Consider the following 57,671-nt stretch of genomic DNA (forward strand, 5'->3'; position numbering starts at 1 on the left):
ATGAAACCAGACCTGTCTTCCCTTTGGCAAGAATGCCTATTGCAGCTACAAGACCAAATTTCACTAACAGATTTTAGTACATGGCTACGTCCATTACAGGCAGATTTTAATGTACCAAATATGATCGTTTTGTATGCCTCAAATGTGTTCATTAAGCAAAAAGTGGATGAAAGTTATTTAGCACAATTAACCAAAGTTGCACAAGAGTTAAGTGGGCAGGCTGAGTTAGTCATTCAAGTTAAGGTTGGTGTCAAACCAGAAGTACGCCTCCCTCAAATCGAAAATAAAAAAATTGAAGTCAATAAAAATGAAAAACCACAGATGGTAATTCGTTCTTATTTAAATCCTAAGCATTTATTTGAAAATTTTGTTGAAGGTAAGTCAAATCAATTAGCACGTGCTGTTGCACAAAAAGTAGCAGAAATGCCAGGTGAGCAAAGCTCGAATCCACTATTTTTGTATGGTGGAACGGGTTTGGGTAAAACACATTTATTGCACGCAATTGGTAATGGTATTTTGTTACGCAATCCTAATGCCCGTGTACTTTATATTCACGCTAATAATTTTATGCAACAAATGGTTAATGCAGTACGTGATAACAAGATGGATGAATTTAAAAAATTCTATCGCTCTTTAGATGCATTATTAGTTGATGATATTCAATTTTTTGCAGAGAAAGAAAAAACACAAGAAGAGTTTTTTCATATTTTCAATAGCTTATTTGATACAGGTCGCCAAATTATTTTAACTTCAGATCGTTATCCAAAAGAAATTGAAAAGTTAGAGGAACGTTTAAAATCTCGTTTTGGTTGGGGGTTAACAACAGCAATTGAACCACCAGAATTAGAAACTCGCGTTGCTATTTTGCTGAAAAAAGCAGAAGAAAAAAATATTTATTTACCAGAAGAAGTTGCATTTTTCATCGGACAAAAATTACGTACTAACGTACGTGATTTAGAAGGTGCATTAAATCGCGTCAGTGCTAATGCAGAATTTATGGGGGCACCAATTACGATTGATTTTGTTCGAGAAACCTTAAAAGATATGTTGGCATTACAAGATAAACTTGTGACAGTTGAAAATATTCAAAAAGTAGTGGCAGAATATTATCGAATTAAAGTATCTGACTTAAAAGGGAAAAGTCGTTCTCGTTCTATTGCCAGACCAAGACAATTAGCCATGGCATTATCGAAAGAGTTAACAAATCGCAGCTTGCCAGAAATTGGTAAGAGTTTTGGTGATAAAGATCATACAACAGTATTGCATGCTTGCCGAAAAATTGCCGAATTAAGGGAACAAGAACATTCTTTACAAGAAGATTGGTCAAATTTAATCCGCACACTATCTGTGTAAAAAGGGGAAAATATGCAGTTTATTGTTTCAAGAGAAAACCTATTAAAACCATTGCAACAAGTTTGTGGCGTATTGAGTAGTCGTCCAAATATTCCCGTATTAAATAATGTATTGTTGCAGATTCATACTGATCATTTAGTGATTACTGGTACTGATTTAGAAGTTGAGCTTTCAACGCAAACTGAGTTATTAAGCTCATCTCAGCAAGGTAGCTTTACTATTCCAGCCAAGAAGTTTTTAGATATATGTCGTAGTTTACCAGAAGGGGCAGAAATTTCGGTTAGTTTTGAGGAAGATCGTGCAATTATAAAATCTGAGCGGAGTAAATTTAATCTTTCAACATTGCCAGCAGAAGAGTATCCGAATTTAACTGACTGGCAGTCTGAAGTGGATTTTACGATTGAACAAAGCACATTACGTCGTTTAATTGATGCGACTCAGTTTTCTATGGCAAATCAGGATGCACGTTATTTTTTAAATGGTATGAAGTTTGAAACAGAAGGGAACTTATTACGTACTGTTGCTACTGATGGGCATCGCTTAGCTGTTTGTACTATTGCTTTAGAGCAAGATTTGCAAAATCATTCTGTCATTGTACCGCGTAAAGGTGTATTGGAATTAGCGCGTTTACTTGAAAATACGGATTTGCCTGCTCGTTTACAAATTGGCACGAACAATTTACGTATTGAGCTAGGAAATATTATTTTTACTTCAAAGTTGATTGATGGTCGTTTCCCTGACTATCGTCGAGTTTTACCGCGTAATGCGACACGTATTTTAGAGGCGGATTGGAATGTGCTAAAACAGGCCTTTGTACGTGCAGCAATTTTATCGAATGAACGCTTTCGTAGTGTGCGTTTACAATTAAGTGAAAATCAACTTAAAATTACTGCCACTAACCCAGAACAAGAAGTAGCAGAAGAAGTCATTGACGTTTCTTATCGTGGTGAAGAAATGGAAGTCGGTTTTAATGTTAGTTATATTTTAGATGTACTTAATGCGTTGAAATGTAATCAAGTACGTATGCGTCTAACAGATGCGTCTTCAAGTTGCTTAATTGAAGACTGTGAAGATGCAAGTGCTGAATATGTCATTATGCCTATGCGTCTATAATTACGTTTCATGTCTTTATGGCTATTTCTCGCTTACTAATTGAAAACTTTAGAAATTTAACAGCCGTGGATCTTGAATTAGATCACGGCTTTAACTTTTTAGTTGGGAATAACGGTAGTGGGAAAACAAGTTTATTAGAAGCCATTTTCTACCTTGGGCATGGTCGTTCCTTTAAAAGTGCGGTTAGTAATCGTATCATTTCTTATGAACAACCACATTTTACTTTGCATGCAAAAATCCAAGAGCAGCAACATCAGTGGTCAGTTGGTTTACAAAAACAACGACAGGGTAATAGTGTCGTCAAGATTAATGGAGAGGATGGAAATAAGATTTCTGATCTTGCTCATTTATTACCTATGCAACTTATTACACCTGAGGGGTTGACGTTGTTAAATGGTGGTCCGAGTTACCGACGCGCTTTTCTAGATTGGGGATTATTTCATCATCATAATTATTTCCATCTTGCTTGGGTAAATTTAAGTCGCCTATTAAAACAACGTAATGCAGCATTACAGCAGGTAACAAGCTATTCTCAATTAGCGATTTGGGATACTGAGTTAGTCAAATTAGCTGCTCAGGTGAGTAAATGGCGAGCAGAATATGCAGAAGCGTTACGTCCAGAAATTGAGAAAACGTGTCAGTTATTTTTACCTGAACTGGAAATCAGTGTGAGCTTTCATCAAGGATGGGAAAAAGAACGAGATTATGCTGAATTACTTGTACAAAGTTTTGAACGTGATCGCGCTATCGGTTATACAGTATCAGGTCCTCAAAAAGCGGATTTTCGTTTTAAAGCGAATGGGTTACCTGTAGAAGATATTCTTTCTCGAGGTCAATTAAAATTACTTATGTGTGCGTTACGTTTAGCACAAGGCGAACATTTAATGAATCAGAAGCAACGCCATTGTATTTTTTTGATTGATGACTTTGCTTCTGAGTTAGATGAATATAAGCGTGCTTTATTAGCTGAGCGTTTGAAGAAAAGTGGTTCTCAAGTTTTTGTGACAGCAATTACGGAGTCTCAGTTAAAGCAGATGCAACCAAAACAGCATTACACCTTTAGTGTAAAAGATGGTTGCATTTTACCTATTTAAATTTTTATTTTTGGCTACATACTGCGATAAAGTGTAATTTATTTTTTGGATCATTAAATGTTTTAAACATACGTTTAAATTGTTCACGATTTTCCGATTTCAGTGCATTTTTAATAATTCTGAATGTACCTATTACACCTTCATCATAAATCAGTCCTGTTGGAGATAAAAGTGTCATTTCTCCTGAATAAGTATCTACATTACGAAATCCACATTGATTAAATAGTGATTTCCAATCTTCTTTTGTTAATGGGGCCACGCTGACATTAATGGCATTACGCATATCTTCTAAGATTTGTTGATGATTATCACCAACTAACATGACATCATGAGTTAATAAGAAACCCTTCGGTTTTAGTACACGTAAATATTCTTTAATTGCTTTTTGTTTTGCCTCAATAGGTAACATTGTTAACATAGCTTCATTAATTACAATATCGAAACTATTGTCTTCGAAAGGTAATTTCATTGCATTAGCGCGCTGTACATGGATTAAGTCTTGTAAGCCTTCATTAGTAATATTTTCGTGTGCTTTTGCTAGTGCATCTTCATCTAGATCAACCCCTTCAATATGACAGCCATATTGTTTAGCTAAACTAATAGCGGTAGTTGCCATATTACAAGCAACGTCTAATATTTTCTTATTGGCATTAAAGTCAGCGTTTGCAATTAGCCAGTCTGTAGCTTTACGACCACCAGGACGTAGACGTGTTTTTCCTAAACGTGCAAGAAAATTATGTCCAACTTCTTCTTTTCTCATTATTCACTCCTTAATTCATTACTTTTTAGATAGATTATCATCTTTAAATAGAAATAAGAATTATTATTAGAGTCTATAGCATAGATAAAAAAATACGGTCAAAATTGACCGCACTTTTATCCTCAAAACTTAGCGAGTACCGTAGACAACAATTGTTTTTCCGTGTGCGGAGATCAAATGTTGATCTTCTAACATTTTTAAGATTCGACCTACTGTTTCACGAGAGCAACCAACCATTTGTCCAATTTCTTGGCGAGTTATTTTTATTTGCATACCATCAGGGTGTGTCATTGCCTCAGGCATTTTTGCAAGATTTAATAATGTTTGAGCAATACGCCCCGTTACATCTAGAAATGCAAGATTACTGACTTGTCTTGATGTATTTTGTAAACGGCGAGCAAGCTGTGCAGATAAATGCATTAATATATCAGGGTTGACCTGAATTAATTGACGAAATTTTTTATAAGAAATTTCTGCAATTTCACATGGGCTTTTGGCTTTAATCCATGCAGAACGTAGTTGTCCTTCTTCAAATAGACCTGCTTCACCAAAAAAATCACCTTGGCTTAAGTAAGTCAAAATCATTTCTTTTCCATCTTCGTCTTTAACTAATACTGCCACTGAGCCTTTAATTAAATAATAAAGGGTTTCAGCTTTCTCACCTGCATGAATTAATGTACTTTTAGAAGGGTATTTATGAATATGACAGTGAGAGAGAAACCATTCTAATGTCGGATCTATAGATTGGTTAGCTTGCATTTGTTCTTGCACGGAAGACCTCCATAAACTAATTTTGTTTGCGACAAAGTAGAATTATTTGAGCAAGTCCATTTTGTCTTTTATATCAATTGACTCGTGCAGTTCAGACCAGACTATCACGACATTACCTTGTTGAATTTGATAAATTAAATTTTGTTTTTTTTGTTGTAAAGAAAGTTCTTGTGAACCGTAGTCCGTGCCTTCTCGTAAAATAAAGCTCTCAACAATATTATTGAGTGTTTCTTCATCTAATTCTTGCCAAGGAATAATCATATTCTTACCTAAATTTACATTTTATGCAAATAACGTTTCAATTAATCGCCATTGTTGTTCAAAACTCTGAGTTGGTGAATGACGGAAATTAGAGCGAACATAACGCATAAAATGCCCTTCACAAAAGCTCACTAGATGTGAAGCAATGACTCGTTCGTCGTAATAGAAACCTTTTCCCTCTCGTAATTTTCGCATTTGCAAAATATTCACAAATTGAAGTTCTAGACGATCAAAAAATTGTGCAACGCGGGCTTGTAACTGGGGTTCTTCAAACATCAATGCGTGCCCAGTTAAAACTCGCGTTAATCCTGGATTTTTACGTGCAAAATCCAAAATCATTTGTAGAATATTGTGAATACGTGTTGCAGTATTCGTTTCATTTTTGACAGATTGAGTAATACGAGTGAATAAATGATTTTCTAAGTTATCAATCAGTGCTTCAAACATCTTCGTTTTGCTTGGATAGTAGCGATATAGTGCTGCCTCTGAAACACCAACTTCTTCTGCTATTCGTGCTGTTGTCATACGCTCCATTCCACGTTCTGAATGTAGCATATGAGTAAGAACAGTAAGAACTTGCTGGCGTCTCTCTTTTAGACTACGTTTGGCTAGTTTTTCCATGAGTTATTTTTTACCTGAATGACCAAAACCACCTTCACCACGATCAGTTTGTGTAAATTCGTTAACAAGATTAAATTCAGCTTGAACAACGGGCACGAAAACTAATTGTGCAATGCGATCACCTACTTCAATTTTAAAAGGATCATTACTGCGATTCCATAACGAAACCATCAATGGACCTTGGTAATCAGAATCAATTAAACCAACTAAATTACCAAGTACAATGCCATGTTTATGCCCTAATCCTGAGCGAGGGAGAATCACTGCTGCAAGGTTAGGATCTGCAATATAAATCGATAATCCAGTTGGAATTAATACAGTTTGTCCTGCTGCGACTGTGATGGATTCATTAATTAATGCCCTTAAGTCAAGACCTGCTGAGCCTGTTGTTGCATATGTTGGTAAAGGGAACTCAGTACCGATACGTTGATCGAGAATTTTAACATCAATTTTTTTCATTCTTTTTCCTATTTTTAAAAAACATGATACTTTCTATTTTATGTTGAAATGAACGTTTCACAGAGCGACTGACTAATTTCATTATATTGGCTCATTATTACGCACTGATCATGAAATTTTAACCATTTAACTTGTTCAGCAGCGTATCAGATGTTGAACACTCATGGTGAAATGTATCATGGTGTTGATTTAAAACGAGTAATGATTTCATTAACTAGTTGTTTAGCTAGGTCGTTTTTATTAGTTAAAGGCAACCTTTTATTGCCTTGTGACCAAAATAAGTGCAAACGATTTTGCTCTTGACCAAATACTTGGCCTCCCGATACATCATTGGCGCAGATCATATCGAGTTTTTTACGTTGCAATTTATCTTGAGCATATTTTTCTATGTGTTCCGTTTCCGCAGCAAAACCAACAGTAAACGGACGATTTGCTGTCAAATGTCCTACATCAGCAATAATATCTGGGTTTTTGATGAGTTTTAAACTAATTTCATCACCTGATTTTTTAATTTTTTGTTGAGCAACTTCAGCGACACGATAATCTGCTACAGCAGCACAACCAATAAAAATTTGATGTTCTATTGCACATTGCAGTGCTTGTTGGTGCATTTCTTCGGCAGATATCACATTAATTCGCTTAACATTCGGTGGTGTAATCAGATTCACTGGACCTGTAATTAAAGTGACTTTTGCTCCTCGTTCTACGAAGGCTTGTGCAATAGCAAAACCCATTTTTCCAGAGCTATGATTGCTTATATAACGGACAGGATCGATTGCTTCTCGTGTTGGTCCTGCTGTAATCGCAACAGATAAGTAAGTAAGATCTTGTTGTTGGTCAAAAAGCTTACTGAGTGCTTCATAAATTTCTTGTGGTTCAGACATACGCCCAACGCCGATATCACCACAAGCTTGTTCCCCATTATTAGGACCAATAAAAGCCATGCCTCGAGCAGAAAGAGCAGCTAGATTTTGCTGTGTTATAGTTTGAGCAAACATTTGTTGATTCATTGCTGGTGCGATTAAAATGGGAGCTTTTGTCGCCAAACAAAGAGTAGAAAGTAAGTCATTTGCCATACCTACTGTTAAACGAGCAAGAAAATCAGCGCTTGCAGGTGCAATCACAACAGCCTGAGCCCATTTGGCTAATTCAATATGCCCCATAGCAAGCTCGGCTTGTGGGTCTAATAAAGATTGTGATACTGCATTACCTGAAATCGCTTGTAATGTAAGTGGCGTAACGAATTCAGTTGCAGCGGGTGTGACAACAACCCGCACTTCAGCATTGTTTTTACGTAATAAACGAATTAACTCTATGGATTTGTAAGCCGCAATACCGCCAGTAATTCCGACGACAATGCGTTTTGCTTGGAGTTGTTGCATTATGAATCCTTATGCTGAATTATTGTTCAAACTAATTGAAGCTTTATTTTACTGTAATTTGTTTGAAGAAAGAATTGTATTTTTGCGATCCTTATTACAAAACGTGGTTGTATGAGTGTTTTGTTAAAAAGCGGCTTGTTAGTTTTTTCATTTGTTCTATTAATTTAAGAAGAGCGAATAAGTATGATGAGCGATCAAACAAAGTTAATGCCACGTGAAAAATTATTGCAATTCGGAGCAAGTACACTTAGTGATGAAGAGCTTTTAGCTATTTTTTTACGAACAGGGATAAAGGGGTGTCCTGTAATGCGTTTATCAGAGCAAGTGTTACAGTATTTTGGCTCATTACGAGGCCTTATTTCAGCGACACAAAAAAATTTTTGTGCAGTAAAAGGAATTGGAATTACTCAATTTATTCAGTTACAGGCTTGTACTGAAATGACCAAACGTTATTTATTAGAAGAGTTAGAGCTAACACATGCATTTGGGAGTTCAGAAAATGTGAGATTTTATTTACAAACAGTTTTAGAAAGCAAGGAAAGAGAAATTTTTTTAGTACTATTTTTAGATAACCAACATCGTCTAATTAAACAAGAAGAGATGTTCTTAGGTACAATTAATACAGCTTCAGTTTATCCACGAGAAATTATTAAAAGTGCGTTGTATTGTAATGCTGCCGCATTAATCTTGGCACATAATCATCCATCTGGAAATGCAGAGCCTAGCATGTCAGATAAAAGAATTACTCAAAGAATACAAAGTGCGGCGGAATTAGTTGAAATTCGTGTTTTAGATCATTTTGTGATAGGTAAAGGTAATTACTATTCTTTTGCAGAAAATGGGTTGATATAGCTTTTCTTATTATGATTTGATTCTTCATCTAAAATTTTCACATTTATTTAGAGTAAATCTCGTCTTTAGGCTTGAGAATAAAACATAAAGTGAGTATAATTCACCACCTTTAATATAGTATGCGGGTCGGTTACAGCGACCTGACGAGGTAGCTATCAAAATTGAACCTATTAAGATTTAATACAATTTTGAAGTAATCCGAACCCTAAGCTCGAGCTTATATTTGATTTATTGGAGATTAATATGTCTAGAGTCTGTCAAGTAACAGGCAAGCGTCCAACTGTTGGTAACAACCGTTCGCACGCTATGAATGCGACTCGTCGTCGTTTTCTTCCAAATTTACATACTCACCGTTTTTGGGTTGAGAGTGAAAAACGTTTCGTAACTTTACGCTTAACTGCGAAAGGTATGCGTATTATTGATAAAAAAGGCATTGATGCAGTTTTAGCTGATATCCGTGCTCGTGGCGAGAAAATCTAAGGAGCTAAAAAATGGCAGCTAAAGGACCTCGTGAAAAAATCAAATTAGTTTCAACTGCTGAAACTGGTCATTTTTATACCACTACTAAAAATAAACGTAATATGCCAGAAAAAATGGAAATTAAAAAATACGATCCTGTAGTGCGTAAACACGTTATTTATAAAGAAGCTAAAATCAAATAATTTTAGTAGAATATAAAAGACCCGACAATGTTCGGGTTTTTTTATAACAAAAATTTAAGGATTGATCATGCCAGAATTGCCTGAAGTTGAAACGACCAAAAATGGTATTGCCCCTTATATTGAGGGATATATTATAGAAAAAGTCATTGTGCGCCAACCTAAACTACGTTGGATGGTAAGTCATGAATTGATGTCTATTGTTCAACAAAAAGTAGTGAATATTAGTCGTCGTGCGAAATATCTTATTCTTCATACCGAATGTGGTTACATTATTGGACATTTGGGTATGTCGGGATCTTTACGAGTCGTTGAACAGTCAGATGTCATTGATAAACATGATCATCTTGATATTGTAATGAATAATAGCAAAATTCTGCGTTATAACGATCCTCGTCGTTTCGGTGCATGGTTGTGGACAAATTCGTTAGATGATTTTCATCTATTTCAAAAGCTCGGACCAGAGCCTCTTTCTGAAATGTTTAATGCTGATTATTTGTGGCAAAAAAGTCGTAAAAAACAAACCGCACTTAAGGCTTTCCTGATGGACAATGCGATTGTTGTTGGTGTAGGCAATATTTATGCGAATGAAACATTATTTTTATGTGGGTTACATCCTAAGAAACATGCGGGTACTTTAACAAAAGTACAATGTAATCAACTTGTTGATATGATAAAAAAAGTACTTTCTACAGCCATTCAACAAGGCGGAACGACGTTGAAAGATTTTCTTCAACCTGATGGTCGTCCTGGTTATTTCGCTCAGGAGTTATTAGTTTATGGAAATAAAGATAAACCTTGCCCAAAATGTGCGACAAAAATTGAAAGCATCGTGATTGGACAACGGAATAGCTTCTATTGTCCAAAGTGTCAGAGTAATAAAAATTAATAGAGAGATGGTTCATTTCTATTATACTAATAATTGTAGTTGAAAGATTTAATTCATAATTTCTGTTAACTATATGTTTATATTAATAAAGAAATAGCCAGAAGCAACGCTTCTGGCTATTTCTTTATTAATATTTGGAAACTACTTAATCAAAGCAGTTAAATCATTAATTATTTCGTACTTGGGATATTGAAACGTTTGTTGAAGCGTTCTACACGACCACCAGTATCAACAACACGTTGTTTTCCTGTATAGAATGGGTGGCAATTGCCGCATACGTCTAGATTTAAATCTTTACCCACTGTTGAACGAGTTTTAATAACATTACCGCAAGAGCAAGTTGCAGTAATTTCTACATAATTAGGGTGAATACCTTGTTTCATTAGAAAACCTCAATTTGAAGCCACGCCGCTATCAAGTACATTGTCCGACACCGCGTGTAGTTAAAATTACGTCTTTAAATAAGACACTCTTTATCAGAGCGCAAATTCTACAAAAAAAATGTTAAGTATTCAAGGTAATTTAGCTTAAATAGACAAACAGCATAGCTGGTGCTATATTCCCTCCAAATACAGTTCGGACCTCAAACAGTCATAATTAATCATACTATGCATCTCATCCGTATCGCACTTGCTGTACCATTAGTACAGTTTTTTGATTATCTTTTACCTCCTCATATACATGCTGTGATTGGAGGGCGAGTTGTTGTACCTTTTGGGCATCAAAAGCGTATTGGTCTCGTTATAGACTTTCCAGAACAAACTGATATGGAAAGGTCTCAACTAAAATTAGTACTTGATGCCCTTGATAACGAGAGTCTTTTTCATAATGAAATGTGGCAATTGTTACATTGGTCAGCCTTATATTATCAGCATCCAATAGGTGATGTGTTGTTTCAAGCGTTACCAGTGAAACTACGTCGAGGAGAAAGTGCGATTGGAAAGAAACAAATTTTTTGGAAATTGACTGCGCTTGGTGAGAAAATTTTGTCTCAGGATGCAGAAAATAAAGCATTTAAACGCTCAGCTAAGCAATTAGAAGCATTGAATGCATTATCGATTTCACCTTTAGAAAAAAATCATCATGCGTTCAATCGTACTATTTTTTCTCGCCTGAAAGAAAAAGGTTATATTGAAGAAGTGGAAATGCCACCTTTAGTACGGTCTTGGCAGGAGCGTTTAGACGGATTGCCAATAGTAAAAGCAGAAAACCGTTTACATCTAAATCCTCAGCAAGCTCTTGCATTTAGCCAATTGATATTTAATGAAGGTTTTGCTGCATGGCTTTTAGATGGTGTAACAGGATCAGGTAAAACAGAAATCTATCTTCAATTTATCGAGGAAATATTAAAAAAGGGTAAGCAAGTATTAGTTCTTGTCCCTGAAATAGGACTAACACCTCAAACTGTGCAGCGTTTTGAAGCACGTTTTAATGTACTGATTGATGTGTTGCATTCCAATTTAAATGATTCGCAGCGCTTAAAAGTATGGCAAAGAGCCAAAACAGGTCAAAGTGCTATTGTCATTGGTACACGCTCTGCTTTATTTACACAATTTTCTGAGCTTGGTTTAATTGTGATTGATGAGGAGCATGATGTTTCTTTCAAGCAACAAGAGAGTTTTCGATATCATGCTCGAGATTTATCTGTGGTTTTAGCGAAACAATTAAATATTCCCGTGTTAATGGGGTCGGCAACACCGAGTTTAGAAAGTTTAAATAATGTTGCTAATGGTAAATACCGGCATTTAGTTTTACCAAAAAAAGCTGCGAATTCGACCGCACTTCGTCATTTTGTCATTGATTTAAGGCAACAACGATTACATCATGGTTTATCTGAAAGTCTGTTGATGAAGATGGCTCAGCATTTACAAAAAGGTAATCAAGTCTTATTGTTTTTAAATCGTCGTGGTTTTGCGCCTGTGTTGTTATGCCATGAATGTGGCTGGATTGCGCAGTGCAAACATTGTGAGAAGCCTTATACTTATCATCAACGTCAACGTGTATTACGTTGTCATCATTGCTCATCTCAAAAAGCGATTCCAATGCAGTGTGGAGATTGTGGATCGACACATTTAATGACGACTGGGTTAGGTACTGAACAGTTAGAGTTGGCTTTGAATAGTCATTTTCCACAGTATCAAGTGACACGCATTGATAGGGATAGTACTGCGCGAAAAGGGAAACTAGATGCCTATTTAGAAGATATTCATCAAGGCCGAAGTCAAATTTTAATTGGTACGCAAATGTTAGCAAAAGGTCATCATTTTCCCAATGTGACTTTGGTTGCTTTAGTGAATGTTGATAGTGCATTATTTTCTGTAGATTTTCGTGCAGAAGAGCGTTTAGCTCAACTTTATGTACAAGTTGCAGGGCGTGCAGGGCGTATGGAAAAGCAAGGAGAAGTAGTGCTGCAAACACATTATCCAGATCATCCTTTGTTACAGGCGTTATTGAAACAAGGTTATGACCAGTTTGCTCAACAGTCATTAATATTGCGTAAGAATATGGGATTGCCTCCTTTTGCTGCACAAGCTTTATTTAAAGCACAAAGTCGTCATGAGCAAGCGGCTGAAAAAGTTTTACAACAAATCGCCTATTATTTTGAGCAGTGGAATGAAATAGAAAAATCAGATTTAGCTATTTTAGGACCGATAGTGGCTCCCTTTAGTAAAAAAGCAGGGCAATATCGTTGGCAGTTATTATTACAGCATCCATCAAAGTTAGTGTTACAACGTGCATTATCGTCATTTCAGCATGCGAAACCAATTAAGTTTGGACAAGTACATTGTGTATTAGATGTTGATCCTCTTGATTTAACCTAACACAATTTGCCTTTGGTTTGAGTTAAACGTGTTTTTTCAGTAAAATTGAGGGGTTTTTTACACATTATATTTAGGAATAGGTTTTTTAGCGTGGCAAGACGAGATTATGCCCGTCGTGGCAGTAGAAAGAAAAGTCAAAAAGGGACAAATAAAATCACATTATTGTTGCTCATAAGCGTATTAATTGGTGGCTTTGTAGTTGCTTTGCTTGTAATGAAGGAAAATGCACCAGAAAAAGGTGTTGTTGTACCAAAAGTAGATAATACACAACCTAAAAGTGTGTTACCGAATCGACCAGAGGAAGTATGGAGTTATATCCAAGCATTAGAAACGCGTACTGTTCCAGTGAATGATGATCCAAAATCGTTAGACAAAAATATGCGTTTGACTGAAGAGCAAAAGAAAATCTTATTAGCAATGGAACAGGAACAAAAAGCAGCTGAACAGGCTCGTTTGAAACAACAAGAAGTTATGAAACAAACGGGAGAAGTTGAACCAAAACAAACCGCACTTTCAGTTCCTAAAGTAGTTGAATCGAAAGGAGAAGTAGGTAAAACAGTAAATAAACCAGCAACAGTAATCGAGGCAAAAAAATCAGAACCGATTAAAGAGGTGACTAAAACTGAGCCTGCAAAGAAAGTTGAGAAAACAGAAGTAGTAAATGTCACGTCTGTTGAGAAAAAATATGGTTTACAATGTGGCGCATTTAAAAATAAAACACAAGCCGAAAATTTACAAGCTCGTTTAACTATGCAAGGCTTAAATGTTCGTGTTAATTCAAGTGAACAATGGAATAGAGTGATTGTAGGGCCTATTGGCGATCGAGCATCAGCAGTAAAAGCTCAGGAAAAAGTCAAAACAATTACTCAATGTGTTGTTATTGGTATGTGATATGAGTAAAAAAAACGTGGGTAATTTACCCACGTTTTTTTGTTTTTCAGCTTGCGTAAAGATAAAAAATCCTTAAAATGAACGAACGTTCATTCAGCTAGTTGTCTGATTGTGACCCATCCTAATTTCCAATTTAATTTATTTGATATTTATTATGCGTCAATCTGATTTAGATATGACCGAGCATATTTTTATGGCGATAGATCAGCTCATGGCAAAAGATGGTCTGCATAATTTGTCAATGCATAAAATTGCAAAGGCAGCAAAGATTTCGCCTGGTACAATTTACATTTATTTTAAGTGTAAAGATGAGTTGCTAGAACAATTTGCTCGGCAAGTGTTTACACGTTTTCAGCGTGCGCTCGAAAAAAATTATGATGCGAGTCAGAATTTTTTTGAGCAGTATCGACAAATGTGGTGGAATGTTTGGCATTTTTTAGAGGAAAATCCAAATATATTATTAAATATGCACCAATATCAATCCTTACCAGGATTTGATCGAGTAATCAAAGAGTGGGATCGTAGTCATTGGACTCTATTCTGTGAGCGAGCTCAGCTCGCAGGAGAGCTATGTCATTTACCTACAAATATTTTATTTACTTTAGGATTAGATAGTGCAATTCAAATTGCATGGAAGAAAGTGTATTTTAAAGAATCGCTTTCAACAGAAATTCTTGAATCTGTTATTCGGCGCACATGGTGTGCAATGCAGAAATAATTTATATTTTGATATTTACGGAGTTTTTGTATGAGTGGATCTCAAGCAAACCAACCTAAACGTTCTCATTCCGTTATTATGAAAATAACGTTGGGACTTATCGTTCTTTTATTCATTGTTGTTATCGCTTTTAATGTGATTAAAAATAAAATGATCGAAAAAGCGATAGCTGGAATGGGGGAAAAAGCCTATCCCGTTACAGCAATAGAAATCCAGCCACAGCAATGGACACCTGTTATTGAAACAACTGGCTTAGTTCGTCCAAACCAAGGCGCGATGTTAAGTGCTCAGATCGCGGGAACAGTGAGTAAAGTACTTGTACAATCTGGTCAATCAGTTAAAAAAGGTGATATTTTAGTTATTTTGGATAGTTCTGTTGAACAAGCTAGCTTGAAAGCATCTCAAGCACAATTATCCTCAATTAAAGCAACTTATCAGCGTTATTTAAACTTGTATAAAACAAAAAGTGTTTCACAACAAGAACTTGATAACGCAAAATCAGCTTATGAAGCATTAGAAGCAAATATTGCAGCTTTAAAAGCGGGTATTGAACGTCGTCAAATTATTGCTCCTTTCGATGGTAAAGCAGGTATTGTAAAAGTTAATGTTGGCCAATATGTGAACCCAGGTATGGAAATTGTTCGTGTTGAAGATACAAGTAGTATGAAAATTGATTTTGCTTTATCACAAACACAATTAGAACATTTATATATTGGGCAAAAAGTGACTGCAACAGCAGATGCGAGAACTGGTGAAACATTCGCTGCTAAAATTACGGCTGTTGAGCCTGCAATTAGTTCATCAACTGGACTTATTGATGTACAAGCGACATTTGAGCCTGAAGATGGGAGAAAATTATTATCTGGCATGTTTACACGTTTACGCGTCGCATTACCTACGGAATATGATCAAGTAGTCGTGCCACAAGTCGCGGTGAGCTATAACATGTATGGTGAAATTGCATATGTATTAGTTCCGCTTTCTCAAGAAGAACGGGAAACATTAGCTAATCGTAAGGATTTTGATAGCAATAATTTAGATAAAGCTTATCGAGCGAAACAAATTACAGTTTTTACTAAAGATCGCCAGGGTGTTTATGCCCAATTGAAAGGGGATGAAGTTAAAGTTGGCGATAAAATTGTGACTGGAGGGCAACAAAACTTAAGTAATGGCAGTTTAGTACTCGTTGCTGATAAAACAGGTGTCGGCACAATGCAGCCTGCACAGAAAAATAACCTATAACGTGCAGTTAAAAATAGGAAAAACTTCATGAATTACGCTTTGTTATTAAAACAATTAGAACAAATTTTATCTTCTGAAACTTATTTGATTTCAAGAATGGCAAATACATCTGCATTTATTTATGAAAATATGCCTGATTTAAATTGGGTTGGCTTTTATATTGTAAAAGATGGTGTTTTAAAAGTAGGTCCATTTCAAGGAAAAGTAGCTTGTTCAGACATTAGCTTTGGCAACGGTGTCTGCGGTTATACATGGAAAATGGGAAAAACAACCGTTGTTGACGATGTTCATCAATTTGAAGGACATATAGCATGTGATAGTGCATCGCAGTCTGAAGTTGTTGTACCGATTTTCAAAAATGGTGAAATGATTGCTGAGTTAGATGTAGACTCACCTTGTTTAGCTCGTTTTTCTGCACAAGATGTTGAATTTTTAGAAAAATGCGCTTCACTTATTTGAGTTAAAAGTAGGAAACGAAAATGCGATTTACCGATATCTTTATTCGACGTCCTGTATTAGCAGTTTCAATTAGTTTGTTAATCATTATTTTGGGTTTGCAAGCAATAGCAAAATTGGCGGTACGTGAATATCCTAAAATGACAACGACAGTAATTAATGTCTCAACAGTGTATCCTGGGGCGGATGCAAGCTTAATTCAAGCATTTGTTACATCAAAGTTAGAAGAAGCGGTTGCTCAAGCGGATAATATTGATTATTTATCGTCCAAAAGTAGCCCTAATAGCTCATTAATTACGATAAAAATGAAACTGAATACGGATCCTAATGCTGCATTAGCAGATGTTTTGGCAAAAGTGAATTCTGTACGTTCTCAATTACCAAGGGGGATTGATGACCCTGTGATTACTTCATCTACTGGTGGAACTGGGATGATGTATATTCAGTTTAGTTCTACAAAGCTAGATGCAAGTCAAGTCACAGATTATATTGAACGTGTAATTAAACCACAATTCTTTACTGTAGAAGGGGTTGCTGAAGTTCAAATTTTTGGTGCTTCTGATTATGCATTACGTATTTGGCTAGATCCCGCTAAAATGGCGGCACAAAATTTATCTGCAATGGCAGTAAGAAACGCATTATCATCAAATAATGTGCAAACTGCTGCAGGTAATGACAACGGCTTTTATGTGACTTATAAAAATAAAGTTGAGACTACAACAAAGTCTGTGGAGGAGCTAGGTAATCTTATTATTGCTTCAAAAGGCGATAAATTGGTTCGTTTACGTGATATTGCTGACGTTGAATTAAATAAATCAAGCGATAGTTCTCGTGCTGTTGCAAATGGGTTTGAGTCAGTTGTACTTGCAATTAATCCAACTTCATCAGCTAACCCACTTGTTGTCGCAGAAAATGTACGTCCATTGTACGAGCAAATTAAACAAAACTTGCCAGACAGTATGACTGCTGAGATTTTGTATGATACAACAATCGCAATTAATAGCTCTATTGATGAGGTTGTTAAAACTATTTTAGAGGCAACTATTATTGTATTAGTTGTGATTACACTCTTTATTGGCTCATTACGTGCGATCTTAATTCCTGTTATCACTATCCCGATCTCGTTAATTGGTGTCATTATGCTATTACAAGCATTTGGCTTCTCAATTAATTTGATGACGTTACTTGCGTTGATTCTGGCGATTGGTTTAGTTGTAGATGATGCAATCGTAGTGTTGGAGAACGTCGATCGCCATATTAAGTTAGGTGAAACGCCATTTCGTGCCGCAATTATTGGTACCAGAGAAATCGCTGTACCAGTCATTTCAATGACTATAGCATTAATGGCAGTATATTCTCCGATGGCTTTAATGGAGGGGATTACAGGTTCATTGTTTAAAGAGTTTGCTTTAACTCTTGCGGGGGCGGTCTTTATTTCTGGGATTGTTGCATTAACACTTTCACCGATGATGAGTAGTAAATTATTAAAGCCACACACTGATCCAAGTAAATTAGAGCAATGTATTGAGCATATGTTAACCAAGATGAATAATGGTTATAACTATGCTTTAAATCTTGTAATGGCGAGCCGTAAATGTATTTTAGCATTTGCAGCAGTAATTTTTGCAACTCTACCATTCTTATTCAATTCTCTTGCGCATGAGTTGACTCCTGCAGAAGATAAAGGGGCATTTATGGTGGTTGGACGTGCCCCTTCTAATGTAAACGTAGATTATGTCCAAGAGGCAATGCATGAGTTTGAACAGATCTTAAAAGAAACCCCAGAAGTTGATTTCTCTATGGTGATTTCTGGCGCTATGGGAAGTAATCAATCTTTCAGTGTCGTGACATTAAAAGATTGGAATGATCGAGATCGTACACAAGCTGAAGTGCTTAATGAGTTAAATAAAAAAGCAGCTCATATTCCCGAAGTAGCATTAACAGGGTTTAATTTCCCGGAGATTAATACTGGTGAGCAGGGTCCTCCAATTGGCTTTGTTATTAGTACAGCGAGTGGTTACCAAGACTTAGCGAATGTCGCGGGTGAATTTTTAGAGAAAATGAAAAAATCGGGTAACTTTGTTTATACTGCACTTGATTTGAAATTTGATACTGCACAAATGCGAATTACTGTAGATAAAGAGAAAGCGGGCACTTATGGTGTGACTATGCAGCAAATTAGTGCCACTTTGGGTAGTTTCTTATCTGCCGCTACGATTGAACGTGTAGATATTGATGGTCGAGCTTATCGTATTATCATGCAAGTTAAACGAGATCAGCGTTTATCACCAGAAAGTTTGAATAATTACTATGTTACAGCGAGTAATGGAAAATCTGTACCATTAAGTAGTTTTTTAACAATGACTTTAGAGCCACAGCCAACATCATTACCGCGTTTTAGTCAGTTGAATTCAGCTGTTATTAGTGCGGTACCTTTACCAACAAAAAGTACAGGTGATGCTATTGAATGGTTAAAAACAGCAGCAAAAGAAAGTTTACCACAGGGTTATAACTATGACTTTACAGGTGAAGCACGTCAGCTCGTACAAGAGGGAAATGCATTAGCTGTCACGTTTGTTTTAGCCGTAATCATTATTTTCTTAGTGTTAGCTATTCAGTTTGAGTCTATTCGTGATCCTATAGTGATCATGATTTCTGTGCCATTAGCAGTAAGTGGTGCATTACTGACGTTGAACGTTTTAGGTAGTACTCTGCCAGGTATATTGAGAATATTTGGTATTGTGATGTCATTCCCAGGCACGACATTAAATATTTATTCTCAAGTAGGGCTAATTACTTTAGTAGGGCTCATTACTAAGCATGGTATTTTGATGTGTGAAGTAGCAAAAGAAGAGCAGCTCAATCACGGAAAGAATCGTATTGAGGCGATTACTGAAGCTGCAAAAGTGCGTTTACGCCCGATCTTAATGACAACAGCGGCTATGGTTGCAGGCGTGATTCCTTTATTATTTGCTTCTGGTGCTGGTGGTGTATCTCGTTTTAGTATTGGTATTGTCATTGCATCAGGACTCACAATTGGTACATTGTTTACTTTATTTGTTCTACCAGTGATTTATAGTTATATCGCTACAGAACATAAACCTTTACCAGAGTTTGATGAGAGTATTAAACCTCTAACAGAAAGTACAGTCCATTCAGAATAAAAGTACAAAATATACCGTACTTGATAGCATAAGAATGCTCAAACTTAAAATTTGAAAAGGGCAGATGATTGATCTGCCCTTTTAGTGTTTTTAGGATAGATGATTATTTTGATGTAGCGATGAACATTTTATTAAATGTTTGTCTGTGATTCATTTGATGGCCAAGCGTTGACGACGGCTTTGACTAATGTTGCTAAAGGAATTGCGAAGAATACTCCCCAAAAACCCCATAAGCCACCAAAAATAAGTACGGCAATAATGATGAAAAGAGGGTGTAAATTAACCGCCTCTGAAAATAAAAAGGGGACTAAAAGGTTGCCATCTAGAATCTGACTAATAACATAAGCCGTTAATAAATACCAAAATGTTGGTGTAACGCCAAACTGTGCAACAGCAACTAATGCAATAGGAATTGTGACTAAGACTGCACCGATATAAGGTACGAGTACTGATAAGCCAACAGCAACGGCTAATAACAACGCATAATTCAAACCAAATAATAGAAAAATTAAGTAAGTCACTGCAGTGACAATAATGATTTCAACTAATTTTCCTCGAATATAATTAGCTATTTGTAATTGCATTTCTTTCCAAACATTTGAAGCTAAAGTACGATTACGTGGTAAGAAACGACTAACGCCAGTAATGAGCTCTTCTTTATCTTTTAATAAGAAAAAGACCATTAATGGAACTAAAAAAGCATAGATGCCCAATGTAACTAAGCTTAATAAAGAGGTGAGAGAGAATTTTAATGCAGACTCACCGAAGGCTAAGATTTTCTCTCTAACTGTTTTTAATAATGAATCAATTGTTTGGTAATCAACAAGCTCAGGATAGTGTTCGGGTAGTGAAAGTAACCATTCATTAAGCTTATTAAACATATGAGGAAGATCTGTAACGAGATTAACGGTCTGTGTCCATAAAGTTGGAATAAGTACTAAGACAATAACTAAAATTAATCCTAGAAAACCGCCGAAAACAAGTGCAGTCGCGAGGAGGCGAGGTAGTTTTAATTTTTCTGAAAGGATACGAATTGGCCATTCTAGTAAGTAGGCTAATACAATTGCAATGAGAAGAGGAGCGATTAAATTGCTAAAAAAATAGATTGATATAAAGCCAAATAATAAAATGGCAAATAATCCCATTGCTTGTGGATCACTAAAACGGCTGTTATACCAATTTTTTAACATTTCAAACATGATATTTCCTCAATTCGACATTTTCAACGATTATAAGGTAAAATCTAAGCGGAGCATATAATTAAGCGAGGAAATTCTATGACAGTCACAATTTACCACAATTCACGTTGCTCAAAGAGCAGGGAAACTTTGGCATTATTAGAAGAAAAGCAAATTCAACCCAACGTCATTCTGTATTTAGAGAAGCCTCTAAGCGTATTAGAATTACAACAATTGGCTCAAAAATTGGGTATCAAAAGTGTACGTGAGATGATGCGTATTAAAGATGACTTATATTATTCGCTAGGTTTAGATCAGCCAGAGGTTTCAGAACAACAATTACTTGAAGCAATGGCAGCTAACCCAGCATTACTTGAACGTCCGATTGTCGTGAATGGGGAAAAAGCGAAAATAGGTAGACCACCTGAAAGTGTGTTTGAGATTCTGTGATTTATCTTTATAATGTTGCCACTTGTTTATTACAAGTTGGTAACATTATGATTACAACCTAAATAAGGAAAAGCTATGAAAAAGAAAGAGCAAACGCCACAAAGCGTAACTTTTTACCAGCATCATCGTGGTGTCATTCGCGATAATGCATTGCAAGCGTTATTGCATGATCCGTTATTTCGCCAACGTGTAGAGAGAAAGAAAAAAGGAAAAGGTAGCTACCAGCGTAAGGCGAAGCATGTTGGGAGATATTTTGAAAAGCCCGATAATAAAATTTTTTTGTGAGAAATTTTATTATCGGGTTTTTTTATCAACTAAGATTTTAATTATTAACATGCAACTCATTTAAACTCAGCGAGGTAAATTTATGACTATGCAAACTCATGTGTTATTTAGCAACAATTGGAATGTCAGAATTAGTGATCCTGGTGAGGAAGGCACTCATAGCCATTTCTTTGAAACAATTTACATTACGTTAGAAGCACATATGCATGGCAATGAGATCCGTTATGAGTTTACTCGTAAAGTTGAAGATCAGATTAAAATTAACCGCACTTTTACGGATTTAGGTGAGCTTTTTAAGTTCTTAGGTGATTATTTAGATCCAGTCAGCATGGGATTTCTTGGCATCAAAATTGGACAGTTGGGTGTGAAAGTTTAACTTAAACCCTTTACTTAGAATATTCAGTATTCAACTTATAAGAAAAACGCAATCATTCATCGATTGCGTTTTTGTCATTTCATATTTATTGAGTTAATCGAGCTTTAGCTTCATTGATAGCTTCTGCAACACGTAATGGTGATACACCACCTTTAGCACAACGTTTATCTAAACAGGATTGTAATGAAAGGATTGCATAGACATCTTCTTCGATCACATCACTGAATTGTTTAAATTCAGCGACAGTTAATGCTTCAAGTGCTTTATGTTGTTGAATAGCATAAACAACAGTTTCACCCACAATATGGTGAGAATCTCGAAATGGTACACCTTTAGCAACTAAGTAGTCAGCTAATTCAGTCGCATTAGAATAGCCTTTCAGTGCAGCTTCTGTTGTTCGTTCTACATTGACATGAATGCCATCTAACACAAGCGCTGCCATATCAATGCAGTCTTGCCAAGTATCTAATGCATCAAAAATACCCTCTTTATCCTCTTGCATATCTTTATTATAAGCGAGTGGGAGTCCTTTTAATGTCATCAACATACCAGTCAATGCACCCATGACACGTCCAGTTTTTCCACGAATGAGTTCACAAGCATCAGGATTTTTCTTTTGTGGCATTAAAGATGAACCTGAAGTCACACGATCGGATAACTCAACAAAATTAGCTTCGCCACTATTGAAAATAATCATGTCTTCGGCAAAACGTGATAAATGTGCCATGCTGAGTGAGGCTGTAGAAAGTAACTCAACAATATGATCACGGTCAGATACACTATCTAAACTGTTACGTGTTGCAAATGCAAAGCCAAGATTTTGTGCGAGCTGCTCACGATCTACGCCATAAGCTGTGCCAGCCAAAGCACCACTTCCTAATGGGCAATAATCCATACGTTTATAAGCATCTGTTAAACGAGAGTAGTCACGTTCTAACATTTCAACATAAGCCATGCACCAGTGGGCAAATGTAATCGGTTGAGCACGTTGTAAATGAGTATAACCAGGCATAACAGCATGTTGATTATTTTCTGCAGTAATGACAAGTTTGTGTTGTAAGTCGCGGAGAGAAGATTGAAGTTCGAGTACACGTTGTTTACACCACATTTTGATATCGAGTGCCACTTGATCGTTACGGCTACGTCCAGTATGTAATTTTTTACCTAAATTACCGACTTTATCAATAAGTTTACTTTCTACCCAGCTATGAATATCTTCAGCATCATCTTGTAAGATTGCTTGTGGATTTGAGCGTACTTCAATTAATAATTCATTTAACGCTATTTCTAATTGTTGTTGTTCTACTTGGTTTAATACACCAACAGTCACTAATGCTTTTGACCAACCAATAGAGCCTTCAATATCTTGTTCTGCTAAACGATAATCAAATCGTAATGAATCGTTAAAATCTTTAAAACGTTTATCTGCTGCTTGTGTGAAACGTCCACCCCAAAGTGCCATATTTTCCTCTTTGTTCTTTATGGTTTAATTCTTGTACCAATAATTTCTCCGCTAAAAAGTGCGGTCAGTTTTTCTGGATATTTCCAGTTTGCAATGTCTACACCATTGTTCAGTATTGTGGCAGCTTCAAGCGCAGCTTTCACTTTGACAATCATACCGTCCGTGATGACATTGTCTTTAATCAATTGGTTAATTTGTGCAGAGTTTAATTCTGGTATACGTTGTTTTTGTGCATCTAAAACCCCATCAACATCAGACAACATGACTAAGTCAGCATGAATTAAGGCTGCGATGGCTGTTGCTGCTTGATCGGCATTTACATTCATGAGTAAACCATCTGAATCCACTGCAATTGAGCTAATAATAGGCAAGAACGCTTCGCCAAGCAAATTATTTAGTAAAGTTGGATTTTTAGGAGTGACTGTAGCCACATGCCCAAGTTCAGGAGAGAGTTGAATTGCACTCGTTAAATTACCATCAGCAAGGCACAAACCAACAGGATTGAGTTGAAATTTTGCTGCTTGTGCAACTAAAGTTTTATTGGCGACTCCTGCTAATGCACCTGTGATAATATCAATTTGATCGCTTGGGGTGATACGTAATCCATTTTTCTTTTTTACTGGCAAATTCAAACGTTGCATCAATTCATCAACAAGACAACCACCGCCATGTACAATGACTAAAGGGCGATCAAAATGCTGTTGATAATTCGCAAGAGCAGTAAATAAATTTTGCATAGCGATAGGAGTATCAAGTAATACTCCACCTAGTTTAATGACCAAAGGTTTCATCTAAATTAATCCTAATGTTTCGGGAAAATTGTAGCGAATATTTGCGCATTGTACTGCTTGTGCTGCAGCCCCCTTAAGTAAATTATCTTCTGCACCAATGATAATAATATAGCCGTCTTTAGTCGCAAAACCGATATCACAATAAGGCGTAAACTCAACGGCTTTAATACTTGGTAAACCTTGTTGATAGACACGTACTAAGGGTTTGTTGGCGTAAGCTTGCTGATAAGCCATCATAATTTGTTCATTTGTGATACCTGAATTTAGTTTAGCTGTTATAGTTGCTAAGATGCCTCTTTTAAAATTACCTAAGTGTGGAGTAAAAATGACTTCTGTGCCTAAATGTGTTGCAATTTCGGGTTGGTGGCGATGATTAAATACGCCATAAGCATTTAAACTGACTTCACAATAGCTATTAGTAAGTGACGCTTTACGCCCAGCACCACTGACGCCACTCACGGCATTGATAATAGGCAATTGGCTTAAATCAAGTAATTGTTGTTCAATTAATGGTTTTAAGCTTAACTGTGAGACCGTGGGATAACAGCCTGCGACAGCAACTAAATGAGTTTTCTTTATTTGCTCATGATTCCATTCAGCTAATCCATAGGCTGCTTGTTGTAAGAGATCTGGATACTGATGTTCAAACCCATAAAATTCAGGATAAAATTGAGCATCATTAATGCGAAAAGCGCCTGATAGGTCGAATACATTACAGCTATTTTCTAAGAAAATGGGCGCAAGTGTATGGCTGACCTCATGCGCGGTTGCTAAAAAGACTAAATCGACTTGTTGAGCAAGTGAGATTAAATCCTCAGATAAAGGTTGCAAAGGCAAATCTACAATATGTTTAAGTTGAGGATAAATATCAGAAATAGCTTTATGTGCATCTTGACTTTGATTAGAAACATATAATCCATCTAATTCAAATCGAGGATGCAACGTTAAAATACGTGCGAGCTCAGCGCCAGTATAGCCACTAGCACCAATGATAATTGCTTTTTGCATAAGTATTATTCCAGAAAGCGAGGATTAATGGTATCATTTTGATTAATTATGTCATTATTCTGCATAAATATTTAAAAGGCAATCTTTATTTCTTTGTATAGGTGAATTTCATGAAAAAAATTCCTTCTTTCTTACAGATGTATGAGCAGTTGATTGCATCCCCTTCAATCAGTAGTGTCGATCCTACTTTTGATCAATCAAATCACACTTTAATCGCATTATTAGCAAGTTGGTTAGATACTTTAGGATTTAAGACAGAGATCATTGCTGTAGAAGGGAGTCGAGATAAATTTAATTTATTAGCCACTTATGGTGAGGGGAAAGGTGGATTATTACTCGCCGGTCATACTGATACTGTCCCTTTCGATGACGGACGTTGGACATTTGATCCATTTAAATTGACAGAGCAGGCTGGCAAATTTTATGGTTTGGGCTCCGCAGATATGAAGGGTTTTTTTGCATTTGTTGTTGATGCGATAAGTCAAATTGACTTGAGTAAATTAACAAAACCACTTCGTATTTTGGCGACGGCGGATGAAGAAACCACGATGTTAGGTGCAAGAACATTTATTCAACATACCCATATTCGCCCTGACTGTGCGATTATTGGCGAACCTACTTCATTAAAACCAGTTCGGGCGCATAAAGGACACATCGGTGAGGTATTACGTATTATAGGGAAAAGCGGTCATTCCAGTGATCCTAATAAAGGTATTAATGCCATTGAATTAATGTATGAGGCGACAGGTTATTTAATGCAAATGCGTGATGAATTACGAGAAAAATATCGTCATGCAGCTTTCGAAATTCCTTATCCAACGATGAATTTTGGCGCAGTTTCGGGGGGCGATGCAGTGAATAGGATCTGTGCTTGCTGCGAATTACATTTTGATATTCGCCCTTTACCCAATTTATGCCTGCAAGATTTAAATGAGATGTTACAAGAAAAATTAGCCCCAATGTTTGAAAAATGGGGAGATCGTATTTCCTTACACAATTTACATGAGCCAATACCAGGTTATGAATGTGAACATTCAGCGCAGGTCGTGCAAGTTGTAGAGAAATTACTTGGAGAAAAGTGTGATGTAGTAAATTATTGTACAGAAGCGCCTTTTATTCAGCAGCTTTGTCCAACACTTGTTTTGGGACCTGGTTCTATTGAACAAGCACATCAGCCTGATGAGTTTTTATCGACTGAATTTATTCACCCAACTCGCGAGTTACTGAGTAAAATTATTTGGCATTTTTGTGTTTAATGCAAAGTGCGGTCAGTTCTGCAGAGATTTTGCTAAGCTAACCGCACTTTAAATAATACTTTATTTTAACAGATCTTCATTTTTAGCATGAATCCATTTACCTCGTTTCTTGTCAATATATTGAAAATATTCATTAGTAAAGGTACCCTGTGAACACGTGAGTTTATCTAAACGGGAATTCACTTCTTTATTTTCTAACGCTTTGATTAACGTTTTTGGTCCTGTTAAGCTAAACACTCCGCCATCTACACGGGCTTGCTCAATATTATCAATAATGATATCCAGTGTGTCTTTTAAGAAGGCATTGCCTTTTTTACTGGCTAAAAAGAAATTTGTATATTGGCCACGACGTGCAATGACAACTTCGTCATCTTCTTCATCAATAATACTGTCTAAACACCATACAAGATGACCATCAATATCCATATAAACACCACCTTCATTATAAAGAGTGAAAATTCTCCAGAAATCAGCTTGGGCCGCACCATCAGTTAATTTGCTATAAGCATTGAATGTTCGCTCATCTGCATTAGCTTTAATATAGTCTTCACGTTCTTCTGTGCTCACATAGCGATATTCATAGCTCCAAGAAAGTAGCCGATTGAAAAGATAATTACAGTAAATAGGTAAAGTGACTTTATTGCTGTAATTTGTTTGCCAAATAACACGATTAATTTTGGTTTTTTTAGGCGATTGACGGCGCGCAGGATCGAATTTAGGAATCGTAAAGCGCTTTTGTGGAAAGATGAAATGAAATGGATAACTTAATGTTTTAACGATATTGCCGAGTAAGCGAGTTAAACCATTTGCAACTAAAATAAGATGTTTATATTTAACGGGTTTATACATTAGAAACAGCCATATTGAATAAAGTAATTATATGTACTTTATCATTTTATAGAGAAAAGAACAAAATGCCTATTAGATATAAAAGATTTTTTTGAGGGGCAATTATATAGAAAGATATACACTATTAAGTCTTAAGTGGTGGGCGATACCGGTCTCGAACCAGTGACCCCCTCCTTGTAAGGGAGGTGCTCTCCCAACTGAGCTAATCGCCCACTTGAGACTTAACTTTTTTGATATAACGATGTAGAACACTTAAAAGTGGTGGGCGATACCGGTCTCGAACCAGTGACCCCCTCCTTGTAAGGGAGGTGCTCTCCCAACTGAGCTAATCGCCCTCGTTATATGACAACATTGGACTCACTATCAAAGGTAAGTTGAAAAGTGGTGGGCGATACCGGTCTCGAACCAGTGACCCCCTCCTTGTAAGGGAGGTGCTCTCCCAACTGAGCTAATCGCCCAAATGTTGTGAGGTGGCATTATAATTGTTAGTTCTATTCAGTCAACAAATTTTTGCAAAAAAATGCTTAATTGTTTTAAAAGTAAACATAAGACCATAATTTTTATTCGGAATTGTTTGAACTCATAGTACAATATAATCCAAATTTTTTGTGAAAAAATAAATGAGATAAAAGGTTATACAATGAAATTAGAGGCATTATTTAATTTAGATCCTAATGTAAAAGTGCGTACACGTTTTGCACCAAGCCCAACAGGGTATTTACATGTTGGTGGCGCGAGAACCGCACTTTATTCGTGGCTATATGCGAAACATAACAATGGTGAATTTGTTTTGCGTATTGAAGATACTGATTTAGAAAGGTCCACACCAGAAGCCACCGCAGCAATTTTAGAGGGAATGGAATGGCTAAATTTAGCTTGGGAACATGGACCCTATTTTCAAACTAAACGCTTTGATCGTTATAATCAAGTCATTGATCAAATGATTGAACAAGGATTAGCATACCGTTGTTATTGTTCAAAAGAGCGTTTAGAAGATTTACGTCATACGCAAGAAAAAAATAAACAAAAACCACGTTATGATCGCCATTGTTTACATAATCAGGGCAATACGCCAGACCAACCTCATGTAGTACGTTTTAAAAATCCTACTGAAGGGTCAGTAATATTTGAAGATGCAGTACGTGGTCGTATTGAAATTAGCAACAATGAATTAGATGATTTAATTATTCGTCGTACTGACGGTTCTCCAACGTATAACTTCTGTGTGGTTGTTGATGACTGGGATATGGGGATTACTCATGTTGTGCGTGGAGAAGATCATATCAATAATACACCACGCCAAATTAATATTTTAAAAGCATTAGGTGCACCAATTCCAACTTATGCACATGTTTCAATGATTTTAGGAGATGATGGACAAAAATTATCGAAGCGTCATGGTGCAGTAAGTGTGATGCAATACCGTGATGATGGTTATTTACCTGAAGCCTTATTGAACTACTTGGTTCGTTTGGGCTGGGGACATGGAGATCAAGAAATTTTCTCTGTAGAGGAAATGATTCAGTTATTTGAACTTGAAAGTGTTAGTAAGTCAGCAAGTGCATTTAATACAGAAAAATTACTTTGGTTAAATCATCATTATATCCGTGAATTACCTGCTGAATATGTAGCAAAACACCTCGCATGGCATTATCAAGATCAAGGGATTGATACTTCAAATGGTCCTGCATTAGAAGATATTGTGAAAATGTTAGCAGAGCGTTGTAAAACATTAAAAGAAATGGCAGCCTCTAGCCGCTATTTCTTTGAAGAGTTTACCAATTTTGATGAGACTGCAGTGAAAAAACATTTTAAAGCGACTGCGATTGAACCATTAGAAAAAATCAAAGAAAAATTGACCGCTCTTTCTCATTGGGATTTACAAAGTACGCATGAAGCAATCGAACAAACTGCGGCGGAGTTAGGTTTAGGTATGGGGAAAGTAGGGATGCCGTTACGCGTAGCAGTAACAGGTTCAGGTCAATCACCTTCAATGGATGTAACGTTAGTTGGGATTGGCAAAGAGCGTACACTTGCTCGTATCCAAAAAGCAATTGATTTCATAAAAAATCAAGCTGATTAATATTTAAACTTGTGATTAAATATCAGTAATTTGATATTGACAGGTAACGTGGCGGAATTTATTATTACCGCCACGACATTTCTAATGTGGGGTTATAGCTCAGTTGGGAGAGCGCTTGAATGGCATTCAAGAGGTCGTCGGTTCGATCCCGATTAACTCCACCATCTTCCTTAAGCCTTAATTTATGATGTAAAGCTTATTCGTTGTTATTTCTGAAAATAAATTACCATTCACCTAGAAAAGCCTGTATAATAACCAAGTTTTATTTTCTGTATTAGCGTGCGGCTATCAAAAGTAATTTTTTGTTTTTTAATGAAAAATGACTGATTAAAAAGATTATTTTTGCTAGTCGCAATTTGGAAAATAAAACAACGTTTTTATTCTTAAGCTATTAAATTTTGTTGTTTATTAGCTTGATTCATTTAAAAAGGAAAAACATTGTGAATCCAATTGTAAAACAATTTAAATATGGTCAGCATACTGTCACTTTAGAAACTGGTGCAATTGCTCGTCAAGCAACCGCAGCAGTCATGGCTAGTATGGACGACACCACCGTTTTTGTAACAGTAGTTGCTAAAAAAGATGTCAAAGAAGGTCAAGATTTCTTTCCATTAACAGTTAATTATCAAGAGCGTACTTACGCTGCTGGGCGTATTCCTGGTGGCTTTTTTAAACGTGAAGGTCGCCCATCAGAAGGCGAAACTTTAATTGCACGTTTAATTGACCGTCCAATTCGTCCACTTTTCCCAGAGGGGTTCTATAACGAAATTCAAATTGTTGCGACAGTCGTTTCTGTTAACCCACAAATTTGCCCAGACTTAGTCGCAATGATCGGTGCGTCAGCAGCACTTTCATTATCGGGTGTGCCATTTAATGGTCCAATCGGTGCAGCTCGTGTTGGTTTTATTGATAATCAATTTGTACTCAATCCAACCATGAATGAACAAAAACAAAGCCGTTTGGACTTAGTCGTAGCAGGTACAGATAAGGCTGTGTTAATGGTTGAATCTGAAGCTGATATTTTAACTGAAGAGCAAATGTTGGCCGCTGTTGTCTTTGGACACCAGCAACAACAAGTTGTGATCGAAGCAATCAAAGAATTTGCTGCAGAAGCAGGTAAACCTCGTTGGGATTGGGTTGCGCCTGAGCCAAATACAACATTAATTGAGAAAGTAAAATCAATTGCTGAAACACGTTTAGGTGAAGCATACCGTATTACTGAAAAACAATCTCGCTATGAGCAAATTGATGCTATTAAATCTGATGTACTTTCACAAATTGCAGCAGAATCAGAAGGTGAAGAAATCAGTGAAGGTAAGATTATTGATATTTTCACCGCACTTGAAAGTCAAATCGTACGTAGCCGTATTTTAAATGGTGAGCCACGTATCGATGGTCGTACAGTAGATACTGTTCGTGCATTAGATATTTGTACAGGTGTATTACCACGTACCCATGGTTCTGCAATTTTCACGCGTGGTGAAACGCAAGCATTAGCTGTAGCAACTTTAGGTACAGAACGTGACGCTCAGATTATTGATGAGTTGACAGGTGAGCGTTCAGATCATTTCTTATTCCACTACAACTTCCCTCCATATTCTGTGGGTGAAACAGGTATGATCGGTTCACCAAAACGCCGTGAAATTGGTCATGGACGTTTAGCAAAACGCGGTGTTGCTGCAGTCATGCCAACAATTGCTGAATTCCCGTATGTTGTTCGTGTTGTTTCGGAAATTACAGAATCAAATGGATCCTCTTCAATGGCATCTGTTTGTGGTGCATCATTAGCATTAATGGATGCAGGTGTACCGATTAAAGCTGCTGTTGCAGGTATCGCAATGGGTCTAGTAAAAGAAGACGAAAAATTCGTTGTACTTTCAGATATCTTAGGTGATGAAGACCACTTAGGTGATATGGACTTTAAAGTTGCGGGAACACGTCAAGGTGTGACTGCGCTTCAAATGGATATTAAAATTGAAGGTATTACGGCTGAAATTATGCAGATTGCCTTGAACCAAGCGAAAAGTGCAAGATTACATATTTTAGGTGTGATGGAACAAGCGATTGCAGCACCTCGTGCAGATATTTCTGATTTTGCTCCGCGTATTTACACAATGAAGATTGATCCTAAGAAAATCAAAGATGTGATTGGTAAAGGTGGTGCAACTATTCGTGCATTAACCGAAGAAACAGGTACTTCAATTGATATTGATGATGATGGTACAGTAAAAATTGCTGCGGTTGATAGTAATGCAGTGAAAGATGTAATGGCTCGAATTGAAGACATTACAGCAGAGGTGGAAGCGGGTCTAGTTTATAAAGGAAAAGTGACTCGTTTGGCTGACTTTGGGGCCTTTGTTTCTATCGTTGGTAATAAAGAAGGACTTGTTCACATTTCTCAAATTGCAGAAGAACGTGTTGAAAAAGTCAGTGATTATTTAACACTAGGTCAAGAAGTCACAGTTAAAGTAGTTGAAATCGATCGTCAAGGTCGTATTCGTTTAACTATGAAAGATGTTGTACCTAAGCAAACGCAAGCAGATGCTGCTGTAGAAGAAATTGCAGCAGAAGAGCAAGCATAATTAAATCGTAGTATTACAGCTCTTATTCTGGGAGCTGTAATTTTATTTGAACAAGTGCAATTTATGCATTAAGGCTAATCGAGATGATGCAACTTAATAAGTTGTTAAATTTCATACTTTTTTTACCTTGTTGGGTGTTATTTTTCAGCGCTTGCGCTAACCATGAGCAAGTGTTTATTGTAGAAGATAAATTGTTACTAGCGGAACAGAATCCCAACAACCATCTTGAGCATGAAATTATGGTTGCCAAGATTAGTCAATTGTTACTTGTTAAAGGTTTGAAGAAAGAAGAACGAGCTATTCTGCATTTTGAACGGGGCGTATTATACGATAGTTTAGGGTTGTGGGGATTAGCTCGTTATGATTTTGATCAAGCACTAACGTTGTATCCAAAATTAGTCGCAGCGTTTAATTATTTAGGATTATATTTGCTGTTAGAGCAGGAATATAGTACATCTCTTGATGTGTTCAGTCTCTTGTTTGAACTCGATCCTAATTATGAATATGCGTTTCTCAATAGAGGGCTAAATTTTTATTACGTTGCACGTTATGAATTAGCACAGCGGGATTTTCTTCAATTTTATCAATCAGATAAGTCAGATCCTTACCGCACTTTATGGCTCTATTTAAATGAATTACAACTCAATCCTCAGGAAGCAAAACAAAATCTTGCTCAACGCGCAAATTTACTTTCTGATGAATATTGGGGAACGTATTTAGTCCAATATTATTTGGGAAATTTATCAGTTAAAGAACTATTTACTCAGGCACGACAATTTGCAGAAACTAATAATGCAAAGTATGCTGAAATTTTAACTGAAACTTACTTTTATTTAGCAAAACTAAAACTCAATTCAGGTCAATTTAATGAAGCAGAAATGCTATTTAGATTGGCTCTTGCAAACCAAGTATATAACTTCGTTGAGTATCGTTTTGCGATGTTTGAACTTTTGAAATTGAAGCAAAATTCAAACCAATAATGGCATTTTTATGCCATGGGCTGTTGTAAAACGTGAAAGCGAACAACATTTTATTATATTCGTTCACTGTCTAGTGAACATTCTTTTTATATTCGAGTATTTTAATGACTGAAACGAAAATGACTTTCAAAGATTTAGGCTTGCCTGAATTTCTTATTAACGCTGTATCTGATCTAGGTTTTGAAACCCCATCTCCTATCCAACAAACCTGTATTCCATATCTTTTAGAAGGTAACGATGTCTTAGGTATGGCTCAAACAGGTAGCGGGAAAACGGCTGCTTTCTCTTTGCCTTTATTGGCACAATTAAATTTAGATAAAAAGTATCCACAAATGTTGGTTATGGCACCAACACGCGAATTAGCAATTCAAGTAGCTGATGCCTGTGAACAATTTTGTAAATATGCAAAAAATGTCAATATAGTCACGCTTTATGGTGGTCAACGTTATGACATTCAATTACGAGCGTTACGTCAAGGTGCTCAAGTAGTAGTTGGAACACCTGGTCGTATTTTAGATCATATTCGTCGCGGGACATTGGACTTATCTAATTTACGCTTTATGGTATTAGATGAAGCGGATGAAATGTTACGTATGGGATTTATTGATGATGTGGAAACTGTCATGGCAGAATTGCCTGAAGAGCATCAAACAGCGTTGTTCTCAGCGACAATGCCTGAACCAATTCGCCGTATTACTAAACGTTTTATGCATGATCCTAAAGAAATCAAAATTAAATCGACACAAACCACTAACCCTGATATTACACAAAGTTGTTGGTATGTACATGGGTTCCGTAAAAATGATGCATTATTACGTTTCTTAGAAGTAGAAAATTTTGATGCGGCTATTATTTTTACACGCACAAAAACAGGTACTCTTGATGTCACTGAATTATTAGAGAAACATGGATTCCGTGCAGCGGCACTGAATGGGGATATGACACAGCAATTACGCGAGCAAACATTAGATCGTTTGAGAAATGGTAGCTTAGATATTCTTGTTGCAACTGATGTCGCAGCTCGTGGTTTAGATGTGGAACGTATTAGTCTTGTTATCAACTATGATATCCCATTAGATGCAGAGTCTTATGTCCACCGTATTGGTCGTACAGGACGTGCTGGTCGTACTGGTCGGGCATTATTATTTGTTGAGCCGAGAGAACGTCGTTTATTGCGTAATATTGAGCATTTAACGAAAAAGCCGATTACCGAAGTGGAAGTACCGAATCACGAAGTATTACAAGCTTGCCGCCGTGAAAAATTCAAAGCGAAAATTACTGTACAGCTTGAGCATCACGATTTAGAGCTTTATCGTAGTTTGCTAGAAGATATGTTTACTGCAGATCAAGATCAAGAGGACATTGCAGCTGCAATGTTAATGCTATTACAAGGTAAACAAAAATTGATTCTTCCACCTGATCCGATTATTGATCGTAAAACTTCTCGTGGTGAACGAGGAGAGCGTCGTGACCGAAGTGGGCGTGAAAACCCACGTTCAGCAGAACGCCGTGGTTATGGTAATCCACAGCCAATGGATTTATACCGTATTGAAGTTGGACGTCTTGATGGTGTTGAAGTTCGCCATATTGTAGGTGCTATTGCAAATGAAGGTGACATTAATAGTCGTTATATTGGACATATTAAACTTTATGATGATTATTCGACGATTGAATTACCGCAGGGTATGCCAAAAGAGTTATTAAAAGTATTTGAAAAAACACGTGTGATGAATAAACAAATGCAAATGTCATTTGTGAATGCGGGTAATAGCAGTAAGCGTGATGATTTTGGTGGCGAGCGCCGTAGTGGTAAGCGTAAGGATCGTAGTGATGAGTCTCGTTTCGCCCGTGAGGACCGTAAATTTAAAGAAAAAAGTCACCGCACTTTTAGTGAACGTCCTCGTAAAGAGCGTCGCGATCGAAATAAATAAAATATAGATGAAAACTAGTTTGAGCGCAGTATTACACTGCGCTCAAATTTTTTGTAAGGATTGATGGAATGAGTATTAGATTACTGCTTTTCAATGATCACTTTAATATCTTCTGGTGGCGCGTAATAAGGTGCTGATGTAATAAATAAGGAGATCCCTAATTTCGCATAGTCAGCAATATTATGTTTATTGGCACCGCCTGCGACTGAGAGCGTTATCTTTTTTTGTGATGATGCTAAGAGAGCTAAAGCTTGCTTTACTTCTTCTGGTGAAAATTTATCTAATTGAATAATATCAGGTTCAGCAATGAGCATAGCTTCAAATTGTGCTAAATTATCAGCTTCTAGTGTGACTTTATTCTCTGGTGCTTCGCGTTTGAGTGTCGCGACAATATGTTGCCAATCTTCGGGATTATCCAGCAAGTGACGATGGTTTGTGAAGACAAGTAATGTTTCGCTAATCCCCTGCCTATGGATATGACCACCCGCAGCAAGTATGGCATTAGTTGCAAGCTTTCTTGTATTAGGAATACTTTTACGTGTGCAAGCTACAACAGCGTTTGGGTTAATTGCTTTGGCTGTTGCGATCATCTCTGATGTATATTGTGCGACCCCACAAGACCATTCTAAGATGAGTTGTACGACTTTCCATGCTTGATGCACTTGGTCTGCACGTGCTTCTGCGCTAATCAGTAAGTCCCCAGCTTCGACTATATCACCTTCATTCACATAAATATACGGTTTGATACCTAGCTTTTTCAATAATTTCTCTGCAATGTGAATGCCTGCAACAATACCAGCTGTTTTACGTTTAAATAACATTCTTGCAGCTACATGCTCAATGCCTAGAGCATGTGTAGTGAGATCGCCACGATAAATATCTTCGAGTAAGAAGTCATCAAGTTCTTTGTCTGAAAAATAAATCATAGTAGAGTCCTTTTGAGTTAAACCAATTTACCTTGATATAATTGAATCTGTTGGTCGGCAAAGTAATCGGCTTCTTTGGGTTCATGTGTGACTAATAGCGTTGTAATTTTCTCTGTCTGAATCAATTTTTTAAGTATTATCCAAATATGTTGTCTGGTTTCCCAGTCAAGTGATGAAAATGGTTCATCAAGTAGTAATACATCGGGTGGATTGATTAATGCTCGAGCTAATGCCGCACGTTGTTGTTCACCACCAGAAAGCTGGTGTGGATAGCGATCAATCAAGTGATCAATGTTTAATTTAGCAAGTAGCTGTAATTGGTCAGAACGAAGTGCGGTTGGTTTTGCTAAAGTTAAGTTACCCGCGATCGTTTTATGTGGAAATAAATATAATCTTTGATTGAGATAGTGACAGTTACGAAGCCAAGGTGGAATTTGCTTGAGATTTTTTTGAGCTAATTCGATTTCACCCTGATAATCAATATAACCCGCAATTGTATTGAGTAATGTTGTTTTACCACTGCCAGATTGTCCAATGATAGCGATGCATTCACCTTTATTTAAGTACAAATGAATATCTTGAAGAATACCTGCATATAGTTGTGTAATTCTTAGCATACTAAATATTTCGATTAATTGTACGTAGTAAAAATAGTAAACAAGCTGAAATAAACAATAGCCATAACGAGGCGCCAACTGCAATTTCAAAATCTCCACTGGCAATATTAAGGTAAACAGCCATTGGTAATGTTTCGGTTTTAAAGCGAGTAGCGCCAGCTAGCATCAAAGTTGCACCAAATTCACCAATAGCTCGTGACCAAGCGAGGATCGCACCACAAAGTATGGGTCTCCAACACATAGGCAGTTCAATGTTGATTAAAGTTCTTAATGGGGATAAGCCAAGATTATATGCTGCAAGACGATAACCTGAATCTAATGCGGAAAATGTACCACGTGCATGACGTAACATAATAGAGCTTGCGATATAAGTTTGTGCGATCACAATCCCAATTGGACTAAAAATCCATTGGCTGATGATAGGTATAAGCTGACTTACAATACCTTGTGAATTAAATAAGAGGAGTAAGCTGAGTCCTGTTACTAGTGGCGGTAAGACCATTGGTAAATCGAGTATTGTATCAATAAATTTTTGAAAAGGTAGCTGTACTTGACTCATGATCCAAGCAGAAGGAATTGCTATCATTAGAGCGAATATAAGTGATATCAGTGATGTGCCTAGTGACATCATCAATGCAAAATATAACTCGGGATTTGTTAAGATGATCCCGAAAAAATGAGTATCAAGTTGACCAATTAAAGAGACTATAGTGCCTGCGACTACGAATAATAAGAGAGTGAGAGGCACTAAAGCTAACTTTAAACTTGTGCTCTTACTTAATAGGTAAGAAGCCTTCATCAGTAAAATATTTCACACCTTGTTCAGAGTTGAAGAAGTTGAGAAGCTGTTTTGCTTCAGCTGGATATTGACTAGAAGAAAGTAGCGCTATTGTGACTTTTTCTTCAGGTACGCCAGCTGGATTTGGCAATATATCTACTTTATCACGTACTTTCCAAGCACCAGAGCGCCCAACAACAGCTGCATCAACATCACCATTTAATAAGTAAAGCATCAACTGTTTGACTGTCGCTGCTTTTACAACGACTTTGTCATTTAATTCTTTTTGGTAGCCGGATAGTTCAATGATTTTTTCCGCACCTTTACCTAGAGCCATTGCTTTACTGTCTCCAATGCCTAAACGTAATTGACTTTGTGCTAGTGCTTTAAAAGAATCAATACCTGCGCTTTTATCTTTACGAATTGTCATAACGGGAATGTGTAACACGAGTGGAGCAGATGCTTTAACGTCTCCTGTTTTCTCTAATTTTCCAACATAATCACTTGAACCTGGTAAATAAAGATCACCTGTTTTAACAGTATTATAACGTGCCAATAATTGACCAGAACCACCATACTCAATAGTAACTTTATGCCCCGTTTGTTGCTCGAATTGTTTTACAATTTTTTCGACGGGATCTTTGAGACCTGCACCAGCATAAAGATGTAAATCAACGGCTTTCACTGATAGAGTAGCTGTGATGGATAGAATTAATGTGATAAGTTTTTTCATTATGCTCTCCCTAGTTAAAAATAAGCTTACTATATCACATCATTATATAATTTATAATATATCGATTTTTAAAAGATAAAAAGCAATAATGTAATTTATTGAAAATAAAAAGGATTGAGTTTTTACTCAATCCTTTTTGAAAGCACATGGAAGGAGACAGTTACATCATGCCGCCCATTCCACCCATGCCGCCCATTCCAGCAGCACCTAAATCAGCTTTATCATCTTTTGGTAAGTCTGTCACCATACATTCTGTAGTGATCATTAAACCCGCTACAGAAGCGGCGAATTGTAATGCACTACGAGTTACTTTAGTTGGATCTAATATACCCATCTCGATCATATCGCCATATTGTTCAGTACCTGCGTTATAACCGAAGTTACCTTCACCATTTTTCACCGCACTTGCGACTACTGATGCTTCTTCACCTGCGTTGGTTACGATTTGACGTAATGGCGCTTCCATTGCACGTAATGCTAACTTAATACCAACATTTTGTTCTTCGTTATCACCTGTTAAACCAGCCACTTTGTTTGCAGCTCGGATTAAAGCAACTCCACCACCAGCAACGATGCCTTCTTCAACGGCTGCACGAGTTGCATGTAATGCATCTTCTACACGTGCTTTTTTCTCTTTCATTTCTACTTCAGTTGCTGCACCTACTTTAATCACAGCGACACCACCAGCTAATTTAGCTACACGCTCTTGTAATTTTTCTTTATCGTAGTCAGAAGTAGATTCTTCGATTTGTTGACGAATTTGTGCTACACGACCTTGGATTTGTGTTTCATCACCGATACCATCAATAATAGTAGTATTGTCTTTGTTGATTACCACACGTTTTGCTTGACCAAGATCTTCTAACGTTGCTTTTTCTAATTCCATACCGATTTCTTCAGAAATCACAGTACCAGCAGTTAAGATAGCAATATCTTGTAACATTGCTTTACGACGGTCACCAAAACCAGGAGCTTTCACTGCTGCAACTTTCACGATACCACGCATTGTGTTCACCACTAAAGTTGCAAGTGCTTCGCCTTCAACATCTTCTGCAATGATCAATAATGGTTTGCCTGCTTTCGCCACGCCTTCTAATACTGGTAATAATTCACGGATGTTAGACACTTTTTTATCTACTAATAAGATAAATGGATTGTCTAATTCAACTGTTGCAGTTTCTGGTTTGTTAATGAAGTATGGAGATAAGTAACCACGATCGAATTGCATACCTTCAACAACAGCTAATTCATCTTCTAAACCAGTACCGTCTTCAACAGTGATAACGCCCTCTTTACCTACTTTATCCATTGCTTGTGCAATGATTTGTCCAACGATACTGTCAGAGTTTGCAGAAATCGTACCAACTTGTTCAATTTCTTTTGAAGTTTCACAAGGTTTAGATAAGGCTTTTAATTCAGTCACTACGGCAGCAACAGCTTTATCAATACCACGTTTTAAATCCATTGGATTCATACCTGCCGCAACCGCTTTTAAACCCTCGTTTACAATAGCTTGTGCTAATACAGTCGCTGTTGTAGTACCATCACCTGCTGCATCATTGGCTTTAGAAGCAACTTCTTTTACCATTTGTGCACCCATATTTTCGAATTTATCTTCTAATTCGATCTCACGTGCGACTGACACACCATCTTTAGTAATTGTTGGGGCACCGAACGATTTATCTAAAACAACGTTACGACCTTTAGGGCCTAATGTCACTTTTACTGCATCTGCAAGGATATTCACACCTGCTAACATTTTTACACGTGCATCATTACCAAATTTTACGTCTTTTGCTGCCATTTTTTATATTCCTCTGAGATTCATTATAAGATCTAATTGATGTTATATACTGATTTATATTGATATCATTGTTAATTCGATTTATTCAACAATCGCTAAAATATCGTTTTCAGAAATAATTAATACCTCTTCACCATCAATTTTTTCTGATTTTACGCCATAACCATCATTGAAAATCACAGTATCACCAACTTTGACATCTAAAGGTTGTACTGTACCATTTTCTAAAATACGGCCTTTACCAACAGCCAATACTTTTGCTCGCGTTGATTTAGTTGCTGCAGATCCTGTTAAAACAATACCACCAGCAGATTTAGTCTCAATTTCTTCACGTTTGATAATCACGCGATCATGTAATGGACGAATATTCATTTAATTACTCCTTAAATTAAAAAGTTATTTTGTTCAAAATGTTTCCCTAATATGTGGGAGATTTTGTTGCTTTCAAGGGGAAAAATAAAATTATTTTATTCTTTTATCTTCATCAACTTGTTTTTCATATTCAGCTTCGAATATTTCACTGTCCTGCTGAAAACCTTGCTGTGTTTTACGGAAAAAACGAGTATGGAAAAATTGAATTTTTTTTGCAATAAGGCTTTCTATCCATAAGCTAGTCATAGGCATTAATAATGCGAGTCCAAGTAGATCAGTAAGAAAGCCAGGAATAAAAAATAAGATACCTGCCACAATCCAAATACCTGATTTTAATAATGAACGAGTAGGAATTTCACCTCGAGAAAGTTGTTTTTGTACATTAAGTAAGGTATACCAGCCACGCGCTCTAATCATTAATAATCCAAAAACAGAAGATAAAATAAGTAAGATAATTAATCCTAAAATGCCAATCGTAGAACCTATCCAAACAAGTAATGAAAGCTCTATGTAAATAAATAGAAAGGCAAGTAGGAGAAATAAAATAAGTGGCATATATTGTTTCCTTATATTGAGGCAGTATAGTGTCTAATTCTTTTATAGATGGTAGCAAATTTTTAAAATTTCAACTGTACTTTGTTACAAAGTAACAAATAATAAAGCTCACATAGTTATGTGAGCTTTTCGATATAACACTTATTCTTTATTGTGCAGGATAGAACATCGGCGAATTTGGGCCTACTGGTAAGCCAAGTACAAAGACCCAAATAAAGAACATAGCTGACCATGCTACTAAGAATGCAACTGAATAAGGCAACATCATTGAAACTAATGTACCTACGCCCGCGTCTTTTTTATATTTAATCACCGTTGCCATAATTAAACCAAAGTAGCTCATCATTGGAGTAATGATATTGGTTACTGAATCACCAATACGATAAGCGGCTTGGATAATTTCAGGCGAATAACCTGTTAGCATTAACATTGGTACAAAGATTGGCGCAGTGACAGCCCATTGTGCAGAAGCTGAACCAATCATTAAGTTAATGAATGCGCAGATGATGATAAAGCCCATAAAGAGAACACCACCATGCAGCCCAACTTCGTTTAAGAAATTAGCCCCTTTTACTGCAATATATTGACCAATATTAGTCCAGTTAAAGAATGCAACGAATTGAGATGCAAAGAAGATAATGACAAGGTATAAACCTAAAGTACTCATTGCTTCTGCCATGGCATTTACAACATCTTTCTCACTACGAATACTTTTAGTAACAACACCATATACAGTCCCTGGTATTGCAAAAAGGATGAAGATAAAGGCGACAATTGATTTTAAGAATGGTGAACCTGTGACTAAGCCTGTTTTAGGATCACGCAAAATACCGTTTTCAGGTACCACACTCCAAGCGAGTAAGGCACATAGAACTAAGAATGCAAAACCTGCATATTTTAAGCCTTTACGTTCTAATGGGGTAACTTCATTAGAATGCTGTAAATCGATCTCATCTTGGGATAAATGACCATGATAAGGACCGAGCTGTGGTTCAACAATTTTCTCAGTAATAAAATAGCCAATGAATGCAATCACAAAAGTACTGGCAGCCATAAAGAACCAGTTTGCTTCAGGACCTACAGTATACGTTGGATCAATAATTTGTGCGGCTTGTTGCGTGATTCCTGCTAGTAATGGATCAATTGTACCTAATAATAAGTTTGCAGAATATCCTCCAGAAACCCCAGCAAATGCAGCGGCAAGACCAGCAAGAGGGTGACGGCCAAGTGAGTGGAAGATGATTGCGGCTAACGGAATTAATACAACATAGCCTAATTCTGAGGCGGTATTAGACAGAATACCTGCAAATACAATCGTAAACGTGGTTAATTTACGAGGTGATTTTGTGACTAATAAACGCATAACGGCAGAAAGTAAGCCTGCTTTTTCAGCAATTCCCACCCCGAGTAATGCCACTAATACAGTGCCTAATGGCGCAAAGTTAGTAAAGTTTTTTACTAGGTTAGTCAGTATTTTGCTTAAGCCATCAGCATCAAGTAGACTGACGACATAAATCATACCATCAGCGGCACGACCTTTTGTCCCTTCAGGGCGTGGATCAGGTACTGATAGTCCGAGATATTCACCTAATGCGGAAGAAATTAACAGTAAAACAATGAAAATCATAAAAAGTGTGACTGGGTGCGGAAGCATATTACCTAGCCACTCAACAGTATGAAGAAACTTACTGCCTTTTTTTTTGTTGTTGTGTTGTATTCATATTTAGTCCTTCTATTTTATCCATGATACAAGGGCTATACTAATAATTTTGCCCAGCAGAAATCTATCATGCTATGTATAATATTCAAACAAAAAGGTTAATAAAGTGTTAACAAGATCAAACTATTTTGTTTCTATTTCTGCTATTTTAATTCTATCGATATGTTTAAATTTTTCAGAAGTGCTTTTTTAGATTAGAAAAAGTAATCTGAAAGATAAAAATATGTCGTGGAGTCACATATTTAAAATGTGATTGGGATCAAATTTTTAGTACATTCATTTTTCTATAATATGCGACAACTTGTTCAATGCTCGAAATGGAGGATTAATAAAAATGGTAGCAACAAGAAAAGAAGTAGATTTACTCGGAGAACGTGATGTCCCTGCGGATGCGTATTGGGGGATTCATACTTTAAGAGCGGTAGAAAATTTTAATATATCCAATACAGTCATTTCAGATGTGCCAGAATTTGTTCGTGGTATGGTTATGGTCAAAAAAGCGACTGCATTAGCCAATGGAGAACTTGGTGCGATTCCAGATAAAATTGCAAAAGCTATTGTTGCCGCTTGTGATGAAATTTTAACAACAGGTAAATGTTTAGATCAGTTCCCATCAGATGTCTATCAAGGTGGTGCGGGCACATCTGTAAATATGAATACTAACGAAGTTGTAGCAAATCTTGCATTAGAAATTTTAGGGCATAAAAAAGGAGAATACCAATATCTTGATCCAATGGATCATGTCAATGCAAGCCAATCAACAAACGATGCTTATCCAACAGGATTCCGTATTGCTGTCTATAACAGCATTATGAAATTAATTGCTAAAGTGCTTTATTTACAACAAGGTTTTGAAAATAAAGCAAAAGAATTTTCTAACATCTTAAAAATGGGGCGTACGCAATTACAAGATGCTGTACCTATGACAGTAGGTCAGGAGTTTAAAGCGTTCTCTGTCTTATTAGATGAAGAAGTACGTAATTTAACTCGTACAGCAGAATTATTGCTTGAAGTTAACTTAGGGGCGACAGCAATTGGAACAGGCTTGAATACACCAGAAGGTTATGCGCCATTAGCAGTAAAATACCTTTCTGAAGTAACTGGATTGCCTTGTTCTTTAGCCGAAAACTTAATTGAAGCGACATCAGACTGTGGTGCTTATGTAATGGTACATGGTGCGTTAAAACGTACTGCAGTGAAATTATCTAAAGTATGTAATGACTTACGTTTATTATCTTCAGGACCAAGAGCGGGCTTGAATGAAATTAATTTACCAGAATTACAAGCGGGTTCTTCTATTATGCCAGCAAAAGTGAACCCAGTAGTACCAGAAGTCGTGAACCAAGTATGCTTTAAAGTGATTGGTAATGACACCACTGTCACTTTTGCAGCAGAAGCAGGTCAATTACAGCTTAACGTCATGGAGCCTGTGATTGGGCAAGCAATGTTTGAGTCAATTGAGATTTTAACGAATGCTTGTGTAAATTTACGTGATAAATGTATTGATGGTATCACCGTAAATAAAGAAGTATGTGAAAACTATGTGTTTAATTCAATTGGTATCGTGACCTACTTAAATCCATTTATTGGTCACCACAATGGCGATTTAGTCGGTAAAATCTGTGCTAAAACAGGTCGTGGAGTGAAAGAGGTCGTATTAGAAAAAGGGTTACTCACAGAAGAACAACTTGATGATATTTTATCAGTTGAAAACTTGATGAACCCGACTTATAAAGCAAAATTGAATAAATAGTGACTTATAAAATGTTATAAAAAGACACCGCACTTGAGATGAAGTTAAAAGTGCGGTTTTTTATTTAATTTTATTTATATAAAAAATGGCACATCATGTGCCATTTTTCATCAGTTATAGTCGTTATTGTAATAGCGAAATATCTGCTACTTGTAAGAATAAATTACGTAAATTGTTTAGGATAGCTAAACGGTTTTGACGTAATTTTTGATCTTCAGCGTTCACCATTACGTTATCGAAGAAGATATCCACTGGCTCACGTAATGCAGCTAAGCGGTCTAATGCAGCTTGGTATTCGCCGTTAGCAAATAATGGGGTAAGTTCCGCTTGTAGTGCAATAACTTGTTCTGCTAACACTTTCTCTGCTGCTTCAACGCATAATGCCACATCAATATTTGCTGGTAATTCTCCTTCCACTTTCACTAAAATATTGCTTACACGTTTATTTGCTGCTGCTAAAGCTTCTGCTGCTTCTAACGTTCGGAAGTGTGATACCGCACGTACACGGGCATCAAAATCTGATGGTTTGGTTGGACGACGTGCTAAAACTGATTGAATTACATCCACTGCAATACCTTCATCTTGATACCATGCACGGAAACGACCAAGCATAAAGTCGACAACTTCTTCTACAACGTTTGCATTTGTGAGTCTGTCGCCGAAAAGTGCGGCTGATTTTTTCACAATTTCTTCAAGATCGAGTGGTAGATTTTTCTCAACAATAATACGTAACACACCTAATGCCGCACGACGTAAAGCAAATGGGTCTGCGCTACCTTTTGGTTGTTGACCGATCCCGAAAATACCTGTCAATGTGTCAAATTTATCTGCTAATGCTACTGCACTTGCCACTAAGGATTTTGGCAATTTATCGCCCGCAAAACGTGGCATATATTGCTCGTTCAATGCTACAGCCACTTCTTCATCTTCACCATCATGACGTGCATAATGCATACCCATTACGCCTTGCGTATCAGTAAACTCAAACACCATATTAGTCATTAAGTCACATTTTGATAATAAGCCTGCACGTTTTGCTTTAGTTTCATCTGCACCGATTTGTTTCGCAATTTCACCTGCAAGTTGTTCAATGCGAGCGGTTTTATCACGTAATGTACCAAGTTGTTGTTGGAATAATACGGTTTCTAAGCGTGGTAATTGATCTTCTAAACGTTGTTTTAAGTCAGTTTTGAAGAAGAACTCCGCATCGGTTAAACGTGGGCGAACCACTTTTTCATTCCCTTCGATGATTTTACTTGGATCTTCAGGGTTGATGTTCGAGACAAAAATAAAGTGCGGTAATAATTTTCCATCTTTGTCATAAATTGGGAAATATTTTTGGTCTCCTTTCATAGTGTAAACTAACGCTTCCGCAGGCACGGCAAGGAAACGCTCTTCAAATTTCGCTGCCAATACATTTGGATATTCCACAAGTGAAGTCACTTCATCAAGTAAGTCTTCTTCAATATCAGCCACACCACCAAGTGCGGTCGCTTTTTCTTGTGCTTTTGCCAAAATCAACGCTTTACGCTCATTGAAATCAGCCACTACTGAGCCTTTTTCTTTTAATAGCGCAGGGTATTGATCTGCGTGTGAAATTTGGAATTCACGCTCACCAAGGAAGCGGTGACCACGAATTGTTGTACCACTTGCGACACCTAAAATTTCGCCTTCGATTAATTCATCACCAAGTAACATCGTTACAGTGTGAACAGGGCGAATAAATTGTACAGTTTTGTCCGCCCAACGCATTGGTTTTGGAATAGGTAATTTTGCTAATGCATTTGCAACGATATCTTTAAGTAGATTTTTGGTTGGTTGACCTTCGATAGTTGCACGATGAACTAACCATTCGCCTTTATCAGTCGCAATGCGTTCTGCTTGCTCAACACTGATCCCACAACCACGTGCCCAACCTTCAGCTGCTTTAGTCGGTTTACCTTCAGCATCAAATGCCGCAGATACCGCAGGACCACGTTTTTCAATTTGCTTGCTTGGTTGGCTAGTTGCTAAACCTAACACTTTCACAGCTAAACGACGTGGCGCTGCAAACCATTCTACTTTGTTAAAGGTTAAACCCGCTTGGTTTAACTCTAATTCCACGTTCTCTGCAAATGCAGTCGCTAATTTCTTGAGCGCCTTCGGTGGCAGCTCTTCAGTGCCGATCTCGGCGAGGAAGTTTTGTGTTGTCATTTTGTTTCTCTAATTAACTTTTATCTTTTAAAACCCATTTTCTGTACAAACTTTTTTATTGGTTTTTAATTCAAACGCCAATAATTTATTCGCATAATCATAATAATATCGGTGACTTTCTTCTAAACCTTTTGCTTGGGCTAATGCTACGGTTTTCAAAGAACAAGTGCGATAAATTAAATCTTTTTGCATATTATTCAGAGTAGTACTTTGTTCAGTGTTGTTTAAACTATTCCACCATACTTGTTCAATTGAATACTCATAAATAACTTGATTTTTTATAGCTTTGACATCCTCAATATATAAGTATCTTCCTAATGGCATACGTGTTTTACCATTCATTTTCGCTTTATCTTTCTTTGCCCCATTGATAGCAAGTTGTTCAACTGATAGTCCTTCAATCTTTTTGGCAAATTGAGCAACATACTCATCCGATTGCAAATAGCGTTCTGCATATAAAGCACGTCTTTCCATATCACTCATTGAACATGCGGAGAGAAGGATACCAATAAATAAAATAGATGATAATTTTTTCATACACTTTCCAAATTTAGGAATAAAAAATTTGCAAAACAGCTTTTATTTCACAATCCAAACCTACTTTTGCTATTACCCTTGATGGCGCTCGTTTCTTAACGAGTGCCTTTTTCATTATCACCCGTCAAAGACAGGCGTTATCATAGGGGGAGGCTAATTTTCCCAAGCGTGGCGGATGATATCGCTATCTCGGCAATTTCCCGTTTTACATTCACGTAAGCGGTCGCGTAAATATTCAGTACGTTCTTTATTCACTTCGTAATTGCAATCTACATTAATTGTGCCATCTTGCTCACAAGCTGAATCACGATATTTCAACCAATTACGTTGCGTTTGTACTAGAGATTTCGCTGTATTTGGTTTCAGCTGTTTTTTTAATCCTTTATAGACTTCGTTTAACTCTTTATCTGATTCTAAAAATAACTTCGCAGAGCAATAAGTGCGGTCATAAGATGTTGTAAAATGATTACAAGCATCACTTGCCATTGAACTCATTGGAACCAAGCATATTGTAGAGAATAAAAAATGACGTAGTTTCATATTACGTTCCTCTTTGTCAATGTGGCTGAGTTGTCTTTAATTCAGAATATTTTTCGTTCATCCTCACTGCCCACTCAACTAAGTGCGGTGTGATTTCGTGAAGATTCACGCCGAGTTTTTCGCCACGTAAGGCATACCAATCAATTAAACAGACTGCAGAAATTGTGCCGAGATTTAATTCATCACCAAATTGAGCAAGGTAACGTTCTAATTCTTTGAAGCTGCGAATATTGCGTTCAGTTAATTGTTGATGACGAGCAGTCCACCATTCATTTTCGGGACGGAGCAAACGTTCAGAAATAATTGGTAAGGTGTTTTCCATAATGCCGTCTGTTAACGCGTGCAGTTGTAATACTTTCCAACGTTTGCTATCTCGAGGCAGTAAATGACGCTCTGGCTGATTTTGTGCACCGAGATGATCGAGGTATTCACAAATCACATGGCTGTTATACAGCCACTCGCCGTTATCCAGTTGTAACGCAGGGACTCGTCCAAGTGGATTATCTTGGTTATGGGGCGAGTTTGGATCAAAAGATGATTGAATGGTTTGTAATTCAATTAGATCTTCAAGCTTATGATGTTTAATCACCGCCATCACTTTGCGTACATAAGGGCTAGTGTTTGAATGCCAGAGTTTCATTTTTGCTCCTAATTTTTAGCCGAAAACGTGCTGTAACTGGTTGATATCTAAAATGACTTGCTCGTCTGCTAGTAATAAAGCGGGAATACCGATATAACCATTTGCTTTTGCTTGTTCAAATGCAGAATGATTATCACGCAATCTTAGAAAGTGTTTGAAATTCGCCATTGAAGACATAATTTCTACCGCTTCATATTCCACATTTAAGCGATTTAATTCTGCCACAAATGCTGTTGTGTCTGGGCAGAGGTTAGCGAAGAATAAAACCGCTTTGCTCATCTCGAAAACTCCTAAAAACTGACCGCACTTTATTTACAGCCCGGGAAACCTAGTGCTTCGCGGCTTGCGTAGTAAGCCTCAGCAACGCTTTTAGTTAATGCGCGGATACGTAAGATATAGCGTTGGCGTTCTGTTACAGAAATTGCCTTGCGCGCATCTAATAAGTTAAAGCTGTGTGCTGCTTTTAAGATACGTTCGTAAGCGGGTAATGGTAACGGTTTTTCTAATGCTAATAATTCGCTTGCTTCTTTTTCGTATTGATCGAAACAGTAGAATAAGAAATCAGTATTTGCGTATTCAAAGTTGTAGGTAGATTGTTCCACTTCGTTTTGGTGGAACACGTCGCCATAAGTGGTTTTACCTAATGGACCATCAGACCAAACGAGATCGTACACACTGTCTACGCCTTGAATATACATGGCTAAACGCTCTAAACCGTAAGTGATTTCCCCTGTGACAGGTTTACATTCTAAACCACCCACTTGTTGGAAGTAGGTAAATTGAGTGACCTCCATACCATTTAACCATACCTCCCAGCCTAAGCCCCAAGCACCTAAAGTTGGGTTTTCCCAGTTATCTTCCACGAAACGGATGTCGTTTTGTGTTGGGTCGAAGCCGAGCATTTTTAAGCTGTCTAAATACAATTCTTGAATGTTATCTGGTGATGGCTTGATAACTACTTGGAACTGATAGTAGTGTTGTAAACGGTTTGGGTTTTCGCCGTAACGACCATCAGTTGGGCGACGTGATGGTTGCACATAAGCAAACGCCATTGGCTCTGGACCTAAGGCACGAAGTGCGGTCATTGGATGTGAAGTACCCGCACCCACTTCCATATCAAATGGTTGAACGATTGTTGCCCCTTGTTTTGCCCAATAATCTTGTAGGGCAAGAATCATACCTTGGAAGGTTTTTACATCAAATGTTGTCATAATGTTTTCTTTATTAAATAAAATAAGGTTAAAAATAGAACGAAAAATACATCCTATTATAGGGGAAAGTAGATGATGGATAAAGAGTATTCTCTTGATTAGTCGAGGGTTGTATTCACTTTGAAAAGAAAGTCTTAAATAGCAATCAGATTACAGATGATTTTTTGCTGTTTTTATTCGTGAAGGTATGTTGATTTTGTTGTTTTAATGTACACTGAACAGGGTTTTAATTTATATAAAAAGGAATAAGGAATGAACTATAAATGGCTACTTGCATTGAAGAAACCAAGTAATAAATTATGGGTTACAGCAGCGACTTGGGCATTAGTCACTGCTATTTTTGTATTTTCTTTACGTTTAGGTGCAAGAACTATTGAAGTCGGGACATTACCTAATATTGAGCAAGAGACGGTAGAAAGTTTACTGAATGTGATTGCATCAAGTATGTTAGCAGTGACAACTTTCTCTTTATCTATCATGGTTTCTGCTTTTGCTTCAGCGTCTAGTGGTGCGACACCGCGTGCGACAGATTTAGTGATGGGAGATAGTACAACACGTACTGCAATTACAAGTTTTATTTGTGCTTTTATTTACGCCATCATTGCCAAAACGGCGTTAGGTATGGCGTTTTATGCTCAAAATGGACGATTTATTTTATTTATTAGTACGATTGCAGTGTTATTGTATTTGATTATTACACTGATTCGTTGGGTTTATACCTTGTCTCAATTAGGGCGATTAGGCAATACATTGGAAAAAATTGAGCAAGTCACTCAAAAAGCATTACGACAATATCGTCTTTCTCCAATGATGGGGGCATCATCTACTCATGTATTGAGTAAGCAAACAAAACAGGTTGAGGCATTATCGAGTGGATATTTAACTCATATTGATATGCAGAGTTTACAACGGAAAGCAGAAGCAATAGACGGTTATATTCATATTCATGTACGCCCAGGTGAGTTGATTTCACCAGACACCTTATTGTGCGAGGTCGAGACGCAAAATGATGTTGAATTAGAAGACTTACGGCAATGTTTTATTTTTGCTAAAGGACGTACTTTTGAACAGGATCCAAGTTGGGGATTCATTGTATTAAGTGAAGCGGCACAACGTGCACTCTCTCCTGCGGTTAATGATCCTGGTACGGCTATTAATATTATGGCCATAATGATGGGACTGCTGGTCGAAAAAGAAGATGAACAACAAGCAGATGGTTTAGAGTATGATCGGCTATCTATCATTTCATTAGATTGCAATGAATGGATTCGTGATGCATTTTCACCTATTTCACGAGATGGTGCGGCTATTTTAGAAGTCAATTTAGTTATGCAAAAAGTATTAGCTAGTATTTGGCGAAATGCCCCAGATAAAGACGTATCAGCCGCAGCCTTTATAATGGCAAAACAAGCTTTTGAACGTGCATCTCATGCATTGACGTTACAGGACGATATTCAACTTTTAACGGAAAAACACCAAAATTTATTTAAGTAAGCAAATGCAATAACTCGTTAATATAGTAAATATTATATGGTCAAAGAATTTATGACGAACGACTAAAAGTTCCGCTATAATGACCGCAATTTTTTAAATATGGAATCAACTTAAAGGAAATTACGATGCAAAATCCAAAAGATGATGTACTTTATTCACCAATTGAATGGCTAGATTGTAGCCAAGGTTATACAGATATTCTTTACCATAAATCCACCGATGGGATTGCAAAGATTACGATTAATCGCCCTGAAGTGCGTAATGCTTTTCGTCCTCAAACAGTGAAAGAAATGATTCAAGCTTTTTCTGATGCGCGTTTTGATGAAAAGATTGGTGTGATTGTTTTAACTGGGCAGGGGGAAAAGGCTTTCTGTTCAGGTGGAGATCAAAAAGTACGTGGTGATTATGGCGGTTATAAAGATGACAGTGGTGTACATCACTTAAATGTATTGGATTTCCAACGTGATATTCGTACTTGTCCAAAACCAGTGGTTGCGATGGTTGCAGGTTATGCAATCGGTGGTGGTCATGTGTTACATATGATTTGTGACTTAACGATTGCCGCTGAAAATGCTATTTTCGGTCAAACAGGTCCGAAAGTGGGGTCATTTGATGGCGGCTGGGGAGCAAGTTATATGGCGCGCATTGTGGGTCAGAAAAAAGCACGTGAAATTTGGTTTTTATGCCGTCAATATGATGCCAAAGAAGCATTAGAAATGGGATTAGTAAATACGGTTGTACCTTACGCTGATTTAGAAAAAGAAACAGTACGTTGGTGTCGTGAAATGTTACGCAACAGCCCGATCGCATTACGTTGCTTAAAAGCTGCCTTGAATGCAGACTGTGATGGTCAATCTGGTTTACAAGAGTTGGCAGGGAACGCAACAATGTTGTTTTATATGACAGAAGAAGGACAAGAGGGGCGTAATGCGTTTAATGAGAAACGTGCGCCTGATTTTAGTAAGTTTAAACGCAACCCATAATAATCTGATGTGGTTAAAATTTGCTAAATTTTAACCGCACTTTTCAATACATAAGGAATGAAGTCTATGTTTTCTTGGAAAAAAGTATTCTTTTATAGCTTAATTATGATATTTGCAGTCATTGCGTTGTTTGCAGGTGGGATGTTCGTGTTAAGCAATGATGCCAAAGATAGATGTCTCGATTATGGTGGTCACTATAATGAAGTGACGAGAATTTGTGAACAATAATAATGGTTAGAACATTTCATTTATATAAGTATTCAATTCCTGTTGATAGCCAGCTGATTTTGCGTAATCGCTTTTTAAAAAAGCGTGAAGGGATATTAGTGCAAGTTTGTTGTGATGATGAACAAGGATGGGGAGAAATAGCGCCACTGCCTGAATTTAGTCAAGAAACCCTAGAGCAAGCGCTTGAACAAACTATCACATGGTTAAAAACATGGACGAAGACAGTCGGGAAATTACCCTTAGAAAATGTATATCCTTCAGTAGCTTTTGGACTAAGTTGTGCTTTTGCAGAAATGAAAGGACAACTAAATAAGGACGGAAATTACCAAGTTGCTCCACTTTGTTATGGTGATCCAGATGAGCTTTATGAACCACTTAATCAAATGCAAGGGGAAAAAGTCGCTAAAATAAAAGTAGGCATGTATGAAGCAAATCGTGATGGATTGATTGCGGATATGTTGCTTGAGGCGATTCCTGACTTGTATTTGCGACTTGATGCTAACCGCAGTTGGACACCTGCAAAAGCACAAATGTTTGCTAAATATGTGAAGCCAGAACATCGGGCTCGTATTCAATTTTTAGAAGAACCTTGCAAAACCCCTATAGAGAGTTTGCAATTTGCACAAGATACAGGAATTGCTATTGCTTGGGATGAAACAGTACGTGAGCCAGATTTTCGAGTGGAAAAACAACCACATTTAGCCGCGATTGTGATTAAACCTACCTTAATTGGTTCGTTACAATATTGTATCCAGTTAATTGAACAAGCACATCAATGTGGTCTAAAAGCAGTGATTAGCTCTTCGCTGGAAAGTAGTTTAGGCTTAACTCAATTAGCGCGTATCGCACAGCAATATACGCCTAATACAATCCCAGGTTTAGATACTTTAGATTTGATGGACTATCAATTAGTACGCCCATGGCAAGGTTCAAGTTTACCGTTAGTTGGGTTGGATTCCGAGTTTGTAGAACCTATATTAATTGACTGATAAGACCACCTACTTACTGCTATTTTAAAAAAAATAGTTATAATTTTTTAAGTTTAAAATTAGGAAGACATTATGTCGCAAACACCACGAATTTTGCTATTAAATGGTCCAAACTTGAATATGCTAGGGACGAGAGAACCTAAACATTATGGTAGTTTATCTTTGTCTACTATTGAACAGAATCTATACGAGTTAGCAAAGCAATATCAATTGCAACTAATCTGTTTCCAGTCTAATAGCGAAGAAAAGTTGATTGACAAAATTCATCAAAGTTTTGAACAAATTGATTTTATTATTATCAATCCTGCAGCGTTTACGCATACTAGTGTTGCACTGCGTGATGCATTATTAGCGGTTGCGATTCCTTTTGTTGAAGTGCATCTTTCTAATATTCATAAGCGTGAACCTTTCCGACATCATTCTTATTTTAGTGATATCGCAGAAAGTGTCATTTGTGGCTGTGGTGCTCAAGGATATGAATTTGCATTACAGTTTGCACGAGATTTCTTATTAAAAACGCGTTAGATTTAAGAAAATAGCGTAAATTTGCAGAATTTTATCGCCAAGTTACTCTTTTTCATGTAATCTCTCGCACGAGATGTAGAATTAACCAACTTGCACTTAAATATTACACTTTAGTCATATAAAGTGCGGTCAAAAAATAATAATTTAGGACATAGATTATGGACATTCGTAAAATTAAAAAACTGATCGAATTAGTAGAAGAGTCGGGCATTATGGAATTGGAAATCTCTGAAGGAGAGGAGTCAGTTCGTATTAATCGCGGTTCTGTTTCTCCAGCGGCTGTGCAATATACTGTACCTGTACAAGCACCAGTGAGTGCTCCAGCACCAGCAGCTGTTACACCAACTGAGCCAGCCCCAGTTGCTTCTGCAACAAGTGAGACTGTGACAGGTCATGCGATTCGCTCACCAATGGTAGGTACTTTTTATCGTAGCCCAAGCCCTGAAGCGAAGCCATTTGTTGAAGTTGGTCAAACAGTGAAAGTGGGTGATGCACTTTGTATTGTCGAAGCTATGAAAATGATGAACCGTATTGAAGCTGACAAGGCTGGTGTAGTGAAAGCTATTTTAACCAATGATGGCGAAGCTGTTGAATTCGATCAAAAACTCATTATCATCGAATAATAAATCCAATAAGCGAATGTTCATTCGCTTATTTTCTAATTAGCTTATTTTAAATGGTGATCTTTTTGCCATTTTACTCACAAGTGGAATTTTCTTATGTTAGAGAAAGTTATTATTGCCAATCGTGGTGAAATTGCACTGCGTATTTTGCGTGCTTGCAAAGAGTTAGGTATTAAAACTGTTGCAGTGCATTCCACAGCAGATCGTGAATTAAAACATGTTTTACTTGCAGATGAAACGGTTTGTATTGGTCCTGCGCCCTCAACTAAAAGTTATCTTAATATTCCTGCCATTATTGCGGCTGCTGAAGTTACTGGTGCGGATGCTATTCATCCTGGATATGGTTTTTTATCTGAAAATGCAGACTTTGCTGAACAAGTAGAGCGTTCAGGTTTTGTCTTTATTGGACCTACAGCAGATGTCATTCGTTTAATGGGCGATAAAGTATCAGCTATTGAGGCAATGAAAAAATCGGGTGTTCCTTGTGTACCAGGTTCTGGTGGTCCAGTCGGTTCTGATATGGCAAAAAATAAAGAAATTGCAAAGCGTATTGGATACCCTGTAATTATCAAAGCTTCTGGTGGTGGCGGTGGTCGCGGTATGCGTGTAGTTCGTGATGAATCAGCGCTAGAAGAATCAATTGCCATGACAAAAGCAGAAGCGAAAGCTGCGTTTAATAATGACATGGTATATATGGAAAAATATTTAGAAAATCCACGCCATATTGAAATTCAAGTCCTTGCAGATACCCATGGTAATGCGATTTATTTAGCCGAACGTGATTGCTCAATGCAACGTCGCCATCAAAAAGTAGTAGAAGAAGCGCCTGCACCTGGTATTTCAGAAGAAGTACGTCGTGATATTGGAACTCGCTGTGCCAAAGCGTGTATTGAAATTGGTTATCGTGGCGCAGGTACATTTGAGTTCTTATATGAAAATGGCGAATTCTATTTCATTGAAATGAACACGCGTATTCAAGTTGAGCACCCTGTAACAGAAATGATTACAGGCGTAGACCTAGTCAAAGAACAGTTACGCATTGCTGCGGGTTTACCATTGTCAATTAAGCAAGAAGATGTCAAAGTACGTGGACATGCTATGGAATGCCGTATCAATGCAGAAGATCCAAAATCCTTCTTACCTTCACCTGGCAAAGTAGAACATTTACATTCACCAGGTGGATTAGGCGTTCGTTGGGATTCGCATGTTTATGCAGGTTATACTGTTCCTCCACATTATGATTCAATGATTGCTAAATTAATCACGTATGGAGATACACGTGAAGTGGCTATTCGTCGTATGCAAAATGCATTAGGTGAAACTATTATTAGTGGCATTAAAACCAATATTCCATTACATGAATTAATTTTAGCTGATGAAAATTTCCAGCAAGGTGGTACAAATATTCACTACCTTGAGAAGAAATTAGGTATGCGTGATTAATTCGATCACGTAAGTGTAAAACAAAAAAGTGGATTTTTTCCACTTTTTTTATATATATGGATGATGTTATGAGCAAAGATTCTCGTTATAAACAAGCTACAAAGGAAGCTCGTTGGGCATTAGGCTTAACAATCTTATATGTTATTGGCTGGTGCTTATGTGCTTATTTACCAAAAGAAACTCTAGGTCCTATTGGTTTTCCTCTATGGTTTGAATTAGCTTGTATTTATCTGCCTATCTTATTTATTGTGGTTGCTTACTGGGTAATTAAAATTATCTATCAAGATATCAATTTAGATCCAAAACAAGAGGAGCAACAATAATGAATTTAGGTATTGTACTCCCATTAATCATTTATTTAACTTTCGTTTTTGGTGCAGCCGTTTATGCTTATGTGAAACGTCAAAGAGGCGACTTTTTAACAGAGTATTATGTTGGTAGTCGTTCTATGACAGGATTTGTACTTGCTATGACAACTGCAGCAACCTATGCCAGTGCAAGTTCATTTATTGGTGGTCCTGGTGCTGCATATAAGTTTGGTTTAGGTTGGGTATTGCTTGCAATGATCCAGGTACCAGCAGTGTGGCTTGCGTTAGGTGCTTTGGGTAAAAAATTTGCACTGCTTTCACGTGAAAGTAAAGCATTAACGATTAACGACTTATTGCTTCATCGTTATAAAAATAAATATTTAGTTTGGGTCGCAAGTATTGCCTTACTTATTGCCTTTTTCGCAGCGATGACAGTGCAGTTTATTGGTGGTGCACGTTTGTTAGAAAGTACTATTGGTATTGATTATCGTACGGCATTATTCATTTTTGCTTTGACAGTTGGGATTTATACTTTTATTGGTGGTTTTCGTGCTGTTGTCTTAACAGATACAATTCAAGGCACAGTGATGATTTTTGGAACATTGATTCTACTTGGTGGTGTTATCTATGCTGCTGGTGGCATTGAAAGTGCGGTACAAAAATTAACAGAAATCAACCCTGATTTAGTCAGCCCTTATGGCCCGAATGAAATGCTTGATTTTCAATTTATGGCCTCTTTTTGGATTCTGGTGTGTTTTGGAGTAGTTGGCTTACCGCATACCGCAGTACGCTGTATGGCTTTTAAAGATAGTAAGGCTTTACATAGTGGTATGTTAATTGGTACCGCCGTACTGAGTATTATTATGCTAGGGATGCATTTATCGGGTGCATTGGGTCGTGTCATTTTACCTGATTTAACTATTCCAGATCAGGTTATTCCAAGTTTAATGCTACAGGTACTGCCTCCTATTGTGGCTGGTATCTTTTTAGCAGCACCAATGTCAGCTATCATGTCGACTATTGATGCCCAATTAATTCAATCTTCATCGATCTTTGTAAAAGATCTCTATTTATCAGCTAAACCTGAAATGGCTCAGAATCAGCGTAAAATTGGTTGGTTATCTTCCTTAATTACGCTCACATTGACGGCACTTTTAATTCTTGCTGCACTAAATCCACCAGATATGATTATTTGGCTCAATTTATTTGCTTTTGGTGGATTAGAAGCCGCATTTTTATGGGTTATTATCCTTGGGTTATATTGGGATAAGGCCAATGCTTATGGTGCAATAAGTTCAATGGTGATTGGTTTAACGACTTATATTTTACTCACCTCATTCTCAATTAAACTCTTTAATTTTCATGCGATTGTGCCTTCATTAGTTTTTGGACTAGTCGCATTTTTAGTCGGAAATAAGATGGGTGAAAAGAGGGTAATGAAGCCTTAAAATATTGAGTCGAAATAAGTGGCTTTCTTTTACTCTCACAGAAGAAAGTCGCTAAACTGAAATAGTTAGCTTTGTATATTATTTTAGTTCTGATCTTTTCATTAAATGAAACCAATAAATGGTATTTTGAATTAAGTTACTTTTCTGTTTTGTAGACAACTTTTTTATTAACTATGCTGTTATTACTTAATATGTTCAAGATGATAACAGCAAAGGAACTTGGAGATTGCTACATTCAAGTAACTAATAAAAAGAACATCATAAAATTGAATAAAGGAAAAAAATTATGGCTTGGGTCCAAATTCGAATTAATAGCACAAATACACAAGCAGAACCCATGAGTGATTATTTAGACGAAATTGGTGCAGTATCTGTCACTTTCATGGATAGTCAAGATACACCTATTTTTGAGCCATTACCAGGCGAAACACGTTTATGGGGCAATACGGATGTCGTTGCTTTATTTGATGCTGAAACTGATATGCAACAGATTGTAGAATTGTTGAAGGCAGA

Annotated in this window: 57 protein-coding genes, 4 tRNA genes and 1 pseudogene (1 of these 62 running past the window's edge); 33 read left to right on the forward strand and 29 right to left on the reverse strand. The window is 37.0% G+C overall.

Annotated features, from left to right (window positions below):
• From dnaA to recF, 3 genes are read left to right on the forward strand one after another with little or no spacing between them, the layout of a single operon-like run.
• A complete protein-coding gene (gene dnaA / locus DYE19_RS00720) occupies nt 1-1,353 on the forward strand; it encodes a chromosomal replication initiator protein DnaA (RefSeq protein WP_115322278.1) in 1,353 nt (450 codons plus the stop codon).
• 12 nt (nt 1,354-1,365) lie between these two features.
• Nucleotides 1,366-2,466 (forward strand): DNA polymerase III subunit beta, encoded by a 1,101-nt coding sequence (gene dnaN / locus DYE19_RS00725; RefSeq protein WP_115322279.1) that lies wholly within the window; start codon nt 1,366-1,368, stop codon nt 2,464-2,466.
• Between the two features lie 17 nt (nt 2,467-2,483).
• Nucleotides 2,484-3,560, forward strand: coding sequence for a DNA replication/repair protein RecF (recF, locus tag DYE19_RS00730; RefSeq protein ID WP_115322281.1), 1,077 nt, complete (start codon nt 2,484-2,486; stop codon nt 3,558-3,560).
• 4 nt (nt 3,561-3,564) lie between these two features.
• Here the strand turns inward: recF and DYE19_RS00735 are convergent, their stop codons facing one another.
• The 6 genes from DYE19_RS00735 to coaBC all read right to left on the reverse strand — a co-directional run bounded on the left by DYE19_RS00735 (nt 3,565) and on the right by coaBC (nt 7,814).
• Nucleotides 3,565-4,320 (reverse strand): class I SAM-dependent methyltransferase, encoded by a 756-nt coding sequence (locus DYE19_RS00735; protein ID WP_049214589.1) that lies wholly within the window; start codon nt 4,318-4,320, stop codon nt 3,565-3,567.
• A 129-nt stretch (nt 4,321-4,449) separates the two neighbouring features.
• On the reverse strand, nt 4,450-5,091 hold the full coding sequence (crp, locus tag DYE19_RS00740; RefSeq protein WP_049214588.1) for a cAMP-activated global transcriptional regulator CRP: 642 nt from the start codon (nt 5,089-5,091) through the stop codon (nt 4,450-4,452).
• Between the two features lie 42 nt (nt 5,092-5,133).
• Nucleotides 5,134-5,352 (reverse strand): YheU family protein, encoded by a 219-nt coding sequence (locus tag DYE19_RS00745; RefSeq protein WP_049214587.1) that lies wholly within the window; start codon nt 5,350-5,352, stop codon nt 5,134-5,136.
• Between the two features lie 21 nt (nt 5,353-5,373).
• Nucleotides 5,374-5,973, reverse strand: coding sequence for a nucleoid occlusion factor SlmA (gene slmA, locus DYE19_RS00750; protein WP_115322282.1), 600 nt, complete (start codon nt 5,971-5,973; stop codon nt 5,374-5,376).
• 3 nt (nt 5,974-5,976) lie between these two features.
• Nucleotides 5,977-6,432 (reverse strand): dUTP diphosphatase, encoded by a 456-nt coding sequence (gene dut / locus DYE19_RS00755; protein WP_049214585.1) that lies wholly within the window; start codon nt 6,430-6,432, stop codon nt 5,977-5,979.
• A gap of 176 nt (nt 6,433-6,608) precedes the next feature.
• Nucleotides 6,609-7,814: a bifunctional phosphopantothenoylcysteine decarboxylase/phosphopantothenate--cysteine ligase CoaBC gene (coaBC, locus tag DYE19_RS00760; RefSeq protein ID WP_049214584.1), complete on the reverse strand. Its 1,206-nt coding sequence runs from the start codon at nt 7,812-7,814 to the stop codon at nt 6,609-6,611.
• A 186-nt stretch (nt 7,815-8,000) separates the two neighbouring features.
• Between coaBC and radC the strand changes: the two genes are divergently transcribed.
• From radC to mutM, 4 genes are all read left to right on the forward strand, one after another.
• Nucleotides 8,001-8,666, forward strand: a complete 666-nt coding sequence (gene radC / locus DYE19_RS00765) for a RadC family protein (protein ID WP_115323560.1) — start codon at nt 8,001-8,003, stop codon at nt 8,664-8,666.
• A gap of 243 nt (nt 8,667-8,909) precedes the next feature.
• Nucleotides 8,910-9,146, forward strand: coding sequence for a 50S ribosomal protein L28 (gene rpmB, locus DYE19_RS00770; protein ID WP_046339539.1), 237 nt, complete (start codon nt 8,910-8,912; stop codon nt 9,144-9,146).
• Between the two features lie 11 nt (nt 9,147-9,157).
• On the forward strand, nt 9,158-9,328 hold the full coding sequence (gene rpmG, locus DYE19_RS00775; RefSeq protein ID WP_049214582.1) for a 50S ribosomal protein L33: 171 nt from the start codon (nt 9,158-9,160) through the stop codon (nt 9,326-9,328).
• 67 nt (nt 9,329-9,395) lie between these two features.
• Entirely contained in the window at nt 9,396-10,214 is an 819-nt protein-coding gene (gene mutM, locus DYE19_RS00780; RefSeq protein WP_115322283.1) for a bifunctional DNA-formamidopyrimidine glycosylase/DNA-(apurinic or apyrimidinic site) lyase, read from the forward strand.
• Nucleotides 10,215-10,384: 170 nt separating this feature from the next.
• Here mutM and rpmE read toward each other — a convergent pair whose 3' ends face one another.
• On the reverse strand, nt 10,385-10,597 hold the full coding sequence (rpmE, locus tag DYE19_RS00785; protein WP_049214580.1) for a 50S ribosomal protein L31: 213 nt from the start codon (nt 10,595-10,597) through the stop codon (nt 10,385-10,387).
• A 225-nt stretch (nt 10,598-10,822) separates the two neighbouring features.
• Here rpmE and priA point away from each other — a divergent pair, with 225 nt between their 5' ends.
• The 6 genes from priA (at nt 10,823) to acrB (ending at nt 19,507) form a co-directional block, all read left to right on the forward strand.
• Nucleotides 10,823-13,036, forward strand: coding sequence for a primosomal protein N' (priA, locus tag DYE19_RS00790; RefSeq protein ID WP_115322284.1), 2,214 nt, complete (start codon nt 10,823-10,825; stop codon nt 13,034-13,036).
• Nucleotides 13,037-13,126: 90 nt separating this feature from the next.
• A complete protein-coding gene (gene ftsN / locus DYE19_RS00795) occupies nt 13,127-13,927 on the forward strand; it encodes a cell division protein FtsN (RefSeq protein ID WP_115322285.1) in 801 nt (266 codons plus the stop codon).
• 154 nt (nt 13,928-14,081) lie between these two features.
• Nucleotides 14,082-14,645, forward strand: a complete 564-nt coding sequence (locus DYE19_RS00800; protein ID WP_115322286.1) for a TetR/AcrR family transcriptional regulator — start codon at nt 14,082-14,084, stop codon at nt 14,643-14,645.
• Between the two features lie 30 nt (nt 14,646-14,675).
• Complete coding sequence (gene acrA / locus DYE19_RS00805; protein WP_115322287.1) at nt 14,676-15,887, forward strand: multidrug efflux RND transporter periplasmic adaptor subunit AcrA; 1,212 nt, start codon at nt 14,676-14,678, stop codon at nt 15,885-15,887.
• Between the two features lie 27 nt (nt 15,888-15,914).
• Nucleotides 15,915-16,346 (forward strand): GAF domain-containing protein, encoded by a 432-nt coding sequence (locus DYE19_RS00810; RefSeq protein ID WP_049214576.1) that lies wholly within the window; start codon nt 15,915-15,917, stop codon nt 16,344-16,346.
• Between the two features lie 20 nt (nt 16,347-16,366).
• Entirely contained in the window at nt 16,367-19,507 is a 3,141-nt protein-coding gene (gene acrB / locus DYE19_RS00815) for a multidrug efflux RND transporter permease subunit AcrB (protein ID WP_115322288.1), read from the forward strand.
• A 131-nt stretch (nt 19,508-19,638) separates the two neighbouring features.
• Here the strand turns inward: acrB and DYE19_RS00820 are convergent, their stop codons facing one another.
• Nucleotides 19,639-20,706, reverse strand: coding sequence for an AI-2E family transporter (locus DYE19_RS00820; RefSeq protein WP_049214574.1), 1,068 nt, complete (start codon nt 20,704-20,706; stop codon nt 19,639-19,641).
• A 78-nt stretch (nt 20,707-20,784) separates the two neighbouring features.
• Between DYE19_RS00820 and arsC the strand changes: the two genes are divergently transcribed.
• The 3 genes and pseudogenes from arsC (at nt 20,785) to DYE19_RS00835 (ending at nt 21,796) form a co-directional block, all read left to right on the forward strand.
• Complete coding sequence (arsC, locus tag DYE19_RS00825; protein WP_115322289.1) at nt 20,785-21,135, forward strand: arsenate reductase (glutaredoxin); 351 nt, start codon at nt 20,785-20,787, stop codon at nt 21,133-21,135.
• Between the two features lie 75 nt (nt 21,136-21,210).
• A pseudogene (locus DYE19_RS00830) lies at nt 21,211-21,461 on the forward strand (alternative ribosome-rescue factor A).
• Nucleotides 21,462-21,502: 41 nt separating this feature from the next.
• A complete protein-coding gene (locus tag DYE19_RS00835) occupies nt 21,503-21,796 on the forward strand; it encodes a DUF5377 family protein (RefSeq protein ID WP_115322291.1) in 294 nt (97 codons plus the stop codon).
• 85 nt (nt 21,797-21,881) lie between these two features.
• Here the strand turns inward: DYE19_RS00835 and argH are convergent, their stop codons facing one another.
• The 3 genes from argH to argC are packed head-to-tail and all read right to left on the reverse strand — an operon-like array spanning nt 21,882 to nt 25,057.
• A complete protein-coding gene (gene argH / locus DYE19_RS00840) occupies nt 21,882-23,258 on the reverse strand; it encodes an argininosuccinate lyase (RefSeq protein WP_115322292.1) in 1,377 nt (458 codons plus the stop codon).
• A 17-nt stretch (nt 23,259-23,275) separates the two neighbouring features.
• A complete protein-coding gene (gene argB, locus DYE19_RS11285; RefSeq protein ID WP_174694518.1) occupies nt 23,276-24,049 on the reverse strand; it encodes an acetylglutamate kinase in 774 nt (257 codons plus the stop codon).
• Nucleotides 24,050-25,057 carry an N-acetyl-gamma-glutamyl-phosphate reductase gene (gene argC / locus DYE19_RS11290; RefSeq protein ID WP_174694519.1) on the reverse strand — a complete coding sequence of 336 codons (1,008 nt, stop codon included), beginning with the start codon at nt 25,055-25,057 and terminating at the stop codon, nt 24,050-24,052.
• Nucleotides 25,058-25,167: 110 nt separating this feature from the next.
• On the opposite strand from argC, the gene argE reads away from it, so the two are divergent.
• Nucleotides 25,168-26,313 (forward strand): acetylornithine deacetylase, encoded by a 1,146-nt coding sequence (gene argE, locus DYE19_RS00850; RefSeq protein ID WP_115322293.1) that lies wholly within the window; start codon nt 25,168-25,170, stop codon nt 26,311-26,313.
• A gap of 60 nt (nt 26,314-26,373) precedes the next feature.
• Here the strand turns inward: argE and DYE19_RS00855 are convergent, their stop codons facing one another.
• The 4 genes from DYE19_RS00855 to DYE19_RS00870 form a co-directional block, all read right to left on the reverse strand.
• Complete coding sequence (locus tag DYE19_RS00855) at nt 26,374-27,162, reverse strand: glycosyltransferase family 32 protein (protein ID WP_115322294.1); 789 nt, start codon at nt 27,160-27,162, stop codon at nt 26,374-26,376.
• 136 nt (nt 27,163-27,298) lie between these two features.
• A tRNA-Val gene (locus DYE19_RS00860) sits at nt 27,299-27,374 on the reverse strand.
• Nucleotides 27,375-27,421: 47 nt separating this feature from the next.
• Nucleotides 27,422-27,497: transfer RNA gene (locus DYE19_RS00865), tRNA-Val, on the reverse strand.
• Between the two features lie 47 nt (nt 27,498-27,544).
• Nucleotides 27,545-27,620 (reverse strand) — tRNA-Val (locus tag DYE19_RS00870).
• A gap of 182 nt (nt 27,621-27,802) precedes the next feature.
• Between DYE19_RS00870 and gltX the strand changes: the two genes are divergently transcribed.
• From gltX to DYE19_RS00895, 5 genes are all read left to right on the forward strand, one after another.
• Nucleotides 27,803-29,245: a glutamate--tRNA ligase gene (gene gltX / locus DYE19_RS00875; RefSeq protein WP_115322295.1), complete on the forward strand. Its 1,443-nt coding sequence runs from the start codon at nt 27,803-27,805 to the stop codon at nt 29,243-29,245.
• Between the two features lie 88 nt (nt 29,246-29,333).
• Nucleotides 29,334-29,409 (forward strand) — tRNA-Ala (locus tag DYE19_RS00880).
• Between the two features lie 276 nt (nt 29,410-29,685).
• The gene (pnp, locus tag DYE19_RS00885) at nt 29,686-31,827 is read left to right on the forward strand and encodes a polyribonucleotide nucleotidyltransferase (protein WP_115322296.1); all 2,142 of its coding nucleotides are present in this window, start codon (nt 29,686-29,688) and stop codon (nt 31,825-31,827) included.
• 83 nt (nt 31,828-31,910) lie between these two features.
• A complete protein-coding gene (nlpI, locus tag DYE19_RS00890; RefSeq protein ID WP_115322297.1) occupies nt 31,911-32,807 on the forward strand; it encodes a lipoprotein NlpI in 897 nt (298 codons plus the stop codon).
• Between the two features lie 104 nt (nt 32,808-32,911).
• Nucleotides 32,912-34,738 (forward strand): DEAD/DEAH box helicase, encoded by a 1,827-nt coding sequence (locus DYE19_RS00895; protein ID WP_115322298.1) that lies wholly within the window; start codon nt 32,912-32,914, stop codon nt 34,736-34,738.
• Nucleotides 34,739-34,818: 80 nt separating this feature from the next.
• Here the strand turns inward: DYE19_RS00895 and modD are convergent, their stop codons facing one another.
• The 8 genes from modD to DYE19_RS00935 all read right to left on the reverse strand — a co-directional run bounded on the left by modD (nt 34,819) and on the right by DYE19_RS00935 (nt 42,240).
• Nucleotides 34,819-35,664 (reverse strand): ModD protein, encoded by an 846-nt coding sequence (gene modD, locus DYE19_RS00900; RefSeq protein WP_115322299.1) that lies wholly within the window; start codon nt 35,662-35,664, stop codon nt 34,819-34,821.
• Between the two features lie 17 nt (nt 35,665-35,681).
• Complete coding sequence (locus DYE19_RS00905) at nt 35,682-36,281, reverse strand: ABC transporter ATP-binding protein (protein ID WP_115322300.1); 600 nt, start codon at nt 36,279-36,281, stop codon at nt 35,682-35,684.
• 1 nt (nt 36,282) lies between these two features.
• The gene (locus DYE19_RS00910; RefSeq protein WP_115322301.1) at nt 36,283-37,080 is read right to left on the reverse strand and encodes an ABC transporter permease; all 798 of its coding nucleotides are present in this window, start codon (nt 37,078-37,080) and stop codon (nt 36,283-36,285) included.
• On the reverse strand, nt 37,055-37,792 hold the full coding sequence (modA, locus tag DYE19_RS00915) for a molybdate ABC transporter substrate-binding protein (RefSeq protein ID WP_115322302.1): 738 nt from the start codon (nt 37,790-37,792) through the stop codon (nt 37,055-37,057). The genes DYE19_RS00910 and modA overlap by 26 nt, the downstream gene beginning before the upstream one ends.
• Before the next feature lie 160 nt (nt 37,793-37,952).
• Entirely contained in the window at nt 37,953-39,596 is a 1,644-nt protein-coding gene (gene groL, locus DYE19_RS00920) for a chaperonin GroEL (RefSeq protein ID WP_049214321.1), read from the reverse strand.
• 81 nt (nt 39,597-39,677) lie between these two features.
• Entirely contained in the window at nt 39,678-39,968 is a 291-nt protein-coding gene (locus DYE19_RS00925; RefSeq protein WP_049214320.1) for a co-chaperone GroES, read from the reverse strand.
• Between the two features lie 90 nt (nt 39,969-40,058).
• The gene (locus tag DYE19_RS00930) at nt 40,059-40,523 is read right to left on the reverse strand and encodes an FxsA family protein (protein ID WP_049214319.1); all 465 of its coding nucleotides are present in this window, start codon (nt 40,521-40,523) and stop codon (nt 40,059-40,061) included.
• 148 nt (nt 40,524-40,671) lie between these two features.
• Nucleotides 40,672-42,240: an AbgT family transporter gene (locus tag DYE19_RS00935; RefSeq protein ID WP_115322303.1), complete on the reverse strand. Its 1,569-nt coding sequence runs from the start codon at nt 42,238-42,240 to the stop codon at nt 40,672-40,674.
• Between the two features lie 337 nt (nt 42,241-42,577).
• On the opposite strand from DYE19_RS00935, the gene aspA reads away from it, so the two are divergent.
• Nucleotides 42,578-43,996, forward strand: coding sequence for an aspartate ammonia-lyase (gene aspA / locus DYE19_RS00940; RefSeq protein ID WP_115322304.1), 1,419 nt, complete (start codon nt 42,578-42,580; stop codon nt 43,994-43,996).
• A 123-nt stretch (nt 43,997-44,119) separates the two neighbouring features.
• Here aspA and glyS read toward each other — a convergent pair whose 3' ends face one another.
• The 6 genes from glyS to glyQ form a co-directional block, all read right to left on the reverse strand.
• A complete protein-coding gene (glyS, locus tag DYE19_RS00945; protein ID WP_115322305.1) occupies nt 44,120-46,189 on the reverse strand; it encodes a glycine--tRNA ligase subunit beta in 2,070 nt (689 codons plus the stop codon).
• Nucleotides 46,190-46,216: 27 nt separating this feature from the next.
• The gene (locus DYE19_RS00950) at nt 46,217-46,726 is read right to left on the reverse strand and encodes a hypothetical protein (RefSeq protein WP_049214315.1); all 510 of its coding nucleotides are present in this window, start codon (nt 46,724-46,726) and stop codon (nt 46,217-46,219) included.
• Between the two features lie 153 nt (nt 46,727-46,879).
• A complete protein-coding gene (locus DYE19_RS00955) occupies nt 46,880-47,266 on the reverse strand; it encodes a lysozyme inhibitor LprI family protein (protein WP_115322306.1) in 387 nt (128 codons plus the stop codon).
• A gap of 16 nt (nt 47,267-47,282) precedes the next feature.
• Nucleotides 47,283-47,906, reverse strand: a complete 624-nt coding sequence (locus DYE19_RS00960; RefSeq protein WP_115322307.1) for a glutathione S-transferase N-terminal domain-containing protein — start codon at nt 47,904-47,906, stop codon at nt 47,283-47,285.
• Between the two features lie 15 nt (nt 47,907-47,921).
• A complete protein-coding gene (locus DYE19_RS00965; protein WP_115322308.1) occupies nt 47,922-48,185 on the reverse strand; it encodes a hypothetical protein in 264 nt (87 codons plus the stop codon).
• Between the two features lie 29 nt (nt 48,186-48,214).
• Complete coding sequence (glyQ, locus tag DYE19_RS00970) at nt 48,215-49,117, reverse strand: glycine--tRNA ligase subunit alpha (RefSeq protein ID WP_167409464.1); 903 nt, start codon at nt 49,115-49,117, stop codon at nt 48,215-48,217.
• A gap of 252 nt (nt 49,118-49,369) precedes the next feature.
• On the opposite strand from glyQ, the gene DYE19_RS00975 reads away from it, so the two are divergent.
• The 10 genes from DYE19_RS00975 to prmA all read left to right on the forward strand — a co-directional run.
• Complete coding sequence (locus DYE19_RS00975) at nt 49,370-50,611, forward strand: DUF2254 domain-containing protein (protein ID WP_115322310.1); 1,242 nt, start codon at nt 49,370-49,372, stop codon at nt 50,609-50,611.
• A gap of 125 nt (nt 50,612-50,736) precedes the next feature.
• Nucleotides 50,737-51,594 carry a 1,4-dihydroxy-2-naphthoyl-CoA synthase gene (menB, locus tag DYE19_RS00980; protein WP_115322311.1) on the forward strand — a complete coding sequence of 286 codons (858 nt, stop codon included), beginning with the start codon at nt 50,737-50,739 and terminating at the stop codon, nt 51,592-51,594.
• Nucleotides 51,595-51,660: 66 nt separating this feature from the next.
• A complete protein-coding gene (locus DYE19_RS11225; protein ID WP_167409463.1) occupies nt 51,661-51,822 on the forward strand; it encodes a hypothetical protein in 162 nt (53 codons plus the stop codon).
• A gap of 2 nt (nt 51,823-51,824) precedes the next feature.
• On the forward strand, nt 51,825-52,811 hold the full coding sequence (gene menC / locus DYE19_RS00985; RefSeq protein ID WP_049214309.1) for an o-succinylbenzoate synthase: 987 nt from the start codon (nt 51,825-51,827) through the stop codon (nt 52,809-52,811).
• Nucleotides 52,812-52,883: 72 nt separating this feature from the next.
• Nucleotides 52,884-53,336: a type II 3-dehydroquinate dehydratase gene (aroQ, locus tag DYE19_RS00990; RefSeq protein WP_049214307.1), complete on the forward strand. Its 453-nt coding sequence runs from the start codon at nt 52,884-52,886 to the stop codon at nt 53,334-53,336.
• A gap of 158 nt (nt 53,337-53,494) precedes the next feature.
• Nucleotides 53,495-53,959, forward strand: a complete 465-nt coding sequence (gene accB, locus DYE19_RS00995) for an acetyl-CoA carboxylase biotin carboxyl carrier protein (RefSeq protein ID WP_115322313.1) — start codon at nt 53,495-53,497, stop codon at nt 53,957-53,959.
• Between the two features lie 96 nt (nt 53,960-54,055).
• On the forward strand, nt 54,056-55,402 hold the full coding sequence (gene accC / locus DYE19_RS01000; protein ID WP_115322314.1) for an acetyl-CoA carboxylase biotin carboxylase subunit: 1,347 nt from the start codon (nt 54,056-54,058) through the stop codon (nt 55,400-55,402).
• Nucleotides 55,403-55,470: 68 nt separating this feature from the next.
• A complete protein-coding gene (locus DYE19_RS01005) occupies nt 55,471-55,725 on the forward strand; it encodes a YhdT family protein (protein ID WP_115322315.1) in 255 nt (84 codons plus the stop codon).
• Nucleotides 55,725-57,158 (forward strand): sodium/pantothenate symporter, encoded by a 1,434-nt coding sequence (gene panF / locus DYE19_RS01010; protein WP_115322316.1) that lies wholly within the window; start codon nt 55,725-55,727, stop codon nt 57,156-57,158. The genes DYE19_RS01005 and panF overlap by 1 nt, the downstream gene beginning before the upstream one ends.
• Nucleotides 57,159-57,444: 286 nt before the next feature.
• Nucleotides 57,445-57,671: the start of a 50S ribosomal protein L11 methyltransferase gene (gene prmA / locus DYE19_RS01015; RefSeq protein ID WP_115322317.1), read on the forward strand. Its footprint extends 655 nt past the window's final position; the window shows 227 of its 882 coding nt (coding positions 1-227); the start codon lies at nt 57,445-57,447; its stop codon lies beyond the right edge, outside the window.

The sequence above is a fragment of the Pasteurella canis genome (assembly GCF_900454865.1).
GTDB lineage: Bacteria > Pseudomonadota > Gammaproteobacteria > Enterobacterales > Pasteurellaceae > Pasteurella > Pasteurella canis.

What these genes read in the sequence shown, in the direction of transcription:
- dnaA (WP_115322278.1), top strand. Translation starts at nt 1, where the DNA reads ATGAAACCAGACCTGTCTTCCCTTTGGCAAGAATGCCTATTGCAGCTA.
- dnaN (WP_115322279.1), top strand. Translation starts at nt 1,366, where the DNA reads ATGCAGTTTATTGTTTCAAGAGAAAACCTATTAAAACCATTGCAACAA.
- recF (WP_115322281.1), top strand. Translation starts at nt 2,484, where the DNA reads ATGGCTATTTCTCGCTTACTAATTGAAAACTTTAGAAATTTAACAGCC.
- DYE19_RS00735 (WP_049214589.1), bottom strand. Translation starts at nt 4,320, where the DNA reads ATGAGAAAAGAAGAAGTTGGACATAATTTTCTTGCACGTTTAGGAAAA.
- DYE19_RS00745 (WP_049214587.1), bottom strand. Translation starts at nt 5,352, where the DNA reads ATGATTATTCCTTGGCAAGAATTAGATGAAGAAACACTCAATAATATT.
- slmA (WP_115322282.1), bottom strand. Translation starts at nt 5,973, where the DNA reads ATGGAAAAACTAGCCAAACGTAGTCTAAAAGAGAGACGCCAGCAAGTT.
- dut (WP_049214585.1), bottom strand. Translation starts at nt 6,432, where the DNA reads ATGAAAAAAATTGATGTTAAAATTCTCGATCAACGTATCGGTACTGAG.
- coaBC (WP_049214584.1), bottom strand. Translation starts at nt 7,814, where the DNA reads ATGCAACAACTCCAAGCAAAACGCATTGTCGTCGGAATTACTGGCGGT.
- radC (WP_115323560.1), top strand. Translation starts at nt 8,001, where the DNA reads ATGAGCGATCAAACAAAGTTAATGCCACGTGAAAAATTATTGCAATTC.
- rpmB (WP_046339539.1), top strand. Translation starts at nt 8,910, where the DNA reads ATGTCTAGAGTCTGTCAAGTAACAGGCAAGCGTCCAACTGTTGGTAAC.
- rpmG (WP_049214582.1), top strand. Translation starts at nt 9,158, where the DNA reads ATGGCAGCTAAAGGACCTCGTGAAAAAATCAAATTAGTTTCAACTGCT.
- mutM (WP_115322283.1), top strand. Translation starts at nt 9,396, where the DNA reads ATGCCAGAATTGCCTGAAGTTGAAACGACCAAAAATGGTATTGCCCCT.
- rpmE (WP_049214580.1), bottom strand. Translation starts at nt 10,597, where the DNA reads ATGAAACAAGGTATTCACCCTAATTATGTAGAAATTACTGCAACTTGC.
- priA (WP_115322284.1), top strand. Translation starts at nt 10,823, where the DNA reads ATGCATCTCATCCGTATCGCACTTGCTGTACCATTAGTACAGTTTTTT.
- DYE19_RS00800 (WP_115322286.1), top strand. Translation starts at nt 14,082, where the DNA reads ATGCGTCAATCTGATTTAGATATGACCGAGCATATTTTTATGGCGATA.
- acrA (WP_115322287.1), top strand. Translation starts at nt 14,676, where the DNA reads ATGAGTGGATCTCAAGCAAACCAACCTAAACGTTCTCATTCCGTTATT.
- DYE19_RS00810 (WP_049214576.1), top strand. Translation starts at nt 15,915, where the DNA reads ATGAATTACGCTTTGTTATTAAAACAATTAGAACAAATTTTATCTTCT.
- acrB (WP_115322288.1), top strand. Translation starts at nt 16,367, where the DNA reads ATGCGATTTACCGATATCTTTATTCGACGTCCTGTATTAGCAGTTTCA.
- DYE19_RS00820 (WP_049214574.1), bottom strand. Translation starts at nt 20,706, where the DNA reads ATGTTTGAAATGTTAAAAAATTGGTATAACAGCCGTTTTAGTGATCCA.
- arsC (WP_115322289.1), top strand. Translation starts at nt 20,785, where the DNA reads ATGACAGTCACAATTTACCACAATTCACGTTGCTCAAAGAGCAGGGAA.
- DYE19_RS00835 (WP_115322291.1), top strand. Translation starts at nt 21,503, where the DNA reads ATGACTATGCAAACTCATGTGTTATTTAGCAACAATTGGAATGTCAGA.
- argH (WP_115322292.1), bottom strand. Translation starts at nt 23,258, where the DNA reads ATGGCACTTTGGGGTGGACGTTTCACACAAGCAGCAGATAAACGTTTT.
- argB (WP_174694518.1), bottom strand. Translation starts at nt 24,049, where the DNA reads ATGAAACCTTTGGTCATTAAACTAGGTGGAGTATTACTTGATACTCCT.
- argC (WP_174694519.1), bottom strand. Translation starts at nt 25,057, where the DNA reads ATGCAAAAAGCAATTATCATTGGTGCTAGTGGCTATACTGGCGCTGAG.
- argE (WP_115322293.1), top strand. Translation starts at nt 25,168, where the DNA reads ATGAAAAAAATTCCTTCTTTCTTACAGATGTATGAGCAGTTGATTGCA.
- DYE19_RS00855 (WP_115322294.1), bottom strand. Translation starts at nt 27,162, where the DNA reads ATGTATAAACCCGTTAAATATAAACATCTTATTTTAGTTGCAAATGGT.
- gltX (WP_115322295.1), top strand. Translation starts at nt 27,803, where the DNA reads ATGAAATTAGAGGCATTATTTAATTTAGATCCTAATGTAAAAGTGCGT.
- nlpI (WP_115322297.1), top strand. Translation starts at nt 31,911, where the DNA reads ATGATGCAACTTAATAAGTTGTTAAATTTCATACTTTTTTTACCTTGT.
- DYE19_RS00895 (WP_115322298.1), top strand. Translation starts at nt 32,912, where the DNA reads ATGACTGAAACGAAAATGACTTTCAAAGATTTAGGCTTGCCTGAATTT.
- modD (WP_115322299.1), bottom strand. Translation starts at nt 35,664, where the DNA reads ATGATTTATTTTTCAGACAAAGAACTTGATGACTTCTTACTCGAAGAT.
- DYE19_RS00905 (WP_115322300.1), bottom strand. Translation starts at nt 36,281, where the DNA reads ATGCTAAGAATTACACAACTATATGCAGGTATTCTTCAAGATATTCAT.
- DYE19_RS00910 (WP_115322301.1), bottom strand. Translation starts at nt 37,080, where the DNA reads ATGAAGGCTTCTTACCTATTAAGTAAGAGCACAAGTTTAAAGTTAGCT.
- modA (WP_115322302.1), bottom strand. Translation starts at nt 37,792, where the DNA reads ATGAAAAAACTTATCACATTAATTCTATCCATCACAGCTACTCTATCA.
- groL (WP_049214321.1), bottom strand. Translation starts at nt 39,596, where the DNA reads ATGGCAGCAAAAGACGTAAAATTTGGTAATGATGCACGTGTAAAAATG.
- DYE19_RS00925 (WP_049214320.1), bottom strand. Translation starts at nt 39,968, where the DNA reads ATGAATATTCGTCCATTACATGATCGCGTGATTATCAAACGTGAAGAA.
- DYE19_RS00930 (WP_049214319.1), bottom strand. Translation starts at nt 40,523, where the DNA reads ATGCCACTTATTTTATTTCTCCTACTTGCCTTTCTATTTATTTACATA.
- aspA (WP_115322304.1), top strand. Translation starts at nt 42,578, where the DNA reads ATGGTAGCAACAAGAAAAGAAGTAGATTTACTCGGAGAACGTGATGTC.
- glyS (WP_115322305.1), bottom strand. Translation starts at nt 46,189, where the DNA reads ATGACAACACAAAACTTCCTCGCCGAGATCGGCACTGAAGAGCTGCCA.
- DYE19_RS00950 (WP_049214315.1), bottom strand. Translation starts at nt 46,726, where the DNA reads ATGAAAAAATTATCATCTATTTTATTTATTGGTATCCTTCTCTCCGCA.
- DYE19_RS00955 (WP_115322306.1), bottom strand. Translation starts at nt 47,266, where the DNA reads ATGAAACTACGTCATTTTTTATTCTCTACAATATGCTTGGTTCCAATG.
- DYE19_RS00960 (WP_115322307.1), bottom strand. Translation starts at nt 47,906, where the DNA reads ATGAAACTCTGGCATTCAAACACTAGCCCTTATGTACGCAAAGTGATG.
- DYE19_RS00965 (WP_115322308.1), bottom strand. Translation starts at nt 48,185, where the DNA reads ATGAGCAAAGCGGTTTTATTCTTCGCTAACCTCTGCCCAGACACAACA.
- glyQ (WP_167409464.1), bottom strand. Translation starts at nt 49,117, where the DNA reads ATGACAACATTTGATGTAAAAACCTTCCAAGGTATGATTCTTGCCCTA.
- DYE19_RS00975 (WP_115322310.1), top strand. Translation starts at nt 49,370, where the DNA reads ATGAACTATAAATGGCTACTTGCATTGAAGAAACCAAGTAATAAATTA.
- menB (WP_115322311.1), top strand. Translation starts at nt 50,737, where the DNA reads ATGCAAAATCCAAAAGATGATGTACTTTATTCACCAATTGAATGGCTA.
- DYE19_RS11225 (WP_167409463.1), top strand. Translation starts at nt 51,661, where the DNA reads ATGTTTTCTTGGAAAAAAGTATTCTTTTATAGCTTAATTATGATATTT.
- menC (WP_049214309.1), top strand. Translation starts at nt 51,825, where the DNA reads ATGGTTAGAACATTTCATTTATATAAGTATTCAATTCCTGTTGATAGC.
- aroQ (WP_049214307.1), top strand. Translation starts at nt 52,884, where the DNA reads ATGTCGCAAACACCACGAATTTTGCTATTAAATGGTCCAAACTTGAAT.
- accB (WP_115322313.1), top strand. Translation starts at nt 53,495, where the DNA reads ATGGACATTCGTAAAATTAAAAAACTGATCGAATTAGTAGAAGAGTCG.
- accC (WP_115322314.1), top strand. Translation starts at nt 54,056, where the DNA reads ATGTTAGAGAAAGTTATTATTGCCAATCGTGGTGAAATTGCACTGCGT.
- DYE19_RS01005 (WP_115322315.1), top strand. Translation starts at nt 55,471, where the DNA reads ATGAGCAAAGATTCTCGTTATAAACAAGCTACAAAGGAAGCTCGTTGG.
- panF (WP_115322316.1), top strand. Translation starts at nt 55,725, where the DNA reads ATGAATTTAGGTATTGTACTCCCATTAATCATTTATTTAACTTTCGTT.